Source organism: Pseudomonas sp. RT4P38, assembly GCF_054897765.1.
Genome location: NZ_CM142703.1, coordinates 4071155 through 4127701, shown reverse-complemented (window position 1 = coordinate 4127701; position 56547 = coordinate 4071155). Strand labels below are relative to the sequence as shown.

General features: G+C 59.2%; 51 protein-coding genes and 1 pseudogene (1 of these 52 running past the window's edge). 24 read left to right on the top strand and 28 right to left on the bottom strand.

The annotated features are described in order from the left end of the window. Positions 1 to 28: 28 nt before the first annotated feature. Positions 29 to 1468, bottom strand: coding sequence for a dihydropyrimidinase (hydA, locus tag ACYZT7_RS19090; protein WP_462037782.1), 1440 nt, complete (start codon positions 1466 to 1468; stop codon positions 29 to 31). 552 nt (positions 1469 to 2020) lie between these two features. Between hydA and ACYZT7_RS19085 the strand changes: the two genes are divergently transcribed. Then, complete coding sequence (locus ACYZT7_RS19085; protein ID WP_462037781.1) at positions 2021 to 3505, top strand: NCS1 family nucleobase:cation symporter-1; 1485 nt, start codon at positions 2021 to 2023, stop codon at positions 3503 to 3505. Positions 3506 to 3646: 141 nt separating this feature from the next. Beyond that, positions 3647 to 4930 carry a Zn-dependent hydrolase gene (locus ACYZT7_RS19080; RefSeq protein WP_462037780.1) on the top strand — a complete coding sequence of 428 codons (1284 nt, stop codon included), beginning with the start codon at positions 3647 to 3649 and terminating at the stop codon, positions 4928 to 4930. Positions 4931 to 5010: 80 nt separating this feature from the next. On the opposite strand, the gene ACYZT7_RS19075 is transcribed toward ACYZT7_RS19080, so the two are convergent. Both ACYZT7_RS19075 and ACYZT7_RS19070 read right to left on the bottom strand, forming a co-directional pair. After that, positions 5011 to 5424, bottom strand: a complete 414-nt coding sequence (locus ACYZT7_RS19075) for a DUF6691 family protein (protein ID WP_462032259.1) — start codon at positions 5422 to 5424, stop codon at positions 5011 to 5013. Between the two features lie 2 nt (positions 5425 to 5426). Continuing rightward, positions 5427 to 5861 (bottom strand): YeeE/YedE family protein, encoded by a 435-nt coding sequence (locus ACYZT7_RS19070; RefSeq protein ID WP_462037779.1) that lies wholly within the window; start codon positions 5859 to 5861, stop codon positions 5427 to 5429. A gap of 172 nt (positions 5862 to 6033) precedes the next feature. On the opposite strand from ACYZT7_RS19070, the gene ACYZT7_RS19065 reads away from it, so the two are divergent. The 4 genes from ACYZT7_RS19065 (at position 6034) to ACYZT7_RS19050 (ending at position 9394) form a co-directional block, all read left to right on the top strand. Beyond that, on the top strand, positions 6034 to 6468 hold the full coding sequence (locus tag ACYZT7_RS19065) for a carboxymuconolactone decarboxylase family protein (protein ID WP_462037778.1): 435 nt from the start codon (positions 6034 to 6036) through the stop codon (positions 6466 to 6468). 3 nt (positions 6469 to 6471) lie between these two features. Beyond that, positions 6472 to 7365 carry an RNA polymerase sigma factor SigJ gene (sigJ, locus tag ACYZT7_RS19060; protein WP_282380308.1) on the top strand — a complete coding sequence of 298 codons (894 nt, stop codon included), beginning with the start codon at positions 6472 to 6474 and terminating at the stop codon, positions 7363 to 7365. Between the two features lie 153 nt (positions 7366 to 7518). Further along, the gene (locus ACYZT7_RS19055) at positions 7519 to 9015 is read left to right on the top strand and encodes a PAS domain S-box protein (RefSeq protein ID WP_462037777.1); all 1497 of its coding nucleotides are present in this window, start codon (positions 7519 to 7521) and stop codon (positions 9013 to 9015) included. A 130-nt stretch (positions 9016 to 9145) separates the two neighbouring features. Beyond that, positions 9146 to 9394 carry a DUF1652 domain-containing protein gene (locus tag ACYZT7_RS19050; protein ID WP_462037776.1) on the top strand — a complete coding sequence of 83 codons (249 nt, stop codon included), beginning with the start codon at positions 9146 to 9148 and terminating at the stop codon, positions 9392 to 9394. Between the two features lie 417 nt (positions 9395 to 9811). Here the strand turns inward: ACYZT7_RS19050 and ACYZT7_RS19045 are convergent, their stop codons facing one another. The 5 genes and pseudogenes from ACYZT7_RS19045 to ACYZT7_RS19025 all read right to left on the bottom strand — a co-directional run bounded on the left by ACYZT7_RS19045 (position 9812) and on the right by ACYZT7_RS19025 (position 14696). Continuing rightward, positions 9812 to 10927 carry a Gfo/Idh/MocA family protein gene (locus tag ACYZT7_RS19045; RefSeq protein ID WP_462037775.1) on the bottom strand — a complete coding sequence of 372 codons (1116 nt, stop codon included), beginning with the start codon at positions 10925 to 10927 and terminating at the stop codon, positions 9812 to 9814. A gap of 151 nt (positions 10928 to 11078) precedes the next feature. Beyond that, positions 11079 to 11846 carry an SDR family oxidoreductase gene (locus ACYZT7_RS19040; protein ID WP_008149805.1) on the bottom strand — a complete coding sequence of 256 codons (768 nt, stop codon included), beginning with the start codon at positions 11844 to 11846 and terminating at the stop codon, positions 11079 to 11081. Between the two features lie 33 nt (positions 11847 to 11879). Further along, complete coding sequence (locus ACYZT7_RS19035) at positions 11880 to 12947, bottom strand: phosphotransferase family protein (protein WP_462037774.1); 1068 nt, start codon at positions 12945 to 12947, stop codon at positions 11880 to 11882. Positions 12948 to 13091: 144 nt separating this feature from the next. Further along, entirely contained in the window at positions 13092 to 14051 is a 960-nt protein-coding gene (locus ACYZT7_RS19030; RefSeq protein WP_462037773.1) for a 2-hydroxyacid dehydrogenase, read from the bottom strand. A 173-nt stretch (positions 14052 to 14224) separates the two neighbouring features. Further along, positions 14225 to 14696, bottom strand: a pseudogene (locus ACYZT7_RS19025) (TetR/AcrR family transcriptional regulator). 328 nt (positions 14697 to 15024) lie between these two features. Here ACYZT7_RS19025 and ACYZT7_RS19020 point away from each other — a divergent pair. Together ACYZT7_RS19020 and ACYZT7_RS19015 are read left to right on the top strand one after the other, a co-directional pair. Then, positions 15025 to 16305, top strand: a complete 1281-nt coding sequence (locus ACYZT7_RS19020) for a serine/threonine transporter (protein WP_462037772.1) — start codon at positions 15025 to 15027, stop codon at positions 16303 to 16305. Between the two features lie 295 nt (positions 16306 to 16600). Next, entirely contained in the window at positions 16601 to 18262 is a 1662-nt protein-coding gene (locus tag ACYZT7_RS19015) for a SulP family inorganic anion transporter (protein ID WP_462037771.1), read from the top strand. A 107-nt stretch (positions 18263 to 18369) separates the two neighbouring features. Here the strand turns inward: ACYZT7_RS19015 and acnB are convergent, their stop codons facing one another. Next, complete coding sequence (gene acnB / locus ACYZT7_RS19010) at positions 18370 to 20979, bottom strand: bifunctional aconitate hydratase 2/2-methylisocitrate dehydratase (protein WP_462041828.1); 2610 nt, start codon at positions 20977 to 20979, stop codon at positions 18370 to 18372. A gap of 408 nt (positions 20980 to 21387) precedes the next feature. On the opposite strand from acnB, the gene ACYZT7_RS19005 reads away from it, so the two are divergent. Then, complete coding sequence (locus tag ACYZT7_RS19005) at positions 21388 to 21858, top strand: DUF1289 domain-containing protein (RefSeq protein ID WP_008149863.1); 471 nt, start codon at positions 21388 to 21390, stop codon at positions 21856 to 21858. A 117-nt stretch (positions 21859 to 21975) separates the two neighbouring features. Here the strand turns inward: ACYZT7_RS19005 and ACYZT7_RS19000 are convergent, their stop codons facing one another. Further along, positions 21976 to 22839, bottom strand: coding sequence for a universal stress protein (locus tag ACYZT7_RS19000; protein WP_462037770.1), 864 nt, complete (start codon positions 22837 to 22839; stop codon positions 21976 to 21978). A 159-nt stretch (positions 22840 to 22998) separates the two neighbouring features. On the opposite strand from ACYZT7_RS19000, the gene ACYZT7_RS18995 reads away from it, so the two are divergent. Continuing rightward, entirely contained in the window at positions 22999 to 23607 is a 609-nt protein-coding gene (locus tag ACYZT7_RS18995; RefSeq protein WP_462037769.1) for a MiaE family protein, read from the top strand. 15 nt (positions 23608 to 23622) lie between these two features. Here ACYZT7_RS18995 and ACYZT7_RS18990 read toward each other — a convergent pair whose 3' ends face one another. Beyond that, positions 23623 to 24111 (bottom strand): GFA family protein, encoded by a 489-nt coding sequence (locus ACYZT7_RS18990; RefSeq protein ID WP_462037768.1) that lies wholly within the window; start codon positions 24109 to 24111, stop codon positions 23623 to 23625. Between the two features lie 184 nt (positions 24112 to 24295). Between ACYZT7_RS18990 and ACYZT7_RS18985 the strand changes: the two genes are divergently transcribed. The 3 genes from ACYZT7_RS18985 to ACYZT7_RS18975 all read left to right on the top strand — a co-directional run bounded on the left by ACYZT7_RS18985 (position 24296) and on the right by ACYZT7_RS18975 (position 27505). Next, positions 24296 to 25180, top strand: a complete 885-nt coding sequence (locus tag ACYZT7_RS18985) for a LysR substrate-binding domain-containing protein (RefSeq protein ID WP_462037767.1) — start codon at positions 24296 to 24298, stop codon at positions 25178 to 25180. Between the two features lie 100 nt (positions 25181 to 25280). Next, complete coding sequence (aguA, locus tag ACYZT7_RS18980; protein ID WP_462037766.1) at positions 25281 to 26405, top strand: agmatine deiminase; 1125 nt, start codon at positions 25281 to 25283, stop codon at positions 26403 to 26405. 2 nt (positions 26406 to 26407) lie between these two features. After that, on the top strand, positions 26408 to 27505 hold the full coding sequence (locus tag ACYZT7_RS18975) for an extracellular solute-binding protein (protein WP_462037765.1): 1098 nt from the start codon (positions 26408 to 26410) through the stop codon (positions 27503 to 27505). A 149-nt stretch (positions 27506 to 27654) separates the two neighbouring features. Here the strand turns inward: ACYZT7_RS18975 and ACYZT7_RS18970 are convergent, their stop codons facing one another. The 5 genes from ACYZT7_RS18970 to ACYZT7_RS18950 all read right to left on the bottom strand — a co-directional run bounded on the left by ACYZT7_RS18970 (position 27655) and on the right by ACYZT7_RS18950 (position 32061). After that, positions 27655 to 28311: a DNA-3-methyladenine glycosylase family protein gene (locus tag ACYZT7_RS18970; protein WP_462037764.1), complete on the bottom strand. Its 657-nt coding sequence runs from the start codon at positions 28309 to 28311 to the stop codon at positions 27655 to 27657. A 4-nt stretch (positions 28312 to 28315) separates the two neighbouring features. Next, positions 28316 to 29119, bottom strand: a complete 804-nt coding sequence (locus tag ACYZT7_RS18965; protein ID WP_462037763.1) for an isocitrate lyase/PEP mutase family protein — start codon at positions 29117 to 29119, stop codon at positions 28316 to 28318. 43 nt (positions 29120 to 29162) lie between these two features. Further along, on the bottom strand, positions 29163 to 30245 hold the full coding sequence (locus ACYZT7_RS18960; protein WP_462037762.1) for a bifunctional transcriptional activator/DNA repair enzyme AdaA: 1083 nt from the start codon (positions 30243 to 30245) through the stop codon (positions 29163 to 29165). Positions 30246 to 30363: 118 nt separating this feature from the next. Beyond that, positions 30364 to 31167, bottom strand: coding sequence for a 2OG-Fe(II) oxygenase (locus ACYZT7_RS18955; RefSeq protein WP_462037761.1), 804 nt, complete (start codon positions 31165 to 31167; stop codon positions 30364 to 30366). A gap of 84 nt (positions 31168 to 31251) precedes the next feature. Then, positions 31252 to 32061 carry a glycosyltransferase gene (locus ACYZT7_RS18950; RefSeq protein ID WP_462037760.1) on the bottom strand — a complete coding sequence of 270 codons (810 nt, stop codon included), beginning with the start codon at positions 32059 to 32061 and terminating at the stop codon, positions 31252 to 31254. Between the two features lie 366 nt (positions 32062 to 32427). Between ACYZT7_RS18950 and ACYZT7_RS18945 the strand changes: the two genes are divergently transcribed. Then, a complete protein-coding gene (locus ACYZT7_RS18945; protein ID WP_462037759.1) occupies positions 32428 to 33015 on the top strand; it encodes a LysE family translocator in 588 nt (195 codons plus the stop codon). A 10-nt stretch (positions 33016 to 33025) separates the two neighbouring features. Here ACYZT7_RS18945 and ACYZT7_RS18940 read toward each other — a convergent pair whose 3' ends face one another. Both ACYZT7_RS18940 and ACYZT7_RS18935 read right to left on the bottom strand, forming a co-directional pair. After that, positions 33026 to 33859 carry an AraC family ligand binding domain-containing protein gene (locus ACYZT7_RS18940; protein ID WP_462037758.1) on the bottom strand — a complete coding sequence of 278 codons (834 nt, stop codon included), beginning with the start codon at positions 33857 to 33859 and terminating at the stop codon, positions 33026 to 33028. A 35-nt stretch (positions 33860 to 33894) separates the two neighbouring features. Beyond that, positions 33895 to 34392 (bottom strand): VOC family protein, encoded by a 498-nt coding sequence (locus ACYZT7_RS18935; protein WP_462037757.1) that lies wholly within the window; start codon positions 34390 to 34392, stop codon positions 33895 to 33897. Between the two features lie 279 nt (positions 34393 to 34671). Here ACYZT7_RS18935 and ACYZT7_RS18930 point away from each other — a divergent pair, with 279 nt between their 5' ends. The 4 genes from ACYZT7_RS18930 to ACYZT7_RS18915 all read left to right on the top strand — a co-directional run bounded on the left by ACYZT7_RS18930 (position 34672) and on the right by ACYZT7_RS18915 (position 38575). Then, entirely contained in the window at positions 34672 to 35127 is a 456-nt protein-coding gene (locus ACYZT7_RS18930) for a (2Fe-2S)-binding protein (protein ID WP_462037756.1), read from the top strand. Between the two features lie 25 nt (positions 35128 to 35152). Further along, positions 35153 to 37321, top strand: a complete 2169-nt coding sequence (locus tag ACYZT7_RS18925) for a xanthine dehydrogenase family protein molybdopterin-binding subunit (protein WP_462037755.1) — start codon at positions 35153 to 35155, stop codon at positions 37319 to 37321. Position 37322: 1 nt separating this feature from the next. After that, entirely contained in the window at positions 37323 to 37901 is a 579-nt protein-coding gene (locus ACYZT7_RS18920) for a hypothetical protein (RefSeq protein ID WP_462037754.1), read from the top strand. Between the two features lie 74 nt (positions 37902 to 37975). Beyond that, positions 37976 to 38575, top strand: coding sequence for a GGDEF domain-containing protein (locus ACYZT7_RS18915; RefSeq protein ID WP_462037753.1), 600 nt, complete (start codon positions 37976 to 37978; stop codon positions 38573 to 38575). Here ACYZT7_RS18915 and ACYZT7_RS18910 read toward each other — a convergent pair. Continuing rightward, positions 38544 to 38969: a VOC family protein gene (locus tag ACYZT7_RS18910; protein WP_462037752.1), complete on the bottom strand. Its 426-nt coding sequence runs from the start codon at positions 38967 to 38969 to the stop codon at positions 38544 to 38546. The two genes, ACYZT7_RS18915 and ACYZT7_RS18910, sit on opposite strands and share 32 nt — an antisense overlap. 111 nt (positions 38970 to 39080) lie before the next feature. Between ACYZT7_RS18910 and ACYZT7_RS18905 the strand changes: the two genes are divergently transcribed. After that, on the top strand, positions 39081 to 39947 hold the full coding sequence (locus ACYZT7_RS18905) for a LysR family transcriptional regulator (RefSeq protein ID WP_462037751.1): 867 nt from the start codon (positions 39081 to 39083) through the stop codon (positions 39945 to 39947). A gap of 182 nt (positions 39948 to 40129) precedes the next feature. On the opposite strand, the gene fabI is transcribed toward ACYZT7_RS18905, so the two are convergent. The 8 genes from fabI to gloB all read right to left on the bottom strand — a co-directional run bounded on the left by fabI (position 40130) and on the right by gloB (position 50776). Next, entirely contained in the window at positions 40130 to 40924 is a 795-nt protein-coding gene (fabI, locus tag ACYZT7_RS18900; RefSeq protein WP_008152082.1) for an enoyl-ACP reductase FabI, read from the bottom strand. Between the two features lie 24 nt (positions 40925 to 40948). Next, entirely contained in the window at positions 40949 to 42556 is a 1608-nt protein-coding gene (locus ACYZT7_RS18895) for an ABC transporter ATP-binding protein (protein ID WP_462037750.1), read from the bottom strand. Between the two features lies 1 nt (position 42557). Then, on the bottom strand, positions 42558 to 43577 hold the full coding sequence (locus ACYZT7_RS18890) for an ABC transporter permease (protein WP_462037749.1): 1020 nt from the start codon (positions 43575 to 43577) through the stop codon (positions 42558 to 42560). Position 43578: 1 nt separating this feature from the next. After that, positions 43579 to 44652 (bottom strand): microcin C ABC transporter permease YejB, encoded by a 1074-nt coding sequence (locus tag ACYZT7_RS18885; protein ID WP_449644606.1) that lies wholly within the window; start codon positions 44650 to 44652, stop codon positions 43579 to 43581. A gap of 4 nt (positions 44653 to 44656) precedes the next feature. Then, a complete protein-coding gene (locus tag ACYZT7_RS18880) occupies positions 44657 to 46498 on the bottom strand; it encodes an extracellular solute-binding protein (RefSeq protein WP_462037748.1) in 1842 nt (613 codons plus the stop codon). Then, the gene (locus ACYZT7_RS18875) at positions 46495 to 48327 is read right to left on the bottom strand and encodes an extracellular solute-binding protein (RefSeq protein WP_462037747.1); all 1833 of its coding nucleotides are present in this window, start codon (positions 48325 to 48327) and stop codon (positions 46495 to 46497) included. The genes ACYZT7_RS18880 and ACYZT7_RS18875 overlap by 4 nt, the downstream gene beginning before the upstream one ends. Positions 48328 to 48478: 151 nt before the next feature. Continuing rightward, entirely contained in the window at positions 48479 to 49909 is a 1431-nt protein-coding gene (locus ACYZT7_RS18870; protein ID WP_462037746.1) for a transglycosylase SLT domain-containing protein, read from the bottom strand. A gap of 99 nt (positions 49910 to 50008) precedes the next feature. Continuing rightward, positions 50009 to 50776 carry a hydroxyacylglutathione hydrolase gene (gene gloB, locus ACYZT7_RS18865; RefSeq protein WP_462037745.1) on the bottom strand — a complete coding sequence of 256 codons (768 nt, stop codon included), beginning with the start codon at positions 50774 to 50776 and terminating at the stop codon, positions 50009 to 50011. A 65-nt stretch (positions 50777 to 50841) separates the two neighbouring features. Here gloB and ACYZT7_RS18860 point away from each other — a divergent pair, with 65 nt between their 5' ends. The 5 genes from ACYZT7_RS18860 to ACYZT7_RS18840 all read left to right on the top strand — a co-directional run bounded on the left by ACYZT7_RS18860 (position 50842) and on the right by ACYZT7_RS18840 (position 56016). Next, entirely contained in the window at positions 50842 to 51600 is a 759-nt protein-coding gene (locus ACYZT7_RS18860; protein WP_282380240.1) for a methyltransferase domain-containing protein, read from the top strand. Positions 51601 to 51692: 92 nt separating this feature from the next. After that, positions 51693 to 52145 (top strand): ribonuclease HI, encoded by a 453-nt coding sequence (gene rnhA / locus ACYZT7_RS18855; protein WP_462037744.1) that lies wholly within the window; start codon positions 51693 to 51695, stop codon positions 52143 to 52145. Positions 52146 to 52263: 118 nt separating this feature from the next. Then, the gene (gene dnaQ, locus ACYZT7_RS18850) at positions 52264 to 53022 is read left to right on the top strand and encodes a DNA polymerase III subunit epsilon (protein WP_282380235.1); all 759 of its coding nucleotides are present in this window, start codon (positions 52264 to 52266) and stop codon (positions 53020 to 53022) included. 127 nt (positions 53023 to 53149) lie between these two features. Further along, entirely contained in the window at positions 53150 to 55405 is a 2256-nt protein-coding gene (locus ACYZT7_RS18845; protein WP_462037743.1) for an Orn/Lys/Arg family decarboxylase, read from the top strand. Between the two features lie 14 nt (positions 55406 to 55419). Next, positions 55420 to 56016, top strand: a complete 597-nt coding sequence (locus tag ACYZT7_RS18840; protein WP_462037742.1) for a GNAT family N-acetyltransferase — start codon at positions 55420 to 55422, stop codon at positions 56014 to 56016. Here ACYZT7_RS18840 and ACYZT7_RS18835 read toward each other — a convergent pair. Next, positions 56000 to 56547, bottom strand: the 3' portion of a protein-coding gene (locus tag ACYZT7_RS18835) for a LysR family transcriptional regulator (RefSeq protein ID WP_462037741.1). Its footprint extends 346 nt past the window's final position; 548 of the gene's 894 nt are visible here — the last part of the coding sequence; its start codon lies beyond the right edge, outside the window — the gene reads right to left on this strand; its stop codon occupies positions 56000 to 56002. The genes ACYZT7_RS18840 and ACYZT7_RS18835 overlap by 17 nt on opposite strands.

The following is a 56547-nucleotide window of genomic DNA, read 5'->3' as shown; positions in this document are numbered from 1 at the left end:
TGCTCGCGATAGGCCGAAGGCCTCGATTTCAGCGTTTCACAGCAACTGGCTTATGTTGCTCAGCCCGCTTACTCAGCAAATCAAACACCGCCGGATACGCCGGCCGTTCGACATACCGCCCGGCACCACGCTCGGCCCGCAAATCACCATCCGCCCAAACCACCCGGCCCTGGCTGACGGTGTGGCTCGGTACACCGCGCACGGTCTTGCCTTCAAAGATGTTGAAATCGACCTGCTGGTGATGAGTCTTCGCCGAGATCGTGCGCGTACCTTCCGGATTCCACAGCACCAGGTCCGCATCCGCACCGACGCGAATCGCCCCTTTGCGCGGGTAGAGGTTGAAGATCTTCGCGGTGTTGGTGGAGGTGAGCGCCACGAAGTGTTGCATCGACAAACGCCCGGTGTTCACGCCTTCATCCCAAAGCACCGCCATGCGGTCTTCGATACCGGCCGTGCCATTGGGGATCTTGCTGAAGTCGTCACGTCCCGCCGCTTTTTGTTCGGCGCAGAAGCAGCAATGGTCGGTGGCGGTGGTGTGCAGGTTGCCCGATTGCAGGCCGTGCCAAAGCGCCTCTTGATGGCCGCGCGGACGAAAGGGCGGGCTCATCACGTAACCGGCGGCGGTCTGCCAGTCCGGGTGTTGGTAGACGCTGTCGTCCAGCAGCAGATGCCCGGCCAGGACCTCGCCGTAGACTTGTTGGCCCTTGCTGCGGGCGTAGGTGATTTCGTCGAGGGCTTCCTTGGTCGAGACGTGCACTAGGTACAGCGGCGTGCCCAGGGTTTCGGCGATGCGGATCGCCCGACTGGCCGCTTCACCTTCAACCTGCGAAGGGCGGGACAACGGATGCGCTTCCGGGCCGGTCATGCCCTGGGCCATCAACTTGCGTTGCAGGTGATAGACCAGCTCACCGTTTTCCGCATGCACAGTCGGCACGGCGCCCAATTCCAGACAGCGCTCGAAACTCGCTACCAGGGTGTCGTCGGCGGCCATGATCGCGTTCTTGTAGGCCATGAAGTGCTTGAAGCTGTTGACCCCGTGCTGGCTGACCAGCTCGGCCATTTCCTCGCGGACCTGCTCGCTCCACCAGGTGATCGCGACATGGAAACCGTAATCCGACGCCGACTTCTCGGCCCAGCCGCGCCACTGATGAAATGCTTCCATCAAGGATTGCTGCGGATTGGGAATCACAAAGTCGATGATCGATGTCGTGCCACCGGCGAGTCCCGCCGCGGTACCGCTGAAGAAGTCTTCACTGGCCACCGTGCCCATGAAGGGCAGTTGCATGTGCGTGTGCGGATCGATGCCGCCGGGCATCAGGTATTGGCCGCTGCCGTCGAGCACTTCGGCACCCGCCGGAACATCAAGATTTTCGCCGATGGCTTTGATCACGCCGTCGGCGCAATAGACGTCGGCGCGATAACTTTCGTCGTGGGTAATAACGGTGGCGCCACGGATCAACAGAGACATTCCGAGTTCCTCGCAGGCAATGACCGACTTGTGCCGGTTCTAAAATGTTTTATATGAAGCCGACGCAAACAGGCGTATTCCTGTCAGCGCTGTCAGGAATAAACGCTAGTCTGAGTTTACGGATAGAGCAAGAATATTTTTTATAAGTTTATATCTGTTTTAACGTATTGATATTTAAGGTTTAAAGAGTGAAAACACCAAAATGGTGAGGCCTCTCACCATTTTGACGCACTTGACAGGTTCTAAAAATAGACGAGATTTCTTATGTGAAATCAGCCGGTTGAGGATGGTCTATGGTTGATGCGCGACGTTGAAAAAAAGTGCGATGCACCAGTTTGAGTCCTGACTGTTCGGACAACTTGCCTGGTATTCGGCCTGAGTGATCAAGCAAGTAACCGGTGATTCATCAAGTATGTAAATAAAACTGATAAACATCAGTTGGTTACAAAGTTTTTATGGAACTGCCCGATGCACAAATGGGGTGACCGGCACGTTTATTGATGCCACCAGCCCCTGATGAGCAAAAATAATCAAAAGAACAGTGGAGCGGCCATGCAACAGATCAGATCGCAAGTGACCGAGCGCGACGGCTTGTTTGAGCTAGAAGCCGGCAGTGACGTCCTCGACAGCCCCCGTTACAACCACGACATGGCACCGACCAAGGTGCACGAACGAACCTGGAACAAATGGCACATCACCGCGTTATGGATTGGCATGGCGGTCTGCGTGCCGACCTACACCCTCGGAGGCGTGCTCACCGCCTATTTCGGCTTGAGCGTCGGCGAAGCGCTGCTGGCGATTCTGTTCGCTAACATCATCGTACTGATCCCTCTGACCCTGAACGCTTTTCCCGGCACCAAGTACGGCATTCCGTTTCCGGTGCTGCTGCGTTCGTCTTTCGGGATTCTCGGCTCCAACATTCCGTGCCTGATCCGTGCGCTGGTGGCGTGTGGCTGGTTCGGCATTCAGACGATGTTCGGCGGACTGGCCATTCACCTGTTTCTCGGCTCGGTGTTCGAGGGTTGGAAAGCCCTGGGCGGTACCGGTGAAGTCATCGGCTTCATGGTGTTCTGGGCCTTGAACCTGTGGGTGGTGATTCGCGGTGCGGACTCGATCAAATGGCTCGAAACCCTCTCGGCGCCGTTGTTGGTGTTGGTGGGCGTGGGTCTGTTGGTGTGGGCCATGCCGAACGTGTCGATGACTGAGTTGCTGGCGATCCCGGCCAAACGTCCGGAAGGGGCCAGCGTGGTCAGTTACTTTGCCGCCGGGCTGACCGCCATGGTCGGGTTCTGGGCCACCTTGTCCCTGAACATTCCGGATTTCAGCCGCTATGCGAAAAGCCAGAAGGATCAGATCGTCGGGCAGATTATCGGCTTACCCCTGACCATGTTCCTGTTTGCTTCCCTTGGCGTGGTGATGACGGCGGCCTCGGTAAAACTGGTGGGCGTCACCGTATCCGATCCGGTCACCCTGATCGGCCATATCCAGAGCCCGGTCTGGGTCGCGTTGGCCATGGCGCTGATCATCATCGCCACGCTGTCGACCAACACCGCGGCCAACATCGTTTCACCGACCAACGATTTCCAGAACGTCGCGCCCAAGTTCATCAACCGCACCAAAGCGGTGTTGCTCACCGGCCTGGTCGGCTTGGCGCTGATGGCCCATGAGCTGTTGAAGAAGCTCGGATTGATCGTCTCGGATTTAAGCCTGGAGACGGTGTATTCCAACTGGCTGCTGGGCTATTCGAGTCTGCTGGGGCCGATCGCCGGGATCATGGTGGTGGACTATTTCCTGATCAAGAAACAGCAACTGGACCTGGCTGGCCTTTACCGCGACGACGTTTACCCAGCGTGGAACTGGTTCGGTTTCATCGCGTTCGGTGTGCCGGTGGCGCTGACGCTGCTGTCGCTCGGCAGCGATGCATTCAGCTGGTTCTACGACTATGGCTGGTTCACCGGCTCGGCGTTGGGCGGGCTGATTTATTACGGGTTGTGCTCGATGCGCCCCAGTCCGTCAATCGCGAAATCTGCGGTGTGATTGATGGCCTCATCGCGAGCAAGCTCGCTCCCACATTTGGAATGCATTTCCCTGTGGGAGCGGGCTTGCTCGCGAAGACGGCTTCACAAACACCAAAGAAATGCCTGAAGAAACCTATAACAACTGCCTGAGGAGATCATCATGAACGCTGCCATAGACGTTCTGCAGTCCACCCATCAGCACATCAACCGCGACCGCTTGTGGCAGTCGCTTATGGACCTGGCCAAGCTCGGCGCCACGGTCAAGGGTGGCGTCTGTCGCCTGGCCCTGACCGACCTCGACCGCCAGGCCCGGGACATTTTCGTCAACTGGTGCGAGGAGGCCGGTTGCACCGTCAGCATCGACGCCGTCGGCAACATCTTCGCCCGACGTCCAGGCCGCAACCCGAACCTGCCACCGGTGATGACCGGCAGCCACATCGACACCCAACCCACCGGCGGCAAGTTCGACGGCTGCTTCGGCGTACTGGCCGGCGTCGAGGTGCTGCGCACCCTTAATGACCTGGGCGTGGAAACCGAAGCGCCGCTGGAAGTGGTGGTCTGGACCAACGAGGAAGGCTCACGCTTCGCCCCCTGCATGATGGGCTCCGGTGTGTTCGCGGAAAAATTCACCCTCGAAGAAACCCTGGCCAAGGTCGATGCCGAGGGCGTCACCGTCGGTGAAGCCTTGAACGCCATCGGCTATGCCGGCGAGCGCAACGTCAGTGGCCATGCCGTCGGCGCTTATTTCGAGGCGCATATCGAACAAGGCCCGATCCTCGAAGACGAACACAAAACCATCGGCGTGGTGATGGGCGCCCTCGGCCAGAAATGGTTCGACCTGAAACTGCGCGGCGTCGAAGCCCACGCCGGCCCGACGCCGATGCACCTGCGCAAGGACGCCCTGGTCGGCGCTTCGGTGATCGTCGGTGCGGTCAATCGCGCGGCCCTTGGTCATCAACCGCACGCCTGCGGCACCGTCGGTTGCCTGCAAGCCTATCCCGGCTCACGCAACGTCATCCCCGGCGAAGTGCGCATGACCCTGGACTTCCGTCATCTGGAACCGGCGCGCCTGGACTCGATGATCGCCGAAGTCCGCGAAGTCATCGAAACCACCTGCGAGGAACACGGCCTGACCTTCGAACTCACACCCACCGCCGACTTCCCGCCGCTGTACTTCGACAAAGGCTGCGTTGAAGCGGTGCGCGGCGCCGCCCAAGGGCTGGGTTTGTCGCACATGGACATCGTCAGCGGAGCAGGGCACGACGCAATCTTCCTCGCCGAACTCGGCCCCGCCGGGATGATCTTCGTGCCGTGCGAAGGCGGCATCAGCCACAACGAAATCGAAAACGCTGCGCCGGATGATCTGGCGGCCGGGTGTGCGGTGTTGTTGCGGGCAATGCTGGCGGCGTCGGCGGCGATTGCCGGCGGTCAATTGGCAGTTTGAAACGCAAAAAAATCGTAGCCGCCGGCAACACTTGCGCCGCCGAAGGCTACGATCTCTTGACATTGACCTGGCGAGACGACTTAACGACGCGCTTGTAACACTCTGAATATCAACATCCCCGCCAGCATGGCGATCGCAAATACCCACGCCTGCCAATGCCCCGTCGGCAACAGCACCAGCGCCGGCCCGGGGCAGATGCCCGCAATGCCCCACCCGACCCCGAACAGTAGGCTGCCACCGATCAAGCGTCGATCCAGTTCACGACTGACCGGCAACTGCATCGGCGCCCCCAGCAACGACGTGGATTGTTTCATGGCCCAGTGAAACGGCACCCAGGCCACGGCAATCGCCCCGATCATGACCAGCGCCAGGGATGGGTCCCACAAACCGGTTATATCGAGAAACCCCAGCACTTTGGCCGGGTTGGCCATACCGGCCAACAGCAGGCCGATGCCGAACAACAGGCCGGCGAGGAAAGCCGTGAGTTTTTTCATGTTCAAAACCCCAACAGATGGCGCAGGACAAACACGGTCACAAAGCCCGCGAACATGAAGCTCAACGTCGCGACGATGGAGCGTGGTGACAGCCGCGAGATGCCGCACACCCCGTGGCCACTGGTGCAACCAGAGCCATAACGGGTGCCGATCCCGACACACAATCCGGCGATGATCAGCCCCACGCTACCGGTCTTGAATTCGATGGCCGGCCACACCTGAAACAACGCCCACAACAGGGGGGCCGCCAGCAGTCCGAGGATGAAAAAGGCTTTTTCGCCCCGTCCCGAACCACCCGGCGCTAGCAGACTGCCGAGTAATCCGCTAATCCCGGCGACCCGCCCATTGGCCACGAGCATCACGCTGGCCGCCAAGCCGATCAACGCACCTCCTGTCAACGCGGACCAAGGAGTGAAATGCAGCGTATCCAGCATCATGGCAACTCTCCAGGCAGGTAAAGCACAGCATTAAACCACTCTTTGACTTGAGCTTAGGGCAGCCGCCGCGAAAAGGATCTACGACCAAAAAATCACAGGTACTGCCGGCGCGTCACAAACTGTAGTGCTATTTCGTCATCTCGTTGAATCCCTTAAACAGTGGAGCAACACGATGTCGTCCAACACCCAACCGATTAACCTGCTGCAATCCATTCCTCAAGTCTTCGAAAGCCTGACTCAGGTGCATGTCACCCTCGACAATCACGAGCTGCCAGCGAGGCTGAAGCATTTGATCCACCTGCGTGCCTCGCAGATCAACCAATGCGGTTTCTGCGTGAAGATGCACACCCGCGAGGCCCGTGACGCCAATGAAAGCAACGAGCGGCTGGACCGTTTGATCGTCTGGCGCCACGTCAGTGATTTCAGCGCCTCCGAACGTGCCGCCCTGGCCTGGACCGAGGCCCTGACCGTACTCGATGAAAAGACCGACTACGCCCGCTTGCGCGGTGACTTGCGCGGGCATTTCAACGACGCCCAGATCGGTGCCTTGACGGCCGAGATTGGCATGATCAACCTGTGGAACCGTTTGCAGGTGTCGAGGCACTGATCGATGAATTCCGCTGAGCACGTTGCCGCTGTGTTCGAGCAGCGCCGGCCCTTTTTGCTCGGTCTGGCGTATCGCATCCTCGGCTCGCGCGCCGAAGCCGAGGATGTGGTACAAGAGCTGTTCATCAAGTGGCTAGAGGCCGATCGGGCTTCCATTGCCACCCCGGCCGCCTGGCTGACCACGGCGTGCACCCGGCACTGCATCGATCTGCTGCGCTCGGTCCACAAGTCGCGGGTTGATTACGTCGGCACCTGGCTGCCAGAACCGATTCACACCACCCATCAGGATTCACCCGAACACAAGCATGAACTGGCCTCGTCGCTGTCCACCGCGTTCTTGTTGTTGCTGGAACGGCTAACCCCCAAGGAGCGCGCCGCCTATCTGCTCTACGAAATTTTCGACATGGATTACGCGCAAGTCGCGGACGCGGTCGGGGTTCAAGAATCTGCGTGCCGCAAACTGGTGTCCCGGGCGAAGGCCCGCCTCGGCAGCGGACAAACTCGCTTTCAGCCGGAACCGGCTCGTCAGGACCAATTGCTCAGCGCTTTCCATCGCGCCATCGCCAGCGGCTCGACCTCGTCCTTGACCGCGATGCTCGCCGAAGACGTCGAACTCTGCGCTGACAGTGGCGGCAAGGCCTCGGCCATCCGCGAAACGTTGTCCGGCATTTCCAGCGTGCTGGATTTCATTGCTCAGTCGTTGCACGTCTATTGGCAGACTTGCGAATGGCTGCCCTGCGAAATCAATGGCGCTCAAGGTGTAATCATCAAGGCCGACGGGGTCATCACTGCATCGATGACCTTTGGTGTTGACGAAGCAGGGCGGGTGAGCCGGATTTTCATCATGCGTAACCCGGAGAAGTTGGCGGGGCTGGAAGCGTCTTTGCTGTTGCAGTAGTTAAACCCCAATCGTCAGTTTCACACCGTCCGTAGCAGCTGCCGAAGGCTGCGTTCGGCAGCTGCTACACGTGCTTTGCACTATCCCAACCCCCCGCGGTCGTAGTCTTCACAGGGCGGCGCATGAATGCGCCGTCGCACGCGTGGAGATCCAATGAGCCAGGACGTCCTGATCACTGAAACCAATCGCCGTCAGTTGCAGCAGATTATCGCCGGCCTGTCCGATGGGGTGATTCTGGTGGAGCTCGACCAGACCCTCCTCTGGGCCAATGACGCCGCGCTGGCCATGCACGGCGTCGGGGAGCTCAGCGAGCTGGGGGCGAATGCCAAGGAGTACGCCAAGCGCTTCGCCTTGCGTTATCGCAATAATCATCCGGTTCAGGCCGACAACTATCCGATCAGCCGTGTCGCCCGAGGCGAGACCTTCAGTGATGTCTTGGTTGAGGTGACGCCCGCGGACGACGAAGAGCGCACCTGGGTCCATAGCGTGCGCAGCATGGTGTTGGCTGACAGCTCCGGAAAGCCGGAGTCGCTGGTGCTGATCATGAACGATGTCACGGAGTGGGCCAGTGCCGAGCAGCGTTTCGAAAAAACCTTCAATGCCAACCCGGCCCCGGCTGTGATCTGTCGCCTCAGCGATTTGCGCTACATCAAAGTCAACCCGGGCTTTCTGGAGATGACCGGCTATGCCCGTGATCAGGTGATCGGCAGTTCGACCTATGAACTGGACATACTGGAAGGGGCCGAAAACAAAGACCTGGCCAAGCAGCGTTTGCGCGATGGGGCGACTATTCCGCAAATGCAGGCCCAGCTGCAGTTGCCAGAAGGGGGCAGCAAACAGGTGATCGTCGCCGGCCAGCCCCTTGAGCTGAACGACGAAGCCTGCATGCTGTTTTCCTTCGTGGACATCGAGCCCCGGTATAAGGCCGAAGTCGCCCTGCGCCAGAGCGAGGAACGGTTCGCCAAGGCTTTTCGTCTGACCCCGGTGCCGATTCTGGTATGCAACGCCAGCGATCAGGTAGTGATGGACGTCAATGAAGCCTTCCTCGATACGCTCGCGTATCCCAGTGAAGAAGTGCTCGGCAAGACTGTGGCGCAGATCGAATTTATCGATGACACAGGCGCTCGCACGCGACTTTTTGCGGCCCTGGAAAAAACCGGAAGGGTGGATCGTGTCGATGTTCGGGTTCGCAAGAAAGGCGCCCTGCTGATCGATTGCGCGGTCTCGGCCGACACCGTGAACATTCAGGACAACCCCTGCTACCTGTTGGTGTTTATGGACATCACCGAGCGTAAACGAACGGAGCTGGAGTTGGTGTCGGCGATCGAAGAGGTGATGAAAGACGCCTCCTGGTTCAGCCGCACGCTCATCGAGAAGCTCGCCAACGTGAAGAACGTCAACTCGCCGCAGTTGCCTAGCGTGTCTTTCACCGACCTGACGGCCCGTGAGCGCGATGTACTGGGGCTGATCTGCGAAGGACTGGCCGACAAGGAAATCGCCGCGCGGTTGAAGCTCGCGCCCAACACCGTGCGTAACCATGTGTCGACGGTGTATTCCAAGCTCGATGTTCACAGTCGCAGCGAGGCGATTGTGTGGGCTCGCGAGCGCGGTTTGTTCTCCAGCGAGTGGCGGCCCAAGGCCCAGTGTTAGGTGCAAATGCACTACTCGAAGGGGTGCAAATGGATGTTCTGGACGGGTGAGGCAGTTCTTAGGCTGTAAGGGTGCGATACAGGTCTTCGGGTATCGCGTCCCTTTCGAAAACAGCTACAGGAACCGCAGGATGAATTACGTGGCGCAATTGCGTATGCAGCTGGAGCGGAGTTTTTCACCGCTGGCCTGTGACTGCAGTGTTACGGGTGATAATTCACTGACGGTGAAGCTCTATCATCCGGTGTCGGGGCAGGTGGATCTGGTGGTCAGTGGGTTGAGCGTAAGCAACCTTAGAACGCCGGAGGCGGTGGCGTCGTTGATCGAAGAGCTGCGGTACGAGCTTGAGAGCAACACGTTGCATCGTTCCGAGACTTCCTAGGAACTGTCGGGTTTTGCTGGCGGTCGTATTAAAAGATACGAAAGTATTTTTTCTGTGACCGGTCCGCGTGTTCGCGGTGAGGGTGTTGGGTCGCGGAAATATCTCGATCACTTACCGCGGGCTAACCTATGAACAGTCTTGGGAAACGCGTTTTTACTCCACTGTCGTTTGCACTCTGCGTCGCGATTCTGGGGGGGTGTGCCAGTCCTCCGCCGCCACCTCCCGCCGCGCCGCCTCCACCTCCTGTACGCACCTGCCAGACCACCGAAAACACCGATGTGCAAGGCGATATGAGGGCTGAGGGGCAGGTGACCCGGGAAACGACGCTCACTCGTTGCGTCACTCAGTAAGCATCCATCTGCTCATGTTGTACCGCCAGCGGCGTTGTGCTGCTGGCGGTTATCACCCGCGTTTGGCTTAAACTTCCTCGATCCTGACCCACCGCGACTCCCTCGCTGCCAACCGGATCGCCGTTGCCAGACGTTCGACTTCCCACGCCTGCTCGAAGTCCGTTCCGCCCTGGCCGACCCCGGCCAACGCCATCACCAGATCATGGACCTCCAGTGTCTTGAGTTCGTTGTAGCCGAGCTGATGCCCAGCCGCCGGGCTGAACGCCGCATACCCCGGCAGGTTCGGCCCTGCCAGCAAGCGTTGGAAGCCATCCTGCCCGGCGCGATAAAGACGCAGTTCATTCAGGCGTTCCTGATCGAACGCCAACGTCCCTCGGGTGCCGCTGATTTCAAAACTCAGGTGATTTTTGTAGCCGTGCTTGAGCCAACTGCTGCTGAACGTCCCGCGGGCTCCGTTAGCAAACCGCAACAAGGCGTGAACCTGATCGTCGACGGCAATGCTGCGTTGTTCCGGGCTGCCAGCCGTGGCGGGACGTTGCCGGTGCACGGTCTGGGTGTCGGCGCTCACTGCCTCGACATCGCCCAACAGATAACGGGCCATGGCCAACAAGTGACTGCCCAGATCGGCCAATGCGCCGCCGGCATGATCGGCATCGCAACGCCAGGACCAGGGTGATGCAGGATCGGCCATGAAGTCTTCGCTGAATTCACCCTGGAAACTGATGATCTGGCCCAAGTCGCCGTTTTCAATCAGCTCCCGGGCGAGTCCGATCATCGGGTTGTGCTGATAGTTGTAACCCACCCGCGTCACCACACCCGCCGCTTTGGCCGCCAGGCGCATGGCGTCGGCCTGTTGCAGATTCACTGCCAACGGCTTTTCGCAATACACCGGTTTTCCGGCGGCGAGGGCGGCCATGGCGATGGGGTAGTGCAGGTGATTGGGCGTGGTGATAGCGATCAGATTGACCTTGGGGTCATCGATCAGTTGCTGCCAGTCGCTATGCGCGGTGTCGAAACCCCAGGCATCGGCGCAATGGCGGGCACGCTGCGGATCGGCGTCGGCCAGGGCCGCAAGTTTAAGCTTGAGGGGAAGTTCGAAAACCGCGCTGACGTTGCGAAACGCCAAGGCATGGGCGCGGCCCATGAAACCTGTGCCGATGAGTCCGATACCGAGTTCGCGCATAGCCGGGGTCCTTTTGGATTTTATTTTCAGGAGGGACTATTAATGGAATAAATATTCCTAATGCGCAATATGTAGAATAAATATTCTCTTGTCTGTACTGAAAACAGAAAAGGCAGCCCAGGGGCTACCTTTCTTTCATTCAGAAAACAGATCAGGACAGAAAACCACCATCCACATTCAACGAAACCCCAGTGGTATAGCTCGACGCATCACTCGCCAGATACAACACCGCTCCCGCCATCTCACTCGGGTCCGCCACACGCTTGAGCGGAATCTGTTGCAATGCGGTGTTCAAAATAGCCTCGTTTTTTACCAGCGCCGAAGCAAACTTGGTGTCGGTCAGTCCCGGCAGCAGGGCGTTGCAGCGAATGCCGAACTGCGCGCATTCCTTGGCGAAGACTTTGGTCATGTTAATGACGGCAGCTTTGGTCACCGAGTAGATGCCCTGGAAAATCCCCGGCGAGATGCCGTTGATCGAAGCAACGTTGATGATGCTGCCGCCGCCGTTTTCGCGCATCAGCTTGCCGGCTTCCACCGACATGAAGAAGTAACCGCGGATGTTCACGTCGACGGTTTTCTGGAAGGCGCTGAGGTCGGTGTCCAGTACGTTGCAGAACTGCGGGTTGGTCGCGGCGTTATTGACCAGGATGTCCAGGCGGCCGAACTGTTCGCGGATGCCGGCGAAGACCTGACTGATCTGTTCCATTTCACCGATGTGGCAAGCGACGGCGGTGGCTTTGCCGCCGGCGGCGATGATCGCGTCGGCCACGTGTTGGCAGCCGTCGAGTTTGCGGCTCGAGACGATGACGTGGGCGCCTTGCTGGGCCAGCAGTTTGGCGATGGCTTCACCGATGCCGCGGCTGGCGCCGGAGACGAAAGCAATCTTGCCGTCGAGGTCGAACAACTGAGTCTTGGACATGGTTTTTCCTTGTTATTGGGGCCAGTGACGCAATCAGAGGCTGGATTTCGAAATGACTTGCAGGCTCATCTGCTCCAGCAGTTTGTTCATGTGAATGAACTGCGCGAAGCGTTTGTCCTGGGTCTGACCATGGAAGAAGCGGTAGTAGATCTGCTGCACGATGCCCGCCAGGCGGAACAGGCCGTAGGTGTAGTAGAAGTCGTAGTTGTCGATCTGGATGCCTGAGCGCTCGGCGTAGTAATCGACGAATTCACGGCGGGTCAGCATGCCCGGCGCGTGGCTCGGCTGGCGGCGCATCAGTTGCACCGGCGCTGGGTCATCGGCTTCGATCCAGTAGGCGAGGGTGTTTCCCAGGTCCATCAGCGGGTCGCCGAGGGTGGTCAGCTCCCAGTCAAGCACGCCGATGATCTGCATCGGGTTGTTCGGGTCGAGGATCACGTTGTCGAAGCGGTAGTCGTTGTGAACGATGCTGGACGTCGGGTGATCGCCCGGCATCTTGTCGTTGAGCCAGGCTTTGACCGCCTCCCACTTCGGCGCGTCCGGGGTCAGGGCTTTTTCGTAGCGATCGCTCCAGCCTTTTATTTGCCGCGCGACATAGCCTTCGGGTTTGCCAAGGTCGCCCAGGCCATAGGCCTTGTAGTCGACCCGGTGCAGTTCAACGAATTTGTCGATGAAGCTTTTGCACAGCGCTTCGGTTTGCGCCGAATCAAGACCCAGTTCCGGTGGCAGTTCGGAGCGCAGGATGATCCCGTTGACCCGTTCCATCACATAGAACTCAGCGCCGATCACCGATTCATCGGTGCAGTGCACGTAGGCTTTGGGGCAGTACGGAAAACCGTCGCGGAGCTGATTGAGAATGCGAAATTCGCGGCCCATGTCATGAGCGGATTTGGCCTTGTGCCCGAACGGCGGCCGCCGCAGGACGAACTCCTTTTCGGGGTATTCCAGCAAGTAGGTGAGGTTCGATGCACCGCCAGGGAACTGGCTGATTTGCGGCAAGCCACTCAGGCCCGGAATGTGGGCCTTGAGGTACGGATCGATCAGGCTGGCATCGAGTTCTTCGCCGGTGCGGATACGGGTGGACTGGTCAGTAAGCGCCATGCTTATCCCTTCTACTTATTTTGGAGGCCTGAGACTATTGGCTAATCTAATGCGCACACTCGACACCCACAACCATGAGCCGCCCTTATAGGTGAGCGTGTTGCCGGGCAATCATTGTTTTTGATACACCTGTTTGAATGGTTGTCAGATCACGCTCATCGACGATGGCAGGGCAATCGGGGTCAATACCGGATTCCCGGAGAAGAACGCCACCAGGTTGCGACCTACCAGTTCCACAGTGCCTTGAGTGGCTTCCGGGGACAGACCGGCGACATGCGGGGTGAGGATCACATTGGCCAACGCCTTGAGGGCATTCGGAACCTGGGGTTCGGCATCGAAGACATCCAGCGCAGCGCCGGCAATCCTGCGCTGCTCAAGCGCGCTGATCAGGTCTGCGGTGACGATCACGCTGGCTCTGGCGATGTTGACGATGAACCCGTTGGGCCCCAGAGCGTCGAGTACCTGTCGGTTGATCAGGTGTTTGGTGCCCACACCACCGGGGGTGGCGATGATCAAAAAGTCCGAGGCCCGTGCCAGTTCAGTGGGCGTCGAGCAGAAACTGTACGGCACGTCGCTGCGATGTTGGCGGTTGTGGTAACTGACTGTCATGTCGAAGCCGTTGGCGGCGCGTTTGGCAATAGCCATGCCGACCGCCCCGAGCCCCAGGATACCCAGGCGCTTGCCGGCCAGGGAAGGGCGCATGATTTTTGGCCACTCACCTCGGCGCACGGCGGCATCGCAACGCGCAATGTCACGCACCAACGAGAACAGCATCGCCATGGCATGGTCGGCGACCGAAGAGGAATTGACCCCGGCGCCATTGGTGACCGTGATACCCCGGTCGGCGGCGGCTTGCAGGTCGACGTGTTCGTAGCCGGCGCCGATCACGCAGATGATCTTCAGATTCGCCAAGGCAGCGATTTCATCGGCATACAGGCCCAATGGACCGCGAGTCAGCACTGCATCGATCTGGGCGCCATGCCGTTTGATGGCTTCGGCGCGCTCGGCAGGCGTGGGCGCCAGAATCAGGTGAAAACCCTGATGTTCGAGAATCGGCAGGTAATCATTAATGGTTTCAACCAGTACCAGAACGGTTGCAGGCATGCTGGGCTCCTGTGGGCATCGGAAAATCGGGGCTCGAACGTCGCTTCAGATTGCTGATTCCGGAACGGCTTGGCAATCATCAAAGATCACAGGCTCGTGGCCTGCGACCTCAGTGTAGGAGCGTTCGACAGCTCTTACCTCTCCACAGTGTTCAACATTTTTGCGAATGACTTTTAAACGGCCGTGTCCGAGGTGAGAAACGCGCGAGTCGCGTCGAGTATTTCATCGGACAAGGCGTCACCACGGGTTGCGCGGGCCAGGGTCAGGGCGCCGACCATCAGCGAATAGTCCACCAACGCTTTTTGCCGATTGATGTCGGGCTGATCCGCGCCCATCAGCGGTGTCAGCATCTGCAGCAATGCCTCCAGCCCTTGGGTATAGGTCTGGTGCAAGCCATTTTCAGCGGTTTCATGACACATGTCGCCGGCAAAAGCGGTCACCGGGCAGCTTTCGCCCGGATTGTCGCGATTGGCCGCGGACAGGTAGGGCGCGATGATGCGCTCGCGGGCCGAGAGGCCGTCGTCGTTAGCCCATCACATCAACGACACTGATTCCATGCAGGCCGCGTTCACGAAACAGACGCGTGGCGGCCTCGACGATGATCTCGCGGTTGAGTTCGGCTTGTTTGCGGGAGACTCGGGGCATTGGCGGCTCTCAGGTTTTGCAACGTTGCGATATTTAGACTGCTCAAACGGCGTATTGAGCAGCGTCTCCGCAAGTGAGGGCTGCCCGTCAGCAGACAGGATTAAAAAAACATGACGCTAATCCTTTATCAAATAGATTTTTTAAAGCATCTATTTGATAAAGGCTGTCAGTGAATCTGTTCCACACAACCACTCCTCAGCTAAGTCTTTGCTTCTGCTCATTAATCCCGGACAATCGCGCCCCTGTTTCGGCCAGGGCGCTGCCTGTCGGGTTTTTCCGACTCGTCCTGACCGGGTAGCAACTGACCGGAATGCGGAGATCCCACCGGATGAATGATCAGGCCAATAGCGTCGACGAACGCTATGTAGCGGCAACACCAGCGACGCTTGAGAGCTGGAATCGCCATGACACCACCTGGATGCTGGGCCTGTTTGGCACGGCCATCGGGGCCGGCACGCTGTTTTTGCCGATCAACGCGGGTCTGGGCGGCTTCTGGCCGTTGCTGGTCCTGGCGGTGTTGGCGTTCCCCATGACTTTTTACGCACACCGTGGCCTGACACGCTTTGTGTTGTCCGGACGCGAAGGCGCGGACATCACAGAAGTGGTGGAAGAGCACTTCGGGATCAAGGCCGGCGCGCTGATCACCTTGCTGTACTTCTTCGCGATCTTCCCGATCCTGCTGATCTACAGCGTGGCCTTGACCAACACTGTGGGCAGTTTCCTTGAGCATCAACTGCACATCATGCCGCCACCGCGCGCCGTGCTGTCGTTCGTGCTGATCCTCGGTCTGTTGGCGGTGGTACGTTGCGGCGAGCAAGCGATCGTCAAGGCCATGAGTCTGATGGTCTATCCGTTCATTGTTGCGCTGCTGTTCCTCGCGGTGTTCCTGATTCCTCACTGGAACGGCGGCATCCTCGCCACCGCTTCGACGCTGCCAGAACCATCGGCACTGCTGCACACGCTGTGGCTGGCGATTCCGGTAATGGTGTTCTCGTTCAACCATTCGCCAATCATCTCGGCATTCGCGGTGGACCAGAAGCGTCGTTACGGTGATCACGCCGAAGAGCGCAGCTCGCAGATCCTGTCCCGCGCCCATGCCTTGATGGTAGTGATGGTGCTGTTCTTCGTGTTCAGTTGCGTGCTGACCCTGTCGCCAGCGCAATTGGCTGAAGCCAAGGCGCAGAACCTGTCGATCCTGTCGTACCTGGCCAACCACTTCAGCAACCCGACCATTGCCTTCGCGGCACCGTTGATTGCGTTCGTGGCCATTTCCAAGTCGTTCCTGGGTCACTACATTGGCGCCAGCGAAGGGCTTAAAGGTCTGATCGTGAAGAGCGGCAAGCGCCCGGCACCGAAGACCCTGGACCGCATGACTGCCGCGTTCATGCTGGTGGTGTGCTGGATCGTTGCCACGCTGAACCCGAGCATCCTCGGCATGATCGAAACCCTCGGCGGCCCGGTCATCGCGGCGATCCTGTTTCTTATGCCGATGTACGCGATCCGTAAAGTGCCGGCCATGGCTCGCTTCCGTGGCCAAGCATCCAACGTGTTTGTGACGGCGGTCGGTTTGGTGGCGATTTCGGCGTTGATCTACTCCCTGTCTGCCTGATAGATCCTTTGGGGTTGTGAGACCGTCTTCGCGGGCAAGCCACGCTCCCACAGGGTTTGCGCAGGACCTGTGGGAGCGTGGCTTACCCGCGATGAACGATAACGCGGTCTCACTGAATTAAAGCTATAAACAAACGCCGCTCATCTCACGATGCGCGGCGTTTTTTTATGCGTTGAAAACGCTCGCCCCTGACCCAGAGCACTCGTTCCATAGGATTAACGGCTAAGCTTGCGGCTGCATCAGCGGGTCGTACACCGTTTGTCGCAGGATGGCCCCCTTTCTCTGGAGACGCTTTATGGCAGGTGCCCACGGCGCATCGGTGCCACCCCGTGCCGATACGCCAAACCGTTGGCTCGACATGTTGGCCGGTTTGTCGATTGCCGGTTTGTTGTTACCCGAGGCCGTTGCCTATTCCAGCATTGCCGCGCTACCGCCACAGGCCGGGGTGATTGCGCTGTTTGCCGGACTGCTGTGCTACGGACTGTTCGGCACCAGTCGTTTTGCCATTGTTTCCGCGACTTCCTCTTCCGCCGCCGTTCTGGCCGCCGCCACCGCCACGCTGGCCAACGGTGATTCCGGCCTGCGCATGACCCTGGCGATCGGCCTGGTGCTGGTGACCGGTGGTTTCTTCCTGTTGGCGGGGCTGTTCAAGCTCGGCAGCGTGACCTCATTTATCGCCAAACCGGTACTGCGCGGCTTTGCATTGGGGCTGGCCGTCACCATCATCCTCAAGCAGGTGGCGAGCATCGTCGACGTGCACTTGAGCAACGGCAACCTGATCCGTTTCTTGCCGCAATTGCTGGAGCAGTGGCCGCAGTGGAATCGGGTTGGTTTGCTGGTCGCGACCGTGGCGTTGCTGGTGTTGTGCGTGTGTGCGCGGTTCCGGCGGGTGCCCGGCGGTTTGCTGGTGGTGGCGCTCGGTATTGCGGCCAGCCAGTGGCTGAACTTGCCGGCCTATGGGGTGGATCTGATCGGCGTCATCGACCTGAGCCTCGAAGTGCCCCGGTTGCCGGTGTTGCCGTTTACCGACTGGCTGCGCCTGGGGGAGTTGGCGTTCGCCATGGTGATGATTCTGTATGCCGAGTCCTACGGTTCGATCAGTTCCTTTGCGCTCAAGCATGGTGATCGGGTGTCGTCGAACCGCGACCTGCTGGCCCTCGGCGCGGCGAATTTGCTGTCCGGCCTGTTCCATGGCATGCCGGCGGGTGCCGGTTACTCCGCGACGTCGGCCAACGAGGCCGCCGGAGCGGCCTCGCGACTGTCCGGCGTGGTGGCCGCGGCGGTGGTGCTGCTGATCGTCCTGACGATGTTGCCTTACATTGCCCTGACGCCCGCGCCGGTGCTGGCGGCCATCGTCATTCATGCATTGGCGCGTGGCTTGAGCCTGCAGCCATTGGGCCGCTATTTCATCTGGCGCCGCGACCGCGTGCTGGTGATCTGCGCGGTGGCCGCCGTGTTGGTATTGGGCGTGCTGGACGGCTTACTGGTGGCGGTGGTGATCAGCGTGGTGCTGATGCTCAAGCAGATGTCTTCGGCGGATATTCAAGTGCTGGGGCAAATGGGCAGCGGTCACGATTACGTCGATGTGCAGCGCCATACGGATGCCCGGGAGATCCCCGGGGTGTTGATCGTACGGCCAAGCGAAGCGTTGTTTTTCGCCAATGTGGAACGCATTCTGGGTGGCGCATTGCGCCTGGCCCGGCACGCAGAGCCGCCGGTGTATACGATTATTCTCAGCCTGGAAGAATCGCCCGATCTGGACGGCACCAGCATCGAAGCGCTGGAGGCGTTCTTTTTGCAGGTGCGAGCCGAGGACAAACTGCTGATCCTGGCGCGGATGAAGCACCAGGCTAAAGCGGTGCTCGCGCGTTTACCGGCGCAGGAGCTGGAGCAGGTGATTCTCAGTGGCTTGAGCGTCGATGGAGCGGTGCAACAAGCCCTCAAACCATCCACATAACCCCTGTGGGAGCAAGCTCGCTCCCACAGGGGTTAGTGTGAACCCCGCAGGCATAAAAAAACGCCGCTCATCTCACGATGGGCGGCGTTTCTTATTGCGTTGTAACGTTAGGCTTGAACGACCGGGATGTTGGCGTTCGCAGCAGCTTCACGGAACTCGGCGATCTGGTCGAAGGACAGGTAGCGGTAAACATCGGCCGCCATGCTGTCGATCTTGCCAGCGTATTCCATGTACTCCTCGACGGTCGGCAGGCGACCCAGGATGGAAGCAACAGACGCCAGCTCGGCCGAAGCGAGGTAGACGTTCGCGCCGTCACCCAGACGATTCGGGAAGTTACGGGTCGACGTCGACACAACAGTCGAGTTCGGCTCTACACGTGCCTGGTTACCCATGCACAGCGAGCAGCCTGGCATTTCCATGCGCGCGCCGGCCTTGCCGTAGATGCCGTAGTAGCCTTCTTCGGTCAGCTGGTGAGCGTCCATTTTGGTCGGTGGCGACAGCCACAGACGAGTTGGAAGCTGACCTTTGACCTGTTCCAGCAACTTGCCGGCAGCGCGGAAGTGACCGATGTTGGTCATGCACGAACCGATGAAGACTTCGTCGATCTTCTCGCCAGCAACGCTGGACAGCAGACGGGCGTCGTCCGGATCGTTTGGCGCGCAGAGCACAGGCTCTTTGATGTCGGCCAGGTCGATTTCGATGATTTCAGCGTATTCGGCGTCAGCATCGGCAACCATCAACTCAGGGTTGGCGATCCAGGCTTCCATCGCTTGAGCACGACGTTCCAGGGTACGCGCATCGCCGTAGCCTTCGCCGATCATCCAGCGCAGCAGGGTGACGTTGGAGCTCAGGTACTCGGTGATCGACTCTTTCGACAGCTTGATGGTGCAACCGGCAGCCGAACGTTCGGCCGAGGCGTCGGACAGCTCGAAAGCTTGCTCAATGCTCAGGTTGTCCAGGCCTTCGATTTCCAGAATGCGGCCGGAGAAGGCGTTCTTCTTGCCTTTCTTCTCGACGGTCAGCAGGCCAGCCTGAATCGCGAAGTAAGGAATGGCGTGAACCAGGTCACGCAGGGTGACCCCTGGTTGCATTTTGCCTTTGAAGCGCACCAGGATCGATTCCGGCATGTCCAGCGGCATAACGCCGGTGGCTGCGGCAAACGCTACCAGACCGGAACCGGCCGGGAACGAAATGCCCATCGGGAAACGGGTGTGGGAGTCACCACCGGTACCGACGGTGTCCGGCAGCAGCATACGGTTCAGCCAGCTGTGGATGATGCCGTCGCCCGGACGCAGGGAAACGCCGCCGCGGGTCATGATGAAGTCTGGCAGGGTGTGGTGGGTGGTCACGTCGATCGGCTTTGGATACGCCGCGGTGTGGCAGAAGGACTGCATCACCAGATCGGTCGAGAAGCCCAGGCACGCCAGGTCTTTCAGTTCGTCACGGGTCATAGGACCGGTGGTGTCCTGAGAACCGACGGTGGTCATTTTCGGTTCGCAGTAAGTACCTGGACGAACGCCTTTGCCTTCTGGCAGACCGCAAGCCTTGCCGACCATTTTCTGTGCCAGGGTGAAGCCCTTGCCGGTGTCGACAGGTGCTTCAGGCAGTTTGAACAGGTCGGTAGGGCCCAGGCCCAGCTCGGCGCGAGCCTTGTCGGTCAAGCCACGGCCAATGATCAGCGGAATACGGCCGCCAGCACGGACTTCGTCCAACAGCACCGGAGTCTTCATTTCGAAGGTAGTCAGGACTTCGTCAGTGCCGTGTTTGCAGACTTTGCCAGCATGCGGGTACAGGTCGATCACGTCGCCCATGTTCATGTTGGTGACGTCGAATTCGATTGGCAGTGCGCCAGCATCTTCCATGGTGTTGTAGAAGATCGGAGCGATTTTGCTGCCGAAGCAGAAACCACCGGCACGCTTGTTCGGCACGAAAGGAACGTCGTCGCCGAAGAACCACAGTACCGAGTTGGTCGCCGATTTACGCGACGAACCGGTACCGACCACGTCACCGACGTAGGCGATCGGGAAGCCGGCGTTGCGCATTTCTTCGATCTGCTTCATCGGACCGGTGACGCCCTGGGCGTCAGGCACGATGCCTTCACGGGCCATTTTCAGCATGGCGAGGGCGTGCAGCGGGATGTCCGGACGGGACCAGGCATCAGGAGCAGGGGACAGGTCGTCGGTGTTGGTTTCGCCGGTGACCTTGAATACGCGCAGGCTGATCTTGTCGGCCAGGACAGGGCGGTTTTTGAACCACTCGCCGTCAGCCCAGGATTGCAGCACGCCTTTAGCGTGAACGTTGCCGTTCTTGGCTTTTTCAGCGACGTCGTGGAAAGCGTCGAACATCAGCAGGGTGTGCTTGAGTTCTTTGGCAGCGACTGGCGCCAGTTCGGCGTCGTCCAGCAGATTAACCAGAGTCACGATGTTGTAGCCGCCCTGCATGGTGCCGAGCAGTTCAACAGCGCGTTTCTTGTCGATCAGAGGGGATTTTGCTTCGCCTTTGGCGAGGGCAGACAGGAAACCGGCCTTTACATAGGCTGCTTCGTCCACACCTGGCGGAATGCGATTGGTGATCAGGTCAACGAGGAAAGCTTCTTCGCCAGCCGGGGGATTCTTCAGCAGCTCGACCAGGCCTGCAGTTTGTTCGGCGTTTAGCGGCTGGGGAACGATACCCAGTGCTGCACGCTCTTCGATATGTTTGCGGTAGGCTTCAAGCACAGTTATTACCCTCATCAGTGGTCCCAAATGGGTGTCCGGGACGCTCATCCCGAAATTGCCGTACTCATGCGCTGCGTGGCGTTGTGGGCCACTTAGCCAGAATTACCGACAATTCCTTACAGAAGCTGCTTTCAAAGTTTTACGCCTGCAGAACGGGGAGCTGATGAGGGTTGGCGTAGAGCTTTTCCCCGCTGGAAAAACCCTTCGCCAACTCCGCTCTGAAGGAACGACTGTGCTCGTGACGCTTTGAAAACAGCTTCTAACGGACATTGGCGCCTTAAAAGGCTGGCTGATTCTACGGCAAAAAAAAATTAAAGGTAAGTTAGACCCTGAACTTTGAGGGGTGATGAATGTTAGACAAAGGGCTAACATGCCGACCTGTTCTGCTTTCCCGTGCTCTCCCAACCTATGCCCAATCAGACCATCAAGACCCCTTGCGTCGGCCTCTGCTCCACTGTTTACGGTGATTTGGTGTGCCGTGGCTGCAAGCGTTTCCACCATGAAGTGATCAACTGGAATGGTTACAACGAGGAGGAAAAGCGCGCGGTGTGGCTGCGTCTTGAGCTGCTGCTGTCCCAGGTGATGGCCAGCAAGCTTGAAGTTTTCGATCCACAGCGCCTGCGTCTGCAGCTGGAGCAGCGCAAGATCCGCTTTGTGCCGCATCAGTCGGAATATTGCTGGGCGTATCAGTTGATCGCCCGGGGTGCGCGGGTCATCAACAACCTGGAAGCCTACGGGATGGTGCTGATGCCGGAGTTTCGCGACTGGAACCTGCCGGAACTGCGGGACGCCATTGATCGGGAGTTTTTTTTGCTCTCCGAGGCGCATTACCAGCGCTACATCGCCCCCGGCTTCCTGAAAGACGCCTTTGGCGGTTGAGAGCATCGTCGGAACGCCGCCCGGACCAAGCTCGCTCCCACAGGGTTACGCGTCCTGCACAAATCCAATGTGGGAGCGAGCTTGCTCGCGATGGCAATCGTTCAGACGCTGCAATTCTTAATGCTGCGTCACGATCTCCTCCAGATGATCCATGATCGTGTCCGGCTTCAGTACCAGCACATCGCTCTCCACCGCATCCAGCACCACTTCCGCCGTATTACCGATCAACGCCCCCGACAACCCGGAGCGCGCGACCGTACCGATGACGGTCACCGACGCCTGCAGCTTGTGGGCCATGTACGGAATCAACACATCCGCCGGGCCTTCTGCGATATGCAGGTGGTCGTCGTCGATGTCGAACTCGGCCTGAAAGGCCTTGCACTGTTCGCGATAGCGGGCCTCGATGGTTTCGCTGAGCTGCAACGTCGGGTCGGCTGACGACAGCATCGGTGATGGATGGGCGCTGATCACGTGCAGGTGAGCCCTGGCCAGGCTGGCGATGTCATAGCCGTGATCAATGATGGCGGCGTGCAGCGTACGGTGTTCGGCTTCGGTATTACCGACATCGATCGCCGCGAGAATGACCCCGCCCGACCAGGGTTTCGAGGTTTTGACCAGCAGCACCGGCGTCGGGCAGTAACGCAGCAGTTTCCAGTCTGCCGGGGTGAGGAGGGCTTTTTTCAGCGGGCTGTCGGGGTAATGCTGTTTGACCACCAGCCCACAGCCTTCGGCTTGCTGCACATCGACGATGGTTTCGTGCAGGCTTTCGTTCCAGGCCTGCTCGGTGGTGACGCTGTAGCCGTCCTCGATCAGCGCGGCCTTGAGCACGCCCAACATGTCGCTGTGGTCATGTTTGCGGTCGCAGACCAGCAGATGCAGATGCGCCTGGGTCACGCCAGCAATCAATTTGGCCCGGTTGAGCGCCAGGCTTTCCGAGTGTTCGGGTTCGATGACCACCAGGATGCTGCGAATGGCTTGCATGATCGGGATCTCCAGGATGTAAAAAATACTGCGTTGGACAACTATAGTTGCTGGTCGCGCTTTCGGGACTTGATGCATATCAACGGTCGCGACTGGTGGTCTGCCGACAGGCCGGTATAATCGGCGCCCTTCGATTTGAACCTCTTATCCGTGAGCCCCATGATCCTTCCCGAAATTCACGAGTTCCTCGGCTGCCGTACCCCCGATGGCTGGGTTCAGGCCGCGTTGGCCGATCAGGAAACCCTGCTGATCGATCATAAAAACTGCGAATTCAAGGCGGCCAGCACGGCGTTGAGCCTGATTGCCAAGTATCACTCCCACGTCGATCTGATCAACCTGATGTCGCGCCTGGCCCGGGAAGAACTGGTGCACCACGAACAGGTCATGCGCCTGATGAAAAAGCGCAAGATCGAGTTGCGTCAGCTGTCCGCCGGGCGTTACGCCTCGGGCTTGCGCAAAGTGGTGCGCAACCATGAACCGGTCAAGTTGGTGGACACCCTGGTGGTTGGTGCTTTTATCGAAGCCCGCAGCTGCGAGCGTTTCGAGGCGCTGGTGCCGCATCTGGACGAAGAGTTGGGCAAGTTCTACTTCGGTCTGCTTAAAAGCGAGGCCCGGCATTTCCAGGGTTACCTGAAACTGGCCTACCAATACGGTGACGCCAAGGACATCGCCCACGTGATCGACAAAGTCCGCGCCGCCGAGCAGGAGCTGATCGAGTCGCCGGACGTGGAGTTCCGTTTTCACAGTGGTGTGCCCGTGGCGGCCTGAAGGTAACGGCCGCGGTCAACCCTTCAAATCCAACCGCTCGTGCCACTCGGCGATGGACTCATCCGGCCAGACATCGCTCTGCCGATCACCCACCTGCGCCTTGACCTCCACCCACGGCGCTTTCGAACCGAGCATCACGTGGGTGAGTTCCGGCGGCACTGGCAACGGCGTGTCGATGGCCGAGGCAAACGGGTGGATCAACTCCGGCCATTCGGGACTGAACAGCCACAACCCCGAGCCACACACCGAACAGAAATGCCGTTCGGCCGTGCTGCGGTGGGCGCGTTTGTCACTGTCGCTCTTGAGCCGTGCATGATAAATCGCGATGTACTTGCGGCCGCGCACCTTCAGGCTGCCAGCGTCGCCACCGATGTTGATCGAATAACCGCCACCGCCCTGGGTCTTGCGGCAGATCGAGCAGTAACAACGCTGGTACGGATAGGGAAGGGCGCTGGTCAGACTGAACGACACCGCGCCGCAATGGCAGGAACCTTCGAGCTGCATGGGAACCTCCGACGGGTCTGAAACTTACCCAAGACAGCCTAGACCGGCTTTGTGAACACTGAAGATCGAGTGTGGGAGCGAGCCTGCTCCGGGCGGCGATCCGACGATGAACGATAACGCGGTCCCGCTGGACGCCCAACCATGGCCGGGGCAGCATGGGCGCCTTCCTATTGGAGCCATTGCCATGCGACGACTACCTTCCCTGGCCGCACTCAGAACCTTCGAATGTGCCGCCCGCCAAGCCCACTTCGGTCGGGCAGCGGCGGAGTTGTGCGTCACCGACAGCGCGGTCAGTCATCAGATTCGGCAGCTCGAAGAGCAATTGGGGGTGTCGCTGTTCGTCCGCGAAGGCCGGCAGATTCGCCCGACGATGGCCGCCGGGCGCCTGATGCAAAGCTTGCAGCAGGCCTTCGAACTGATCGGTGATGCCTGCGATGAGCTGCGTGACCCGTCATCGCTGGCGGTGTTGCGCCTGGCGGTGACTGCCGAGTTGGCGCAAAAGTGGTTGATGAGTCGCCTCACTGATTTTTACGCGCGTTATCCGCACATCACCTTGCACCTCTACGAACAACCGATCGACGCCACGGCGCCGGGCGAAGACATCGACCTGGCGATCACTTACGGCACCGGCCCGGTGGACAGCAGCGCGTACTTCGTCCGGCCCTTGCCGGCGTTGCAGTTCTTCCCGGTGTGCAGCCCCGGTCTGTTCAACCAGGGCACGTTGAAAACCCCGAAGGATTTGGCGCGCCACTGCCTGCTGCACGACGATCAGGACGGCAAGACCTGGACCGCCTGGCTCACCAGCCATGCCGGCGATCAGCGCCCCGAACGGCAGCTGTATTTCGCCCACGCGGGTTTGGCGCTGGAAGCAGCGGCTCAAGGCCAAGGTGTGGCCATGGGCGATAACTTGACCGCGCAGGAGGATTTGCTCAGCGGTCGCCTGGTCCGGCCATTCACCTCAAGCATGACTGCACTCGGCCAATATGCGCTGGTTTGCGAGCGGGTAAGGCTGGAGCGCCCAGCGGTGGCGCAGATGCTGGAATGGTTCAACGATCAGCTGGTCGATTGATGAGTTGAATTCAAGTATTCCGAAATAATCATCGTTGGCGGAGAGGGCGCCGGCGACCTTAGCCTGTGGTCATTCCAATCCCCGCTGATGAGGTTTGACCATGGCACGTTTACTCGATTCCACCCCAAAACTCGATGGGTTCCGCCTGCCTGGCGAATTCGAAACCAAGTCCGGTTGCTGGCTCGGCTGGCCGGAGCGTACCGACGTCTGGCGCAACGGCGCCAAGCCTGCACAGAAAGTCTGGGTGCAGATCGTCACCGCCATTTCCCACAGCGAACCGGTCACCGTATGCGCGTCCGCCTCGCAGTTTGCCACCGCCCGCCGCCAGTTGCCGCCTCAGGTGCGCGTGGTGGAAATGACCTGCAACGACACCTGGTTCCGCGACAGTGGCCCATGCTTTGTGGTCAACGACGACAGCGGTGAAGTTCGCGGCGTGGACTTCGAGTTCAACGCTTACGGCGGCCTCGATGGCGGCCTCTATTACCCGTGGGACAAAGACGACCAGATCGCCAGCAAAATCCTCGAAATCGAACGGTTCGACCGCTACCGCGCGCCGCTGATTGCCGAATTGGGCGGTATCCAGAGCGACGGCCAGGGCAGCATTCTCACCACCGAACAATGCCTGCTCAACCGTAATCGCAACCAGCATTTGGGCAAGGACGAAGTCACCCGGCGACTGGCCGATTACCTCGGCGCCGAGCAAATCATCTGGCTGCCACGGGGCTGCAAATTCGACGAAACCGACGGCCATGTCGATGATCTCGCGTGCTTCGTGCGCCCCGGTGAAGTGGTGCTGCAATGGACCGATAATCGCGATGACCCGCAATGGGAAATCTACCAGGAGGCCTACGACATCCTGCGCAGCACCCGCGACAGCCGTGGCCGCGAGCTGAAAGTGCACAAGCTGCCGCAACCGGATGTGCTGGAATGGACCGCCGAGGAAGCCGAAGGCCTGGATCAGCAAGACAGCACGCACACCCGCCAGGCCGGGACCAAAATCTGCGCGTCGTACATCAACTACTACGCCGGCAACACCTCAATCGTGGTGCCGCTGTTTGGCGATCGCAACGATCAGGCCGCACAGGCGACCCTCGCCGAACTGTTCCCGCAACACAAAATCGTCGGTATCGAAAACTCTCGGGAAATCCTCCTCGGCGGCGGTAACGTCGCGTGCATCACCATGCCGCAGTACGCAGGCAATGCCTGCAACAAAAAGGGAGTTTGAAAATGGGCCTGCACAAACTGACTCAAGCATTACTGCTGGTGCTCGCACCCCCGTGTGTGCAGGCCGCCGACACCGCCAAGCCGGTGGTCAATCTGTACATCTGGGGCGAGTATCTGGCCCCGGACACCCTGACCAATTTCGAGAAGAAAACCGGCATCCACGTGGTGGCCGACCACTTCGACTCCCTTGAAACCGCCGAGACCAAACTGCTCACGGGTCGCAGCGGCTATGACCTGGTGCTGACCGCGGGTCAGCATTTGTCCCGGGCGATCCAGAGCGGTGCGATTCAAACGCTAAACCCGCAACAGCTGCCGCATTTTGCCGGCGTAGGAGACGAGTTCCGTCAGCACATGGCGGTGTTCGATCCGGGTAATCGGTACGCCGGGATCTACGCCTGGGGCACCACCGGCATCGGCTATCAGGAAGAGGCAATCAAGAAGCGCCTGCCCGACGCACCACGGGACAGTTGGGCGATGCTATTCGACCCGTCGGTGGTGTCGAAATTTGCCGATTGCGGGGTCAGTCTGCTCAACGATCCCAATGAGGTTTTCGCCGCGGTCATGAAGTACATGGGGCTGGACATCAACCTCCAAAACCTCGATGACCTGAAACTCGCCGAGCAGCAATTGGCGAAAATCCGGCCGTTCATTCGCTACTTCGACAATGACCTGAATATCAGCGACCTGGCCAACGGCAACACCTGTGTGGCGATGTCGTGGAACGGCAACGTGGCCATCGCCGCCGGACAGGCCGAGGCTGCGAACAAGCCGTTCAAGCTGAGTTATCGGATACCGAAGGAGGGCACGTTGATCTGGTTCGACGCCATGGTCATTCCCAAGGACGCGCCGCATCCCGAAGCCGGGCTGGCGTTGATTGATTATCTGATGACCCCGGAGGTGATTGCGCCGATCACCGACACCATCCATTACGCCAACGCGATCACGGCGGCGGATGACTTGATTGATCCGGCGATTCGCAATGATCCGGGGACGTACCCGTCAGCCGAGGTGAGGGCTTCGTTGTATAGCAAGAATGACAATAGCAAGGCGTTTAACCGGGCGTTGATTCGGGCGTTCAGTCGGTTGAAGTCGGGGTTGTGATTTGAGTGCGGTGTTTTTGCATGACATCGACCCCTCACCCCAACCCTCTCCCCAGAGGGGCGAGGGGGAAAGGGAGCAGATCTCCATCGCTCTTGAAATCTGCATTCACTCGGAAGTAACAGGTCGCAGCATTCCGAAAAACACCTCGGTCAGCCCCCTCTACCCTCTGGGGAGAGGGTTGGGGTGAGGGGTGGTTTCGGCACCCGCCACAAATACCACGCCGCCACCGTCCGAAACGGACGCCACCCCAGCCCGATCTCAATCATCTGCTTGCGATTGGGCTGCACCTCCAGCCCCTTCATCCGCCGATACCCCTCACGCACCCCGAAATCATCGGCGGGCAAGATATCCGGTCGCTCCAGGCTGTAAATCAGCAACATCTCAACCGTCCAACGCCCAACCCCACGCAAGGTAATCAACCGCTCGATCAGCGCCTCATCCTCCATGGCCAGTGCCTCAGCGTAATCCGGCACCACACCGTCCAGCGCCGCTTGGGCAATGCCCTGAATGGTCGCGATCTTGCTGGCGGAAAAGCCGCAACTGCGCAGTTGATCGAACGCAGTCGCGACAATCTGTTCAGGCCGCGGGAACACGCCCGTCCCAAACAGCGCCAGTAGCCGACCGACAATCGCATCCCCAGCCTTGGCATGCAGTTGCTGGTAGGCAATCGCTCGCACCAGCGACTCATAAGGGTCGCGAGCCGCATGGGGCTGATGCAGACAAGGGCCGATGGCGGCGATGTGGCGGCGCCAGTCCTCATCGATGGACGATAGAAACTCGGTGGCGGGCAGATAGGCGTCGGGCATGGGGTCAAGCTTTCCCGGACGGCGCCAACAGGGCGTTCACTTCGCCATAGGTGAAGGCCTTCAGATTACGGCTGTCGAGAGTCCCTGTTTCCAGAAAGCTCTTGGCCAGTGCGCTCATGGCGCCATAAAGAAACTCGGCGATGCGTGAACCCGCGCTCAAACGGCGTACCCCGAGGGCTTTCAGCTCTTCAGGCGATGGCAAGCCGGGGAGCCCGAGGACGTTCAACGGCAACGAAGTGCCCTGGCACAGCGCAGCGATTTCGTACTCAGCCGTGACGCCAGCCGCGAACAAACCATCGGCACCGGCCGCCTGATACAACGCGGCGCGCCTGAGCGTCTCTGCCACGCGATCTTCGGCGGGCACCAGGCTCTTGAGGTACACATCGGTGCGGGCATTGATGAACAGCTTCACATTACGGCGACTGGCAACCTGCCGAGCGATTTCGATCTTGCGCACCAGCAGTTCGGGCGGGGACGCACCGTCCTCGATATTGATCCCGACGGCCCCGGCGGCAATCACCGCATCAATGATCTCGGCAACCCGTGTCAGGTCATCGGAATAACCGGCCTCGATGTCCACGGTCAACGGCACCGAGATCACCCGAGCGATGGACTCGACCGTAGATATCAGGCGCTCAAGGGGCAGGGCATTGCCATCCTGATAACCGTGAGCCCAGGCGACTGCCGCGCTGCTGGTGGCGACGGCTTTACAGCCCAGCTGTTCCACGATGCGCGCCCCGGCGGCATCGCCGACGTTGGTGAGGATCAGCAGGCCGTCGTGGTGCAACTGGTGAAATAGGTTGTCCATCGAATGTCCTTCCTTATGACTGATTGAGAGAGCCGGAAAGTAATCAGAATGCGAGTTGTTGCGTGATCTGCACCGCGGCTTTTTCCAGCCTGAGCAAGAACGCCTTGCGCGGTTGTCCTCCACCATAGCCGGTCAACGAGCCGTCCGCGCCGATCACCCGGTGACAGGGCACGACAATCGAGAGACGGTTATGCCCGTTGGCCAGGCCCACGGCGCGACTGGCGCCGGGTTTGCCCAATAACGCCGCAATGGCGCCGTAGGTGCAGGTCTGGCCGTACGGGATCTTCGCCAGTTCGGCCCAGACCTGTCGGGCGAAATCGCTGCCAGGCAAGTGTAGTGGAACGTTGAAGTCAGTGAGTTTGCGGGCGAAATACTGCGCCAGCTCAGCTTCAATCTGCTGCAAATGCGCGTTATGTCCTGGCGCGACGGCATAGCCGTATCGATTCTGCAATTCTTCGACTTCCTTGGTCAGCGCTGGCCGATCAAGAAACTCCAGCAGGACCAGCCCGCGTCGTTCGGCCATGGCGATCATCGGCCCCAGCGGTGTGGTCAGGCGAGTGAATAGCAGTGGCTCGCTGTTGGCGGCACGGCCGGGTGTGATGTGGAAGGACTTTTGAAACGCATCGCGAAAGCCGCTCAGGGACTCGTAGCCCGAGTCGAACGCCGCGTTGTCGATGGAGTCGCCCTGTTTGATCCCGCCCAACGCCATGCCGAGGCGTCGAGTGCGCAGCCAAGCGTGAAAGGTCATGCCGAAATGCTGTTTGAACCAGCGTCGCAACTTCAGCGGCTCGATGCCTTCGGCCAACAACTGGGCATCGGTCCAGCGCTGATCGGGATCGGCGTCTACCGATTTCAGCAGCCGCTGCACCCAGTCCGGCGCGATGGCCGCCGCGTCCAGCGGCTTGCAGCGCAGACAGGCGCGGTAGCCGGCCGACATGCACTCATCGGCATGGGCGAAGAATTCGACGTTCTCCGGCTTCGGCTTGCGCGCCGTGCAACTGGGGCGACAAAAGATGCCGGTGGTTTTGACCGCGGTGAAAAACACCCCCTCGTAGGCGGTGTCTCGTTCGAGCATGGCGCGAACCATCTCGGCGTGGGGCGGAAGCACAGCGTTTTGTAGGTTCATGGAATGAGCATAAGACGCGTCGGCTATCGCCTCCACCGGAAAATCGACAGAGAATTCGTAGGCCCTGTAGACGGCGGCATAAACTACAGGCCTGCCGCGCCTCGTCTGGCTATTCAGTTTAGTTTTTCTTCTTGATTAGTTTACTCATGTAGTACTTGAGGCTTAAACGATCTTTAGGCCGAGGCTTGTAGTGGGTTTTGTTTCGTTGTGTGGGGTCGACCGCCATGGTTCCTGCGGTGTAGTAATAAAGCGCTATAGACTTGCGCGTGATGTCCTCTGGAGTCGTTAAAGGCTCTGGGTGCCCATGATTGCTGTCTTTGTCTGTGTTGAAAATAACACAGCGATTGTAAATGGGCAGGACTTTTTTAAGACAGGTCTTCATGTCGACATCCCAAAGTTCCAGGTTGCCGCCGAATTCCTCTTGCCAGCCTTCATTCAGATAAATGATGACATTCAGTCTGCGCTCAACATTAAGCTTTTTGTTGAGCCTGAAGTCCGAGTGCACCCCCAGGAAACCACCACTTTTCGTTTCATGCAGCCCGCCACCGGTAAAGTAGGGGTCGGGTATCAAACCTTCGATGCCTGTGAGCTTTTCAAGAAACTGCAACATGGGGGCCGAGTTAAAGGCGTTGAAAACAGTCTTCAAATAGGGGGTGCATTCGTTGGGACTGATTTGACGTTTTCGTTGACCTTTATAGCCGCGCTCGTACAGCATTTCGTTGTGAGTCGGCTCGACTGGGAAGTGCGAGCAGATACTTGCAATGAGGTCTTCGTGCAAGAAGTTATCGATGACTATGTGCGGAAATGGCGTAGCCTGAGTATAGCGACTGGCCAATGAGTAACCAAAGGCGCTGGCGGCGTTCTGGTCGAAATCAAGGTCCGGGGAGAGGGTGATAGGCAGTGCTTGAGTGATGGGTGTCATTTACCGCTCCAACAACTTAATATAAAGACTTGTGGGTGACTTCAAACAGCGTCGAACGCAGTGCTCGTTGCGTGTCTGGGTCGCTTAGACTTTGCTGTCGTCATTGTTCAGGCGCTTCAGGATGTTGTTGTACATTTTGGTTCGTCTATGAGACTTTTCATAGCCGCCAGCCGCTGCGACAGTGCCGGATTGCATATGATCCAGATAACTGAAAATTTTACGCGGTGATAGCAATTCAACGGCATAGCCCAACTTGGTCATGCGGTCTTGGAGGGTATAGCCAGGCACACGATCATCCATCGAAAAATGCAGGTTGTGCTGTTTAATAAGTTTGCAGTTCCACAATGTACAGAAACTCTTCAAGTAAACTTCTCTGTACGGTTTTGGTTCTCTTGAACGTAGCCCCATTGAGATTTTCAGACGTCTGAAATGGTGTTTGAACAGTCGTGAGCTAAAGCGCCAAAGCGTTCTTGTGGTGCCACGATTTAGTTGCTCTACACAACCGACGGCTACGATTTTGTGGTTGTTGATGCATTTATTCAGCATCATTGGAAAAACATTTTTATCGAAAATAAATGTATCAGTGTGCAATAGGAATAAATAATCAGTTTCGACTCGCTCCAACACCAGGTCAAGTGCTTTGCCATGCGCGATATGGCCCGGCTCCGGTTCAGAAACAGAACGCTCGATTAAATTGATCCAGTTAAGTGTACGCAAATATTCAGTGCTTTCATCGGCGGAATAGTTGTCAACTACCCATATGGGTACGCTCTGGTTGCCTATATGCTGATGCAATAAGTCTAAGCATATCTTGGTAATTTCCGGCGTCTTGTAATTTACTATCACTATGCTAAAGGTTTTAGCGCTTTCAGCTGGAAAGCTAGTATTGTTCATCGTTAAGGTGCTCAATAGTGTTGTGTGTAGTTGTAGAGATAATTGAACCCGTATACAGCTTTCGTTTGTTTGTCCGCGTAAAATGTGGGTGACGATAGACCACTATTTGTTAACTCGCATTGTCATGCACTGAATAACCATAGCCTACTCAGACCTGATGGAGAGCAGTGCGACTTCATCGTATAAGGATCTGCTCTATAGGTAAATATCCGTGAATTATTCCGTTACATCAGAAGGCTGGTCAGGCGAGCTTCTTGGGCGGTCGCGGTACAGGTGAGGGGTAGGTGAGGGGTGTTTTCTTCAATACAGCTATCACGCCGCTCTTTACCGTGAGGCCTCGTTCAACTGAATTGAAGAAGGTCTGTGATGAGTCTGATTATCTCCATGGCGGCGTTTGCATTGGTCGCGTCGATTACGCCGGGACCAGTGAATATTGTCGCGCTGAGTTCAGGTGCACGGTTTGGTTTTCGTGCCAGTCAACGGCATGTGGCCGGTGCTACGCTGGGCTTTGTCGTGTTGTTGGTGCTGATGGGTTTGGGGCTGCACGAGTTGTTGCGGTTATGGCCCGCGCTGACGCAGGTGGTGCAATGGGCGGGTGTGGCTTTCCTGTTGCACATGGCCTTCAAGTTGGCCGCCGACAAGGGACATCTCGATGCGAAGGAATCAGACCGGGCGCCGTCGATGCTGTACGGCGCCGTCATGCAGTGGCTCAACCCGAAAGCCTGGTTGGCCTGTGTGGCAGGCATGGGCGCTTTTGTAGCGGATGGCGAGGCGCGGTTGGTGTGGCAGTTTGCGGCGGTGTATCTGGTGATCTGTTACCTGTCCGTCGGTTGCTGGGCGTATGCCGGGACCTTTTTGCGTGGCTATTTGAACAACCCGGCGGGCATGCGCCTGTTCAATCGGAGCATGGCGTTGCTGCTGGCGGCGAGCGCGGTGTACCTGTTGTTGCCCTAGAGTACTTGAGTCACCCGCGGTACTGCCCCGGTGTCGCCGCCAGATGCTGTTTGAACGCACGCTGAAAATGCGCCTGATCGGCAAACCCGGCTTCGAGCGCCACATCGGCGATCAGCTTGCCGCTGCGCAGTTGATCGCGGGCGAACTGGATGCGCCGGTTGACCAGAAACGCGTGGGGCGTCATACCGTAATGCTGCTTGAACGCGCGGATCAGGTAGGACGGCGATAGCTGAGCAGCCTCGCAAATAGCTTCGAGCTTGAGCATTTGCGTGCAGTTGTCGCGAATGTAATCGGCCGCCCGTTCCAGTTTGAAATTGGGCTCGCGCAGCGGCTGATCGATCGGATTGAGCCGCTGCTGTAGGTCGGTGAAAAACTCCACGGCCGCGCTTTGCTTGCGCAGCACGTCTTGCTGCGCATCGACCAGCACTTCGTACAAACCTTTGAGGCCGGCAAACAGGTCGCTGTCGTGAATGTGGGTGATGGAAAACCGGCGAAACGCCAAGTCCTGGCTGAAGCCGAGCTGATGCTGCAAATCGGTCAACCAGGGTGTCTCGACGTACAGCATCAGGTACGACCATGGTTGGTCATCGATGGGATTGCAGGCGTGGACATCACCGGGATTCATCAGCACCACGGTGCCGGCACTGACCTGCAATTGCGATTGCTCGTGGAGATAGGTGCTGCGCCCGGCCGTGATCGCGCCGATGGAAAAGTGCTCGTGAGAATGCCGGGTGTAACAGACCTCGCGGCCGTCGGCGATGGAACGGGCTTCGATGAAGGGCAGGGCATCGTCGCGCCAGAAGCGCGGGGCTTTGTCAGCGTCTTTGGCAACGGCGGGCTTCATTATCAGCGTCCTCGGCAGGTCAGAACCGGAGTGTATTAGCTCTCGCCGTTAAAGGCCCGCTGCAAGGTGGCGATGTCGAGTTTTTTCATCTGCATCATGGCTTGCATGGCGCGCTGGGATTTTGTCGTGTCAGGGTCTTTCAACATGTCCATCATTGCGACCGGCACGATCTGCCAGGACAAGCCGAATTTGTCCTTGAGCCAACCGCACTGCTCGTTCTGTGGATGGGCGGACAGCGCCCCCCAGAAATGATCGACTTCGTCCTGGGTCTGGCAGTTGACCTGAAATGAAATCGCTTCGCTGAACTTGAAATCGGGGCCGCCATTGAGGCCCGTGAAAGGCAGTCCGTCGAGTTCGAAACTGACCGTCAACACCGAGCCTTCAGGCTGGACATGCACCTCCTGACCGGCTTTGCCGTAATGAGTGATGGCGGTGATTTTCGAGTGATCGAAGATCGAACAGTAAAACTTCGCCGCCTCTTCGGCCTGATCGTCGAACCAGAGGCAGGGGGTCAGTTTTTGAACGCGGTGCATGGCGTAGCTCCTCTACGGATTACTCAGGCTGGACTGTTCAGCGTAGTCAGCCTCGGGTCGTCTGGCCGCACCGTAGATCGACAAGTTGAAAGAGTTCCGTTGTCGACGGAATCAACGATGTCGACATGACCTTGTGGCGGGTATCAGCGACGGCCCAACGCACCCTTTTGTGTGACCGGTGGTCGATGATCCTGTCCTGCGGGGCAAATTGCGCTTAGCTGAAAGGATAACGCCGACTCAAAAAAATAAGGCGTCACCGTGAGTCTGAGGACATTCGCAATGCTGACCCTCAACATCAATGGCAAGGACCAGGCGCTGGATGTCCCCGCAGACATGCCGCTACTGTGGGTCCTGCGCGATGTCGCGCACCTGACCGGCACCAAATTCGGTTGCGGCATGGCCCAATGCGGGGCCTGCACCGTTCACGTCGATGGTGCGCCGCAGCGCTCCTGTATCACCCCCGCCACGGCCGTGGCCCACGGGCAAAAAATCCTCACCATCGAAGGCCTGTCCACCGACGGTTCACACCCGGTGCAACAAGCCTGGGCCGAACTCGATGTGGTCCAATGCGGTTACTGCCAGTCCGGCCAGATCATGTCGGCGGCGGCCTTGTTGGCGAAGATTCCTCAACCCACCGACAGTGACATTGATCAGGCGTTGTCCGGCAACATCTGCCGCTGCGGCACCTACCCAAGGATCCGTGCAGCGGTCAAACGCGCCGCCGAGATTGGTTGATGCCACGTTGACGGGAGTCTGAACAATGAACAGCCTCAATCCTCTGTCGCGCCGTGGTTTTCTCAAGGGCAGCGCGTTGCTGGGCGGTGGTCTGGTGGTGGCATTTGTCATCCCTGGTGCTCATCGCTTTGCCATCGGTGCCGAGAACCAAGGCAATGTTTTCGCGCCCAATGCGTTTTTACGGATCGGCAATGACAACAGCGTCACCGTACTGCTCGGCCATTCGGAAATGGGCCAAGGCATCTGGACCGGCCTGACCATGCTGATCGCCGAAGAACTGGACGCCGACTGGTCGAAGATCCGTGTCGAACATGCCCCTGCTTTGGCAGCCGAATATGGCCTGGCCGGATTTGGCGGGATGCAAATTACCGGTGGTTCGACCTCGACCTGGATGGAATTCGACCGTTACCGTCAGGCCGGTGCCGCAGCGCGTTTGATGTTGATCGACGCGGCCGCTAAACGCTTCAACGTCGCACCTTCCGAGATTCGCACCGAATCGGGTGTGGTGATTGCTGGCGACAAACGCGCCACCTACGGCGAACTGGCCGATGACGCCGGCAAGCTACCGGTGCCGGATCCGGCGTCGATCAAGCTCAAGGAGTCCAAGGACTGGAAACTCATTGGCAAACCGACCAAGCGCCTGGACACGCCGGAGAAAATCACCGGCCGCGCCAAGTTCGGCATGGACGTGCAGTTCGACGGGCTGATGACCGCCATGGTCGCGCGTTCACCGGTGTTCGGCGGCAGCGTCAAATCCTTCGAAGGCGCCGAAGCGCTGGCGATACCGAGCGTGCACAAAATCGTGCAGGTGCCCACCGGGGTGGCGGTGATTGCCGATCATTACTGGGCGGCGAAGCTGGGGCGCGATGCGTTGAAGGTCGATTGGGATCTGGGGCCGAACACCGGACTCGACAGTGAGAAGCTACTGGAAAGCTTCCGCAAACTCGCCGCCACCCCTGGCATGTCGGCCAGTCAGGCCGGTGATATCGCGGCCAGCCTGGGTAAAGCAGCGAAGATCATCGATGTCGAGTACAGCGTGCCGTACCTGGCCCACGCGCCGATGGAGCCGCTCAATTGCACGGTGAAAATCACCCAGGACAAATGCGAAATCTGGACCGGCACTCAATTCCAGACGCTGGATCAAATGATCGCGGGGAAAATCACCGGGCTCAAACCCGAGCAGGTGGAGATTCATACCGAGTTTCTGGGCGGCGGTTTCGGTCGCCGGGCCAATCCGACCTCGGACTTTGTCGCTGAAGCCGTGGAAGTCGCCAAAGCAGCGGGCGCGCCGGTGAAAACCGTCTGGTCCCGGGAGGACGACATCCGCGGCGGGTACTACCGTTCGGCGTTCCTCCATCAGGCACGCATTGGCCTCGATGCCGGCGGCATGCCGATCGCCTGGAAGCATGTCATGGTCGGGCAGTCGATCATGGCGGGCACGTCATTCGAGGCGACCATGGTCAAGAATGGCATCGACAAGACCTCTGTCGAAGGGGTCGCTGACAGTCCTTACCTTGAGGGGGTGGCGAATCACCAGGTTGAACTGCATTCTCCGCAAACCGGCATCCGCGTGCTCTGGCTACGTTCGGTAGGGCACACTCACACCGCGTTCGTGATGGAGTCGCTGATCGACGAACTGGCCACGGCTGCCGGCAAGGATCCGGTCGAATACCGGCGAACCTTGCTCAAGGACCATCCACGGCACCTTGGCGTGCTGAACCTGGCCGTCGAAAAAGCCGATTGGAAGGCATCGCTGCCGGATGGCCATGCGCTGGGTGTCGCGGTGCATGAGTCCTTCGGCAGTTACGTTGCCCAGGTAGCCGAGGTGTCCGAGGACAACCTGGCGATCCGCGTGCATCGGGTGGTGTGTGCGGTGGATTGCGGCATTGCGGTCAACCCGATGAGCATCGCGGCGCAAATGGAGTCGGCCATCACCTTCGGCCTCGGATTTACCTTGCACAGCAAACTGACCTTCAAGAACGGGCAGGTGGTGCAGTCCAATTACCACGATTATCAGGTGCTGCGGCTTAACGAAATGCCGGTGGTCGAAGTGCATATCGTGCCCAGCAGCGACAAACCCGGCGGTATCGGCGAGGCCGGTGTGCCGCCCACGGCGCCGGCTGTGGCCAACGCGGTGTTCGCCCTGACCGGGCAGCGCTTGCGCGAACTGCCGCTGCAACTGTCGGGGGTGTGAGATGAAACGACATCTGATTCTTGGTGCGGTGGTGTTGATCGGCCTGATCGGTTACGCCGAGGATCTGTTCGCTGACGATAAGGAGGCCATCAAGGCGTTCGATACGGTGCAAAAGGTCTTTCAGAGCCCGCGTTGCCAGAACTGCCATATTCCCGGCGATTCGCCACTGCAATTCGACGCCGGGATTCCCCACGCAATGAACGTCGTGCGGGGCATGGACGGCAAGGGCGCGGCGGGCTTGCCCTGCGCTACTTGCCACGCCGACAGTAATCCTCCGGCCAGTTATGGCGCTAACACCCCACCGGGAGCACCGCACTGGAGTCTGCCGCCCGCTGCGCACAAAATGGCTTGGATCGGTCTGCCGGCCGATAAGTTGTGCGCAATGATCAAGGATCGCTCCAGCAACGGCGACCGCGATTTCGCCGCGCTGATCAAGCACGTCAGCGACGACAAACTGGTGCTTTGGGGCTGGAATCCGGGCCAGGGAAGGGCGCCGGTACCGGTGCCGCACGACATTTTCGTCACCCAGTTCAAGACCTGGGCAGACGCTGGAGGGCCGTGTCCGGTACTGGGTAGTTGACCGGCGGTCCGTTTACAGGGAGTCAAACCGGGTATGGACGACTCTAAGAAACATACCCGCCAATGGAGTGAGTAATGCTGATCCCAGGGAAACCGGTAAAACCAGGCGCGTGCGCTGACCCGTTGCGTACGCCACTGCAGGAGCGCGAACTGCTGCGTGACCTGGCCCGCAAGGCCGAGGAGGAGCTGATGGGCGTGCAGATGGCGAGCATGGACGAGTTGACGCTGCTCTCCAATCGACACGGTTTTACAGCGCTGGCCCAACAAGGGCTGGATGCCTGCCAGCAGCTGGAAAAGCCAGCGACGCTACTGCTCTTCAATATTGATGACTTCAAACACATCAACTATCTCTATGGTCGAGACAAGGGCGACAAAGCCCTGAAAACCTTCGCTGATGTGCTGCGAATTGCCTTTCGCGAGAGTGATGTGATCGGCCGACTGGGTAACGACAAATTTGTCGCGTTACTGACCGGCTCAAGCGTTGTGGAGATACCCGCCATCAAGGCGCGACTCGAAGAAATACTCGAAGAGCGCAATGCCTCGGTGCATCGCGGTTATGCCATCCGCTTCAGCATCGGGCAAATTGAGTGCAGCCCTCAGCATCCCGGGTCGATCGAGGAACTGCTGGCACAGGCCGATGCGTTCACTTGGCAAACAACTGACCCACATCTTTGAATGCCTTGAACTCAAGCGCGTTGCCGCACGGATCGAAGAGAAACATCGTCGCTTGCTCACCCACCAATCCCTGAAAGCGAATGCCCGGTTCGATCACGAATCGGGTGTCGAGGGATTTTAACCGCTCGGCCAGTGCTTCCCATTGCGCCATACCCAACACCACACCGAAATGCGGCACGGGCACGTCATGACCGTCGACAGCATTCGTGTGCGCGGCTTCTTGAGACACGTTTTTCGGTGCGAGGTGAATAACCAACTGATGGCCGAAAAAATTGAAATCGACCCAATGATCGCTTGAGCGACCTTCTTCCAGGCCGAAGACTTCGCCATAAAAATTCCGCGCAGCGGTCAGGTCGTAAACGGGGATGGCCAAGTGAAAAGGGGAGAGTTGCATCGCAAGTGCCTCGACTGTTTGGATTCAGACTGAGTTTAGCCCTGTGCTTTTTGATTAAAAGACGATAATTTCTACATCGAGCTCAAATTATTTCGATCAATCGAGACGGCCATGCTGCGGGAACTGAAAACCTTCATTGCCGTGACGCGCTACGGCACTTTTGCCGCAGCCGGGATGCACATCGGCCTTACCCAGTCGGCCGTCAGCGCGCAGATTCGCAATCTGGAACAGGCCCTGGGGATTCGTTTGTTCGACCGCACCGGACGACAAGCGCTGCTCAATGCGGCGGGCCAGCGGGCGTTGCCAATGGCCAGGGAAATGTTGGAGACCTTCAGCCGTATGGCGGTCAGCGATGATGTCAGCGAGTATCGCGGCGAGTTGAAAATAGGCGCGGTGGCCACCGCCCAGACCGGACTGCTGCCCCAGGCGTTGCTGCGACTGAGGCAACAGGCGCCGTTGCTGGAGCCGAAACTGGTACCGGGCGTGTCGTTGAACCTGTTGAGCCAAGTGGACACCGGTGAGGTGGATCTGGCGATCCTGATCAAGCCGCCGTTCGAGTTGCCCAAGGAATTGTCGGCGCAGGTCATTCGCCGAGAGCCGTTCGTGCTGATTGTGCCGTCCGACCTTGAAGGCGATCAGCCGTTGCACATACTCGCCGAGCATCCCCATGTGCGATACGACCGTAACTCGTTCGGTGGACGCTTGGTGACGCGGTTTTTGCGCGAGCAGCAGATTGATGTGCGGGTGGCTTTGGAGCTGGATGAACTGGAAGCGATCGTGAAAATGGTCGAATGCGGATTGGGGGTGTCGCTGCTGCCCGAGGCGGGGCTCTGGCTTGAGCATGGGGCGAAGGTCCGGATAATCCCGTTGGGTGAGCTGACGTTCTATCGCGAGATTGTGTTGTTGCAGCGTTATAGCCAGCGCACACAGCCGATCCAGCAGTTGTTTGCCAGCTGTCTGTCACCGATCGATAACTAAACACAAATCCCCTGTGGGAGCGAGCTTGCTCGCGATAGCGGACTAACCTTCAAAATTGATATTAACTGGAACGACGCTATCGCGAGCAAGCTCGCTCCCACAGGGGATCTGCATCAGGCCTCAAATCGCAGGCACAAAAAACCCGCCTGAAGAGGCGGGTTTTTTAGTTGGCTGACCGAAGATTACTCTTCGAGGCTGCCCATGGCCGTGGTGTTGAAACCACCGTCCACGTACATGATTTCGCCGCTGATGCCGGACGCCAGGTCCGAGCACAGGAAGGCGCCGGCGTTGCCGACTTCGTCGATGGTGACGTTGCGACGCAGCGGGGTTTGCGCTTCGTTGGCGGCCAGCATCTTGCGGAAGTTCTTGATGCCGGAAGCGGCGAGGGTGCGGATCGGGCCAGCCGATACGCAGTTGACGCGGGTGCCGTCCGGGCCCAGGGAACCGGCCAGGTAACGAACGCCAGCTTCCAGGGAAGCCTTGGCCATGCCCATGACGTTGTAGTTCGGCATGGTGCGCTCGGCGCCCAGGTACGACAGGGTCAGCAGGCTGCCGTTGCGGCCTTTCATCATTTCGCGGCCAGCTTTGGCCAGGGCCACGAAGCTGTAGGCGCTGATGTCGTGAGCGATGCGGAAACCTTCACGGGTGGTGGCTTCGGTGAAGTCGCCGTCCAGTTGGTCGCCCGGGGCGAAGCCGACGGAGTGCACGATGCAGTCCAGGCCGTCCCACTTCTTGCCCAGCTCAACGAAGACCTTGGCGATTTCTTCATCGCTGGCCACGTCGCACGGGAAGCACAGATCAGGGTTGGAACCCCAGCTTTGTGCGAACTCTTCGACACGACCCTTGAGTTTGTCGTTCTGATAAGTGAAGGCAAGCTCAGCGCCCTCGCGATGCATGGCGGCAGCGATGCCGGATGCGATGGACAGCTTGCTGGCGACACCGACGATCAGTACGCGCTTACCGGCGAGAAAACCCATGTGTTGCTCCTCTCTTTCAGGTTATTACGCAGTGGCTGGAACCAGGAAAGCGGCTTCCAGCAACTGCTGTGTATACGGATGTTTGGGGGCCGCAAAAATACTTTGCGCGTCTCCCTGTTCGACCACTTGGCCTTGCTTGACCACCATCAGCTGGTGGCTCAGCGCCTTGACGACAGCCAGGTCATGGCTGATAAACAGATACGTCAGGTTGTACTTGGTTTGCAGTGAGCGCAGCAGCTCCACCACTTGGCGTTGCACGGTCCGGTCGAGGGCCGATGTCGGCTCGTCCAGCAGAATCAACGCCGGTTTTAGCACTAATGCCCGGGCAATGGCGATTCTCTGCCGTTGCCCGCCGGAAAATTCGTGGGGGTAGCGGTGCCGGGTTTCCGGGTCCAGACCTACCTCCTTGAGTGCCGCAATAATCGCTTGTTCCTGTTCCGCCTCGGTGCCCATCTTGTGGATCCGCAGGCCTTCGCCGACGATCTGGCTCACGCACATCCGTGGGCTCAGGCTGCCGAACGGGTCTTGAAACACCACCTGCATCTCCCGACGCAGCGGCCGAACCTGTTGCTGCGTCAGGCAGTCTAGCTGCTTGCCTTCAAAACGGATCGCGCCTTTGCTGCCGATCAGCCGCAAAATCGCCAAACCCAGTGTCGACTTGCCGGAACCGCTTTCTCCCACAATCCCCAAGGTCTGGCCTTGAGGCAGGCTGAAATTGATTCCGTCCACCGCTTTGATGTGGTCGACGGTCTTTTTCAGAAAGCCTTTCTTGATCGGGAACCAGACTTTCAGGTCCTCGACTTGCAGCAATGGCGGGCCGATTACATTGGTCGCAGGCGTTCCGCTGGGCTCCGCTGCCAGCAGTTCCCGAGTGTACGGATGCTGCGGCGCGCGGAACAACTCTTCGCACGATGCCTGTTCGACGATGCAACCGCGCTGCATGACACATACGCGATGCGCAATTCTTCGCACAAGGTTCAAATCGTGACTGATCAGTAACAGCGCCATGCCCAATCGGGCCTGTAATTCCTTGAGTAATTCGAGGATTTTCAGCTGAACGGTCACGTCCAGCGCGGTGGTTGGCTCGTCGGCGATCAGCAGTTCCGGCTCGTTGGCCAAGGCCATGGCAATCATCACCCGCTGCCGTTGGCCACCGGATAATTCATGGGGCAGCGCCTTGAGGCGCTTCTCGGGCTCCGGGATACCGACCATTTCCAGCAGCTCCAGCGTGCGCTTGGTCGCGACTTTGCCGATCAGGCCCTTGTGGGTGCTCAACACCTCATTGATCTGTTTCTCGATCGAGTGCAGCGGATTGAGCGAGGTCATCGGCTCCTGGAAGATCATTGCGATCCGGTTGCCGCGAATGTGGCGGATGGTTTTCTCTTTCAGGCTCAGCAGGTTCTGCCCGGAGTACTCGATGGTCCCGGACGGATGCCGGGCGAGCGGGTAGGGCAGCAACCGCAGGATAGAGTGAGCAGTGACCGATTTGCCGGAGCCACTTTCGCCCACCAGCGCCAGGGTTTCCCCGCGCTTGATATCGAAGCTCACGCCTTCGACCACCCGCTGGACGCGCTCACCGACGACGAATTCGACGGCCAGGTCGCGCACTTCGATCAGATTATCCTGATTCATTTCACTTCCTCGGGTCGAAGGCATCGCGAGCGGACTCGCCGATGAATACCAGCAAACTCAACATCAACGCCAGCACCGCAAACGCGCTCATGCCCAGCCACGGCGCCTGCAGGTTGGACTTGCCCTGAGCCACCAGTTCACCGAGGGACGGCGCGCCAGGCGGCAGACCGAAGCCCAGAAAGTCGAGAGCGGTCAGGGTGCCGATGGCGCCGGTCAGGATGAACGGCATGAAGGTCATGGTGGAGACCATAGCGTTGGGCAAGATATGGCGGAACATGATCGCACCGTTCTGCATCCCCAACGCCCGCGCGGCGCGCACGTATTCCAGATTACGCCCACGGAGGAACTCGGCGCGGACCACGTCGACCAGGCTCATCCACGAGAACAGCAGCATGATCCCCAGCAACCACCAGAAGTTCGGCTGGACGAAGCTGGCGAGAATGATCAGTAGATACAACACCGGCAACCCGGACCAGACCTCCAGAAAACGCTGTCCGGCCAGATCGACCCAGCCGCCGTAGAACCCCTGCAAGGCCCCGGCAATCACGCCGATGATCGAGCTGAGAATGGTCAGCGTCAGCGCAAACAACACCGAAATCCGGAAGCCGTAAATCACCCGGGCCAACACATCGCGGCCCTGATCATCAGTGCCTAGCAGGTTGTCGGTGGAGGGCGGCGCCGGAGCCGGGACTTTCAGGTCGTAGTTAATGCTTTGGTAACTGTAGGGAATCGGCGCCCACAGGACCCAGGCGTCTTTTTCCTTGAGCAACTCGCGGATGTACGGGCTCTTGTAGTTGGCTTCCAGCGGGAATTCGCCGCCGAAGGTGGTTTCCGGGTAACGCTTGAGCGCCGGGAAGTACCAACCGTTGTCGTAGTGCACCACCAGCGGTTTGTCGTTGGCGATCAGCTCGGCGCCGAGGCTCAGCCCAAACAGCAGCAGAAACAGCCACAGCGACCACCAGCCACGCTTGTTGGCCTTGAACAGTTCGAAGCGTCGGCGATTGAGAGGGGAGAGATTCATCTCAATGCTCCCGGCTTTCGAAGTCGATGCGCGGATCGACAAAGGTGTACGTGAGGTCGCCGATAAGTTTTACCACCAGCCCCAGCAGGGTAAAGATGAACAGCGTGCCGAAGACCACTGGGTAATCGCGGTTGATCGCGGCCTCAAAACTCATCAGCCCGAGGCCATCGAGGGAGAAGATCACCTCCACCAGCAACGAGCCGGTGAAGAAGATGCCGATAAACGCCGACGGGAACCCGGCGATCACCAGCAGCATGGCGTTGCGGAACACATGGCCGTAGAGCACGCGGTGATTGGTCAGGCCCTTGGCCTTGGCGGTGACCACGTACTGCTTGTTGATTTCGTCGAGGAAGCTGTTTTTGGTCAGCAGCGTCATGGTCGCGAAGTTGCCGATCACCAGTGCCGTGACTGGCAATGCGAGGTGCCAGAAGTAATCGAGAATCTTGCCGCCCATGCTCAACTCGTCGAAGTTGTTGGAGGTCAGCCCTCTGAGCGGGAACCAGTCGAAATAGCTGCCACCGGCGAACACCACGATTAGCAGGATGGCAAACAGAAATGCCGGGATCGCGTAGCCGACGATGATCAATGAGCTGGTCCAGACATCGAAGTGGCTGCCGTGTCGCGTCGCCTTGGCGATCCCCAGCGGGATCGACACCAGGTACATGATCAGCGTGCTCCACAGCCCTAGGGAGATCGACACCGGCATCTTTTCCTTGATCAGGTCGATGACCTTGGCATCGCGGAAAAAGCTGTCGCCGAAATCCAGGGTGGCGTAGTTCTTGATCATGATCCACAAGCGTTCCGGCGCCGATTTATCGAAGCCGTACATGTGCTCGATTTCCTTGACCAGCATCGGGTCCAGGCCCTGGGCGCCACGATAGGCGGAGCCGGCCACCGAGACTTCGGCACCGCCGCCGGCGATGCGGCTGGTGGCGCCTTCGAAGCCTTCGAGCTTGGCGATCATCTGCTCCACCGGCCCGCCGGGGGCGGCCTGGATGATCACGAAGTTGATCAGCAAAATGCCGAGCAAGGTCGGGATGATCAGCAGCAGTCGCCGAAAAATATACGCCAGCATCTGATTACTCCGTGCCCGCAGGGTCGGCTTGCAGTTTGGTTTCGACTTCTATCGCCGGTGTAGCGTCTGGCTTGACCCACCAGGTGTTGATGCCGATGTCGTACTTGGGTGAGATTTTCGGGTGGCCGATGTGGTTCCAGTAAGCCACGCGCCAAGTCTTGATGTGCCAGTTGGGGATCACGTAATAGCCCCATTGCAGCACGCGGTCCAGCGCGCGTGCATGGGCCACCAGGCTTTTGCGTGAATCGGCGTTGATCAGTTGCTCGACCAATTGGTCCACCACCGGGTCTTTCAGGCCCATGGAGTTGCGGCTGCCGGGTTTGTCGGCGGCGTCGGACATCCAGAACTCGCGTTGCTCGTTGCCCGGCGAGTTGGACTGAGGGAAGCTGCCGACGATCATGTCGAAGTCCCGTGAACGCACGCGGTTGATGTACTGCGAGACGTCGACCCGGCGGATCACCAGGTCGATGCCCAAGTCACTCATGTTGCGCTTGAACGGCAGCAGCACCCGCTCGAATTCGGTCTGGGCCAACAGGAATTCGATAGTCACCGGTTTGCCATTGGCGTCGACCATCTTGTCATCGACGATCCGCCAGCCCGCCTCTTGCAGCAGTTGATAGGCTTTGCGCTGTTGGGCGCGGATCATGCCGCTGGCGTCGGTCACCGGGTTCTGGAACGCCTCGCTGAACACCTGCTCGGGAACCTTGCCGCGGAACGGGTCGAGGATCGCCAGTTGATCAGCATCCGCCAGGCCAGTGGCGGCCATTTCTGAGTTTTCGAAAAAACTGCGGGTGCGGACGTAGGCGCCGTTGAACAGCTGCTTGTTAGTCCATTCGAAGTCCAGCAACAGGGTCAGGGCCTGACGCACGCGCACGTCCTGGAAAACCGGGCGGCGCAGGTTGAATACGAAGCCTTGCATGCCGGTCGGGTTGCTGTTCGGGATCTGTTCCTTGATCAACCGGCCCTCGGTGACGGCCGGGATGTTGTAGGCGTTTGCCCAGTTCTTCGCGGCCATTTCCAGCCAGTAATCGAACTGCCCGGCCTTGAGCGCTTCCAGGGCCACGGTGTTGTCGCGGTAGTAGTCGGTGGTCATGACGTCGAAGTTGTAGAACCCTCGGTTGGCTGGTAGGTCCTTGCCCCAGTAATCCTTGACCCGCTCATAGCGCACCGAACGCCCGGCCTTCACTTCACTGACCTTGTACGGGCCGCTGCCCAACGGCATTTCCAGGTTGCCCTTGTTGAAGTCGCGAGTTGCCCACCAATGCTTGGGCAACACCGGCAACTGGCCGAGGATCAGCGGCAGCTCTCGGTTGTTGGTGTGTTTGAACTTGAACAGCACCGTCAGCGGGTCTTCAGCGACCACTTCCTCTACATCGCTGTAGTAACCGCGGTACAGCGGCGCGCCGTCCTTGATCAGGGTCTGGAAGCTGAACACCACGTCCTCGGCGCGCATCGGATGCCCGTCGTGGAAGCGCGCTTCGGGACGCAGGTAGAAACGCACCCAGCTGTTGTCAGGGGCTTTTTCGATCGTGCCGGCGACCAGACCGTATTCGGTGAACGGTTCGTCCAGACCCTGTTTGGCCAGGGTGTCGTAGATCATGCTGATGTCGTCGGCCGCGACCCCTTTGCTGATGAAGGGGTTGAGGCTGTCAAAGCCGCCGAAACCGGCTTGACGGAAGACCCCGCCCTTGGGCGCATCGGGGTTCACGTAATCGAAATGTTTGAAGTCGGCCGGGTATTTCGGCGGCTCGTTGTACAGGGTCAGGGCGTGTTGCGGGGCGGCGCAGGCCAGCCCGGCGAACAACAGGCCGCTGGCCTGCAAGAGCAGGGCGCGTACGGGTTTCATCGATCTTTCTCCGAAGACTTCAGCCACCACGCGCTCAGGCCCAACGTGTAGGGCGGCGTGGTGACGAAGGCGAACCGGTTGCGGTAGGCCAGGCGGTGATAATTGAGGTACCAGTTGGGAATGATGTAATGCTGCCACAGCAACACCCGGTCCAGTGCCTTGCCGGCGGCGACCTGTTCATCGCGGGTCTGGGCGGCGAGCAATTGGTCGAGTAAATGGTCGACCACCGGATTGGCAATACCGGCGTAGTTTTTGCTGCCCTTGACCCCCACCTGGCTGGAATGGAAGTACTGCCATTGTTCCAGGCCCGGGCTGAGCGTCTGGTTGAGGGTCATCAGGATCATGTCGAAATCGAACTGATCGAGGCGTTGCTTGTACTGGGCGCGATCGACCGTGCGCAGCCGAGCGTCGATGCCGATGCTGGCGAGGTTCTCGACGTAAGGCTGGAGGATGCGTTCCAGGTTCGGATTGACCAGCAGAATCTCCAATCGCAACGGTTGCCCGGCAGCGTTCTGTACGCGTTGGCCACTCAGTTTCCAGCCGGCCTCAGCGAGCAGGCCCAGGGCCTTGCGCATGGTTTCCCGGGGGATGCCGCGCCCTTGGGTCTGCGGCAGGCTGAACGGCTCGGTGAGCAGCTTGGCGGGCAACTGCTCGCGATACGGCTTGAGCATCAGCCATTCATGGCCGATCGGGAGGCCGGTGGCGGAGAACTCGCTGTTGGGGTAGTAGCTCATGGCGCGTTTGTAAGCGCCGCTGAACAGGGTGCGATTGGTCCACTCGAAGTCGAACATCAGGCCCAGGGCTTCACGGACCTTGGTCTCGGAGAGGGCCGGGCGCCGGGTGTTCATGAACAGGCCCTGGGTCTGGGTCGGGATCTGATGCGCGATCTGCGCCTTGATGACGTCGCCGCGTCGTACCGCCGGGAAGTGGTAACCGTTGTCCCAGTTCTTCGCCTGGTGCTCGATATAGATGTCAAATTCGCCGGCCTTGAAGGCTTCGAAGGCGACGTCGCTGTCGCGGTAGAACTCAACTTCCATGCGGTCGACGTTGTATTTGCCGCGATTGACCGGCAGGTCTTTGCCCCAGTAATCCTTGGCCCGTTGGAAAACGATCTGGCGCCCAGGCTCTACCGACGTGATGCGATACGGTCCACTGCCCAGTGGCGGTTCGAAGGTGGTGGCCTTGAAGTCACGACCTTTCCAGTAATGCTGGGGCAGCACCGGCAATTCGCCCAAGCGCAGGATCAGTAACGGATTGCCGGCACGCTTGAAGACAAAACGAATGCGCTGCGGGTTGAGGATGTCGACCCGCGACACTTCCTGAAGATTGGTGCGGTACTGCGGATGGCCTTCCTTGAGCAACAAACGGTAGGAGAACGCCACGTCATAGGCGGTAATCGGCGTGCCATCGTGGAAACGCGCTTCGGGGCGCAAGTTGAACACCACCCAGCTGCGGTCCTCGCTGTATTCCACGGATTGGGCGATCAGGCCATAGCTGGAGGTCGGCTCATCGCCGGACGGCGCGTACTGGCCGGTGCCGACCATCAACGGTTCGTTGAGCTCGTTGATGCCGTATTGCAGGAAATTCGGTGTGGAAACCGGACTTGAACCCTTGAAGGTGTAGGGGTTGAGCGTATCGAAGGTGCCAAACGCCATCACCCGCAACGTACCGCCCTTGGGCGCTTGCGGGTTGACCCAGTCGAAGTGGGTAAATCTGGCCGGGTACTTGAGCGTGCCGAACTGCGCATAACCATGGCTTTCGCTGATCGTCGCACTTGCGGGGGCGCTCAAGGCCAGGCTGATCAGGGGCAGGAGGAGGGAACGCTTCAAGTCAGAGATCCGATCCAGGCGGCTTGGGCTTTGTGGCCCGTACAGTAACAGCTTGTATCGACAGGAAAAAGACGGGGGCTTAACGCGCCGTTATTTGCTCGGGTGACAGGCCACAACGGACAAAAAAAGCCCCTGAAGTCAGGGGCTCATTTTAGTGCGGCGAATACACCGTCAGCATCTGGCCCGGTTTGAGGGCCTGACCGACACGCGGGTTCCAGCGCTTGAGGTGCTGCATTTCAACGTTGAAACGCTTGGCTACCATGTACAGCGAGTCGCCTTGCTTGACCTTGTACTTTGTCTGCGGCTTCTTGGTGTTGGCCGCCACTACGGTGGTGGTGCGCCCGGCGCTGCGCTTGGTGGTGTCCTGCATGACCAGCGTCTGGCCGACCTTGAGGTTCTTGCCGGTCAGTTTGTTCCAGCGCTGCAGGTCCTTGATATCGACTTTGTTGGCCTTGGCGATGGTGCCGAGGTTGTCGCCGCGTTTAACGCGGTAAGCGCGTTTGAGGCTGGCAATTTCGGAGTCGTCTGCGCCTTCGAATACTGGTTTGAGCGACTTCTTGCTGATCAGCTCTTCAGGACGCATGGTCGAAAGGCTGGTGGTCAGCAGCTGCGCCTTGGACGTCGGCACCAGCAAATGCTGAGGGCCATCGATGGTGGTGCGCTGCTTGAACGCCGGGTTGAGCTGGAACAGTTCGTCTTCGTCGATGTTGGCCACCGCGGCAACTTTGGACAAGTCCATGCGCTGGTTGATTTCGACGACCTGGAAGTACGGTTCGTTGGCGATCGGGTTCAGGTTCACGCCGTAGGCTTCGGGCGCCAGCACCACTTGCGACAAGGCCAGCAGCTTCGGCACGTAGGCTTGGGTTTCGGCCGGCAGCGGCAGGTTCCAGTAATCGGTCGGCAAGCCGAGCTTTTCGTTACGCTCGATGGCCCGGCTGACCGTGCCTTCGCCAGCGTTATAGGCCGCCAGGGCCAGCAGCCAGTCACCGTTGAACATGTCGTGCAGACGGGTCAGGTAATCCATGGCCGCGGTGGTCGAGGCGGTGATATCGCGACGGCCATCATAGAAACGGGTTTGACGCAGGTTGAAGTAACGCCCGGTGGAGGGGATGAATTGCCACAAGCCAACCGCGTTGGCCCGGGAATAGGCCATTGGGTTGTAGGCGCTTTCAATCACCGGCAACAGCGCCAGTTCCAGCGGCATGTTGCGCTCTTCAAGGCGTTCGACGATGTAGTGAATGTAGAGGCTGCCGCGTTCGCCGGCGTTTTCGAGGAAGGACGGGTTGCTGGCGAACCACAGGCGCTGTTGCTCGATGCGCGGGTTGACGCCCAGGCTGTCCTGCAACTGGAAGCCCTGGCGCATGCGCTCCCAGACATCTTGCGGAACTTGTGGAGTCGGTTTTTCGCTGAGCCAGATAGGCTTCTGCTTGGCTCGGGCGGCAATATTCGGAGTGTGTGTCGCTTCGGTCTGCGGCACATGGCTTGAGCAGCCCGCCAATGTGGCGGACACAGCCACCGCAATGGCTTGAGCCAGGCGGGTCAATGCGTCTGAATTGATGGCTTTACGAATAGATGACGACATTGGCTGGAAGTAAGTTCCGGGCAAAAATGTCGGGCGATTCTAGAAAGCGTACCCCCTGCGGTCAACCATTCAGAATTTTTGTACCATCAGGCAGGCCACTTAGAACTTATCTTTCCAAGCACGAAGAGCAGCAAAAACCGCACTCGAAGCCCGGTTATCGGTTCCGTTCCGTTCGTCCATTTTTTCTTTGACGGATGTTTCGCCGACACGCAAAAACGGGTTGGTAAGCTTTTCAAGCGCCAGAGTAGAGGGCAGCGTCATGATTCCGGCTTCACGTTGCGCGGTGACTTTTTCCAGACGTGCGGCGGTGTCCGGATTGCCCGGTTCGACCGTTGCGGCAAACTTCAGGTTGCTCAGGGTGTATTCATGGGTGCAGTAGACCAGCGTATCTTCGGGAAGCGCTGCGAGGCGGGTCAGCGAATGATGCATTTGCTCGGGCGTGCCTTCGAACAAGCGCCCGCAACCGGCGGCAAAGAGGGTGTCGCCGCAGAACAGCAGGCCGTGATGGTAATAGGCAATATGCCCCAGGGTGTGGCCGGGAACGGCAAAGATATCGAAGTCCCAGCCCAGCACGCTGACGCGGTCGTTGTCTTTGAGCGCCACGTCCCGGCCCGGGATGGTTTCGCTCGCCGGACCGTAGACTTTCGCGTCTGTCGCTTTTTTAAGCTGTTCGACGCCGCCGACGTGGTCATGATGATGGTGGGTGATCAGAATATCACTCAACACCCAACCCGGATGCGCTGCGAGCCAGGCCTGCACGGGCGCGGCATCACCCGGATCGACCACTGCGCAGCGCTGGGTGCGGTGGTCTTGTAACAACCAGATGTAGTTGTCGGTGAAGGCGGGCAGGGCACTGATCTGTATCATCGTCGGATTCGCCAAGCGGAAAACAATGGTGCATCTTAGAGCTTCCTGGCGCGTTGGAGAATGCAATGACCGATAAAGCGTTCGCTCAGGCTGATCCTGAGTGGCTGACATTGATCAGCGCGGCCCGTGAATGGCTGTCCGGCCCCATTGGGCAATTTCTGCTGGACGAAGAACGTCGCATGCTCGAAGACGAGTTGGGGCGCTTCTTTGGTGGCTACCTGGTGCATTACGGCCCTTCGGCCCAGACACCGCCGTCGGCACCGCAAGTGCAGCGCAATGTGCGGCTCGGCGCGCCGTTGCCGGGGGTCGAGATTGTCTGCGAAGAACAGGCGTGGCCTTTGAGCGAGCATGCCGCCGACGTGGTGGTGTTGCAGCATGGGCTGGATTTCTGCCTGTCGCCCCACGGTTTGCTGCGTGAAGCGGCGAGCAGCGTGCGGCCCGGCGGGCATCTGCTGATCGTCGGGATCAATCCCTGGAGCAGCTGGGGCTTGCGCCATGTTTTCGCCCACGACGCCTTGCGCAAGGCTCGCTGCATCTCCCCGTCGCGGGTCGGCGACTGGCTCAATCTGCTGGGTTTCGCGCTGGAGAAACGCCGCTTCGGGTGCTATCGTCCGCCGCTTGCGTCACCCGCCTGGCAGGCTCGTCTGGCCGGTTGGGAGCGCAAGGCCGGTGACTGGCAACTGTCGGGTGGCGGCTTCTATTTATTGGTGGCGCGCAAGATCGTGGTGGGCCTGCGGCCCGTCCGTCAGGAGCGGCGCGAACCGATGGGCAAGCTGATTCCATTGCCGATGGCCAAGGTCAATCGTCGCCGCCTTGATCCGTAATACATTTTTTACTTTCCCGGCCGGGTTCGCCCCGGCCTCGGGCATCGTCGATCACTGATTGGCGAGCCGCCGCATTTTCTGGATAGATTGGCATGAGCGATAGCGTAGAACTCTTCACCGACGGCGCCTGTAAAGGCAATCCTGGCCCAGGCGGCTGGGGCGCTTTGCTGGTGTGCAAGGGCACTGAAAAAGAACTGTGGGGTGGCGAAGCCAACACCACCAACAACCGCATGGAGCTGATGGGCGCGATCCGCGGCCTGGAAGAACTCAAGCGCTCATGCGACGTACTGCTCGTGACTGATTCGCAATATGTGATGAAAGGCATCAACGAGTGGATGGACAACTGGAAGAAGCGCGGCTGGAAAACGGCGGCGAAAGAACCGGTAAAAAATGCTGATTTGTGGAAGCTGCTCGATGAGCAGGTCAATCGCCACAACGTCACCTGGAAATGGGTGCGTGGCCACATCGGCCACTACGGCAATGAACGGGCCGACCAATTGGCCAACCGCGGCGTGGATGAAGTGCGCGGTTACAAACAGGCCTGATCCCTGTGGGAGCCGAGCTTGCTCGCGATGAACGATGGCGCGGTGCACCTGAAAGCCCCCGGCGAGCGTGTTAACATCGCCGCTTTTGCACGATTGACCCGTTGAGAGCTGAGCATTGATGGCCACCAGATCCGTTGTACTCGATACCGAAACCACCGGCATGCCGGTGACCGACGGCCACCGGATTATCGAAATCGGTTGTGTCGAGTTGATCGGTCGGCGCCTGACGGGCCGGCATTTCCACGTTTACCTGCAACCAGACCGCGAGAGTGATGAAGGCGCCATTGGCGTCCACGGCATCACCAACGAATTTTTGGTGGGCAAGCCGCGCTTCACTGAAGTGGCCGATGAGTTCTTTGAATTCATCAAGGGTGCGCAGCTGATCATTCATAACGCGGCGTTCGATGTTGGCTTCATCAACAACGAATTCGCCTTGATGGGCCAGCACGATCGTGCGGACATCACGCAGCACTGCTCGATCCTCGACACCCTGATGATGGCCCGGGGACGTCACCCTGGGCAGCGCAACAGTCTCGACGCCTTGTGCAAACGTTATGGCGTCGACAACTCCGGTCGTGAACTGCACGGCGCCTTGCTCGACTCCGAGATCCTCGCCGACGTTTACCTGACCATGACGGGCGGCCAAACCAGCCTGTCCCTGGCCGGTAATGCCTCCGATGGCAATGGTTCCGGTGAAGGGGCAGACAACTCGGCCACCGAAATCCGCCGTCTGCCGGTCGACCGCCAGCCGACGCGGATCATCCGCGCGAGCGAAGATGACCTGGCCCAACACGTGGCACGCCTGGAAGCCATTGCCAAATCCGCCGGCGCCCCGTCGCTCTGGCAGCAACTGGCCGAGGCCAAGGCTCAGGCCTGATTTGCTGGCCACATGATGGTGCATCCGTTGACCCACATCAGGGCATCGCGCTCGCCACAAGCGCTTGAACCCTCTACCCTGAGGTGATTGGCGGACCACGGTCTGCCGCCTCAGGACACTGAGCCCCATGTATAAAGATCTGAAATTCCCGGTCCTGATCGTCCATCGCGACATCAAGGCCGACACCGTCGCCGGTGACCGCGTGCGCGGCATCGCCCGGGAACTGGAGCAGGAAGGCTTCAGCATTGTCTCGGCAGTGGATTACACCGAAGGGCGCCTGGTCGCCTCGACCCATCACGGTCTTTCCTGCATGTTGATTGCGGCCGAAGACGCCAGCACACACTCTCATCTATTACACAACATGGCCGAGCTGATCGGCCTGGCGCGGGTTCGTGCGCCCGACTTGCCGATCTTCGCTCTGGGTGAGCAGGTGACCCTGGAGAATGCTCCCGCCGACGCCATGGCTGAACTCAATCAACTGCGCGGCATTCTTTATCTGTTCGAAGACACTGTGCCATTCCTGGCCCGCCAGGTGGCCCGAGCCGCACGCAAATACCTGGATGGTTTGCTACCGCCGTTTTTCAAAGCGCTGGTGCAGCACACTGCCGACTCCAATTATTCCTGGCACACACCCGGCCATGGTGGCGGCGTGGCGTACCACAAGAGCCCGGTGGGTCAGGCGTTTCACCAGTTCTTCGGGGAAAATACCCTGCGTTCGGATTTGTCGGTGTCGGTGCCGGAACTCGGTTCTTTGCTCGATCACACCGGTCCGCTGGCAGAAGCGGAGGCCCGTGCTGCCCGCAACTTCGGTGCCGATCACACGTTCTTCGTGATCAATGGCACCTCGACCGCCAACAAAATCGTCTGGCATTCGATGGTCGCTCGGGATGACTTGGTGCTGGTGGACCGCAACTGCCACAAGTCGGTGCTGCACTCGATCATCATGACTGGCGCCATCCCGCTGTACCTCTGCCCGGAGCGCAATGAGCTGGGGATCATCGGCCCGATCCCGTTGAGCGAATTCAGCCGCGAATCGATTCAGGCCAAGATCGACGCCAGCCCGCTGACCAAGGGCCGTGCGCCCAAGGTCAAGCTGGCGGTTGTGACCAATTCGACGTACGACGGCCTCTGTTACAACGCTGAGCTGATCAAGCAGCAGTTGGGCAACAGCGTCGAGGTCTTGCACTTCGATGAAGCCTGGTACGCCTACGCGGCGTTTCACGAATTTTTCGCCGGGCGTTATGGCATGGGCACTTCCCGCAGTGAAGACGGCCCGCTGGTGTTCACCACCCATTCCACCCACAAACTGTTGGCGGCGTTCAGCCAGGCGTCGATGATTCACGTGCAGGACGGCGGCGCGCGGCAACTGGATCGGGATCGCTTCAATGAAGCGTTCATGATGCACATCTCCACTTCGCCGCAGTACAGCATCATCGCTTCGCTGGACGTGGCTTCGGCCATGATGGAAGGGCCGGCCGGGCGTTCGCTGTTGCAGGAAATGTTCGACGAAGCGCTGAGTTTTCGCCGGGCGCTGGCCAATCTGCGCCAACACATCGCCGCTGACGACTGGTGGTTTTCCATCTGGCAGCCGCCGTCGGTGGAAGGCATCGACCGTGTTGTCACGCAAGACTGGCTGCTGCAACCCGACGCCGACTGGCACGGCTTTGGCGGCGTGACCGACGACTACGTGCTGCTCGATCCGATCAAGGTCACTTTGGTAATGCCGGGCCTGACGGCAGGCGGCGCCCTCAGCGAGCGCGGGATTCCGGCGGCGGTGGTCAGCAAATTCCTTTGGGAGCGTGGGCTGGTCGTTGAAAAGACCGGGCTGTATTCATTCCTGGTGCTGTTCTCCATGGGCATCACCAAGGGTAAATGGAGCACGCTGCTGACCGAGTTGCTGGAATTCAAGCGCAGCTATGATGCCAACGTCAGCCTCGCGACGTGCCTGCCCTGCGTGGCGCAAGAGAATATCGCACGCTATCAGGGCATGGGCCTGCGTGATCTGTGCGATCAACTGCACGCTTGCTACCGCAGTAATGCCACGGCCAAACACCTCAAGCGCATGTACACGGTGCTGCCGGAAATCGCCATGAAGCCCTCTGACGCCTATGATCAATTGGTGCGTGGCGAAGTTGAAGCGGTGTCGATCGATGCTCTGGATGGGCGGATCGCCGCGGTGATGCTGGTGCCGTACCCGCCGGGGATCCCGTTGATCATGCCCGGCGAGCGTTTTACCGAGTCGACACGCTCGATCATCGATTACTTGGCATTCGCCCGCACGTTCGATAGCAGCTTCCCGGGGTTTGTCGCAGATGTGCATGGCTTGCAGCACGAAGACGAGGGCAATGGGCGGCATTACACCGTCGATTGCATCAAGGCGTGAGGACTTTTCCCAGTATGCAACCGGTCATGAATCCGAAATACCCAGGGCTGTCAGTGCGCGTTGCCGACGACGGCTTTGCCGCTTACATCTGGGGCAGTGATTTCAGTTTTGAAGTCGTGGCCTACGGTGCAGCCGAAATTGGCAAGCCGGTTGAGCAGTGGGTCGTGACACCGATCACGCCCTATCGCAAGTGCTACGGCATCGATCCTGAAGAGTTCAGCAGCTTTCGCGATGCCGTGGACAGCGCGATTTTCATGGCTTATCTCGATGATGAGCCCGTGGGTCACCTGGTGGTCAGCACCAACTGGAACGGCTTTGCCCATATCGACGAGTTGGCGGTGCATGCGCCGGCGCGCCGCCATGGCGTGGCCAAGGCGTTGCTGGATGTAGCGCAGTTCTGGAGCCGCAAAAAGAAACTGCCGGGCATCATGCTCGAAACCCAGAACAACAACCTTGGGGCCTGCCGGCTCTATGAGCGCAGCGGTTACGTCATGGGCGGAATCGATCATCTGCGCTATCGCGGAATCGATCCGAACACCGCCGAAGTGGCGCTGTTCTGGTATCGATTGTTCGATAACCCGCTGGAAACCCTGCCTAGCTCGCCAACATAGCCACGGCTTGTTCCGTGATGATGCCCAGTAAGGCCTGAACCGTCGGTGAAGGCTCGCCGTTCTTGAGGGTCAAGGCGTAAAGATTGATCGGAACAGCAGGCGCCAGCGGGCAGGCATCCAGCCCGGCCGATTTGGCCCCGAGCGCGGTGAAAGGGTCGACGATGGCCAGGCCTTCACCGGCCTCGACCATGCTGCGCATCATCTGGTGAGTCTGTACGCGGGTCTGAATGACTGGGGCAGGGCGCAGGGCATGCAGTTTGTTTTCCAGCGCCGGACTCAGCGGATCATGACCCTCCAGGCCAACCATCGATTGGCCGGCCAGGTCCTGTAGCGAGATGTACTTTTGTTTGGGTTGCAGCCAACCGTGAGGTGCCAGCAGCTGAAGTTTGCCTTGGGCAATCACCTGGTAATGAATGTCGGCGTGATCGGGATCATGCAGGCTCAGGCCCAGATCGCTTTCGCGCAGCAGCAAGCTTCTGACGATTTCGCGGGTGGGTTGACTCAGGAGGGTGCAAGGCGCGTCAGGGAGAC

Bases quoted from the DNA above. Each gene is read 5' to 3' on its own strand.
- hydA (WP_462037782.1), bottom strand. From the start codon at position 1,468: ATGTCTCTGTTGATCCGTGGCGCCACCGTTATTACCCACGACGAAAGT.
- ACYZT7_RS19085 (WP_462037781.1), top strand. From the start codon at position 2,021: ATGCAACAGATCAGATCGCAAGTGACCGAGCGCGACGGCTTGTTTGAG.
- ACYZT7_RS19080 (WP_462037780.1), top strand. From the start codon at position 3,647: ATGAACGCTGCCATAGACGTTCTGCAGTCCACCCATCAGCACATCAAC.
- ACYZT7_RS19075 (WP_462032259.1), bottom strand. From the start codon at position 5,424: ATGAAAAAACTCACGGCTTTCCTCGCCGGCCTGTTGTTCGGCATCGGC.
- ACYZT7_RS19070 (WP_462037779.1), bottom strand. From the start codon at position 5,861: ATGATGCTGGATACGCTGCATTTCACTCCTTGGTCCGCGTTGACAGGA.
- ACYZT7_RS19065 (WP_462037778.1), top strand. From the start codon at position 6,034: ATGTCGTCCAACACCCAACCGATTAACCTGCTGCAATCCATTCCTCAA.
- sigJ (WP_282380308.1), top strand. From the start codon at position 6,472: ATGAATTCCGCTGAGCACGTTGCCGCTGTGTTCGAGCAGCGCCGGCCC.
- ACYZT7_RS19055 (WP_462037777.1), top strand. From the start codon at position 7,519: ATGAGCCAGGACGTCCTGATCACTGAAACCAATCGCCGTCAGTTGCAG.
- ACYZT7_RS19050 (WP_462037776.1), top strand. From the start codon at position 9,146: ATGAATTACGTGGCGCAATTGCGTATGCAGCTGGAGCGGAGTTTTTCA.
- ACYZT7_RS19045 (WP_462037775.1), bottom strand. From the start codon at position 10,927: ATGCGCGAACTCGGTATCGGACTCATCGGCACAGGTTTCATGGGCCGC.
- ACYZT7_RS19040 (WP_008149805.1), bottom strand. From the start codon at position 11,846: ATGTCCAAGACTCAGTTGTTCGACCTCGACGGCAAGATTGCTTTCGTC.
- ACYZT7_RS19035 (WP_462037774.1), bottom strand. From the start codon at position 12,947: ATGGCGCTTACTGACCAGTCCACCCGTATCCGCACCGGCGAAGAACTC.
- ACYZT7_RS19030 (WP_462037773.1), bottom strand. From the start codon at position 14,051: ATGCCTGCAACCGTTCTGGTACTGGTTGAAACCATTAATGATTACCTG.
- ACYZT7_RS19020 (WP_462037772.1), top strand. From the start codon at position 15,025: ATGAATGATCAGGCCAATAGCGTCGACGAACGCTATGTAGCGGCAACA.
- ACYZT7_RS19015 (WP_462037771.1), top strand. From the start codon at position 16,601: ATGGCAGGTGCCCACGGCGCATCGGTGCCACCCCGTGCCGATACGCCA.
- ACYZT7_RS19005 (WP_008149863.1), top strand. From the start codon at position 21,388: ATGCCCAATCAGACCATCAAGACCCCTTGCGTCGGCCTCTGCTCCACT.
- ACYZT7_RS19000 (WP_462037770.1), bottom strand. From the start codon at position 22,839: ATGCAAGCCATTCGCAGCATCCTGGTGGTCATCGAACCCGAACACTCG.
- ACYZT7_RS18995 (WP_462037769.1), top strand. From the start codon at position 22,999: ATGATCCTTCCCGAAATTCACGAGTTCCTCGGCTGCCGTACCCCCGAT.
- ACYZT7_RS18990 (WP_462037768.1), bottom strand. From the start codon at position 24,111: ATGCAGCTCGAAGGTTCCTGCCATTGCGGCGCGGTGTCGTTCAGTCTG.
- ACYZT7_RS18985 (WP_462037767.1), top strand. From the start codon at position 24,296: ATGCGACGACTACCTTCCCTGGCCGCACTCAGAACCTTCGAATGTGCC.
- aguA (WP_462037766.1), top strand. From the start codon at position 25,281: ATGGCACGTTTACTCGATTCCACCCCAAAACTCGATGGGTTCCGCCTG.
- ACYZT7_RS18975 (WP_462037765.1), top strand. From the start codon at position 26,408: ATGGGCCTGCACAAACTGACTCAAGCATTACTGCTGGTGCTCGCACCC.
- ACYZT7_RS18970 (WP_462037764.1), bottom strand. From the start codon at position 28,311: ATGCCCGACGCCTATCTGCCCGCCACCGAGTTTCTATCGTCCATCGAT.
- ACYZT7_RS18965 (WP_462037763.1), bottom strand. From the start codon at position 29,119: ATGGACAACCTATTTCACCAGTTGCACCACGACGGCCTGCTGATCCTC.
- ACYZT7_RS18960 (WP_462037762.1), bottom strand. From the start codon at position 30,245: ATGAACCTACAAAACGCTGTGCTTCCGCCCCACGCCGAGATGGTTCGC.
- ACYZT7_RS18955 (WP_462037761.1), bottom strand. From the start codon at position 31,167: ATGACACCCATCACTCAAGCACTGCCTATCACCCTCTCCCCGGACCTT.
- ACYZT7_RS18950 (WP_462037760.1), bottom strand. From the start codon at position 32,061: ATGAACAATACTAGCTTTCCAGCTGAAAGCGCTAAAACCTTTAGCATA.
- ACYZT7_RS18945 (WP_462037759.1), top strand. From the start codon at position 32,428: ATGAGTCTGATTATCTCCATGGCGGCGTTTGCATTGGTCGCGTCGATT.
- ACYZT7_RS18940 (WP_462037758.1), bottom strand. From the start codon at position 33,859: ATGAAGCCCGCCGTTGCCAAAGACGCTGACAAAGCCCCGCGCTTCTGG.
- ACYZT7_RS18935 (WP_462037757.1), bottom strand. From the start codon at position 34,392: ATGCACCGCGTTCAAAAACTGACCCCCTGCCTCTGGTTCGACGATCAG.
- ACYZT7_RS18930 (WP_462037756.1), top strand. From the start codon at position 34,672: ATGCTGACCCTCAACATCAATGGCAAGGACCAGGCGCTGGATGTCCCC.
- ACYZT7_RS18925 (WP_462037755.1), top strand. From the start codon at position 35,153: ATGAACAGCCTCAATCCTCTGTCGCGCCGTGGTTTTCTCAAGGGCAGC.
- ACYZT7_RS18920 (WP_462037754.1), top strand. From the start codon at position 37,323: ATGAAACGACATCTGATTCTTGGTGCGGTGGTGTTGATCGGCCTGATC.
- ACYZT7_RS18915 (WP_462037753.1), top strand. From the start codon at position 37,976: ATGCTGATCCCAGGGAAACCGGTAAAACCAGGCGCGTGCGCTGACCCG.
- ACYZT7_RS18910 (WP_462037752.1), bottom strand. From the start codon at position 38,969: ATGCAACTCTCCCCTTTTCACTTGGCCATCCCCGTTTACGACCTGACC.
- ACYZT7_RS18905 (WP_462037751.1), top strand. From the start codon at position 39,081: ATGCTGCGGGAACTGAAAACCTTCATTGCCGTGACGCGCTACGGCACT.
- fabI (WP_008152082.1), bottom strand. From the start codon at position 40,924: ATGGGTTTTCTCGCCGGTAAGCGCGTACTGATCGTCGGTGTCGCCAGC.
- ACYZT7_RS18895 (WP_462037750.1), bottom strand. From the start codon at position 42,556: ATGAATCAGGATAATCTGATCGAAGTGCGCGACCTGGCCGTCGAATTC.
- ACYZT7_RS18890 (WP_462037749.1), bottom strand. From the start codon at position 43,577: ATGAATCTCTCCCCTCTCAATCGCCGACGCTTCGAACTGTTCAAGGCC.
- ACYZT7_RS18885 (WP_449644606.1), bottom strand. From the start codon at position 44,652: ATGCTGGCGTATATTTTTCGGCGACTGCTGCTGATCATCCCGACCTTG.
- ACYZT7_RS18880 (WP_462037748.1), bottom strand. From the start codon at position 46,498: ATGAAACCCGTACGCGCCCTGCTCTTGCAGGCCAGCGGCCTGTTGTTC.
- ACYZT7_RS18870 (WP_462037746.1), bottom strand. From the start codon at position 49,909: ATGTCGTCATCTATTCGTAAAGCCATCAATTCAGACGCATTGACCCGC.
- gloB (WP_462037745.1), bottom strand. From the start codon at position 50,776: ATGATACAGATCAGTGCCCTGCCCGCCTTCACCGACAACTACATCTGG.
- ACYZT7_RS18860 (WP_282380240.1), top strand. From the start codon at position 50,842: ATGACCGATAAAGCGTTCGCTCAGGCTGATCCTGAGTGGCTGACATTG.
- rnhA (WP_462037744.1), top strand. From the start codon at position 51,693: ATGAGCGATAGCGTAGAACTCTTCACCGACGGCGCCTGTAAAGGCAAT.
- dnaQ (WP_282380235.1), top strand. From the start codon at position 52,264: ATGGCCACCAGATCCGTTGTACTCGATACCGAAACCACCGGCATGCCG.
- ACYZT7_RS18845 (WP_462037743.1), top strand. From the start codon at position 53,150: ATGTATAAAGATCTGAAATTCCCGGTCCTGATCGTCCATCGCGACATC.
- ACYZT7_RS18840 (WP_462037742.1), top strand. From the start codon at position 55,420: ATGCAACCGGTCATGAATCCGAAATACCCAGGGCTGTCAGTGCGCGTT.